The 57,671-nt window shown below is 39.6% G+C and carries 63 protein-coding genes (1 of these 63 running past the window's edge); 1 reads left to right on the top strand and 62 read right to left on the bottom strand.

What is annotated here, in order from left to right; all coding sequences use genetic code 11:
- From ED652_RS04200 to ED652_RS04230, 6 genes are all read right to left on the bottom strand, one after another.
- Nucleotides 1-449: single-stranded DNA-binding protein (locus tag ED652_RS04200; RefSeq protein ID WP_122053568.1), on the bottom strand; the 449-nt coding region annotated here is incomplete at its 3' end.
- Nucleotides 450-641: 192 nt separating this feature from the next.
- On the bottom strand, nt 642-1,334 hold the full coding sequence (locus ED652_RS04205; RefSeq protein ID WP_122053569.1) for a hypothetical protein: 693 nt from the start codon (nt 1,332-1,334) through the stop codon (nt 642-644).
- Between the two features lie 39 nt (nt 1,335-1,373).
- Nucleotides 1,374-1,781 (bottom strand): hypothetical protein, encoded by a 408-nt coding sequence (locus ED652_RS04210; RefSeq protein WP_122053570.1) that lies wholly within the window; start codon nt 1,779-1,781, stop codon nt 1,374-1,376.
- A gap of 860 nt (nt 1,782-2,641) precedes the next feature.
- Nucleotides 2,642-3,679 carry a hypothetical protein gene (locus ED652_RS04220; RefSeq protein WP_122053572.1) on the bottom strand — a complete coding sequence of 346 codons (1,038 nt, stop codon included), beginning with the start codon at nt 3,677-3,679 and terminating at the stop codon, nt 2,642-2,644.
- 91 nt (nt 3,680-3,770) lie between these two features.
- Nucleotides 3,771-5,072, bottom strand: coding sequence for a toprim domain-containing protein (locus ED652_RS04225; RefSeq protein WP_122053573.1), 1,302 nt, complete (start codon nt 5,070-5,072; stop codon nt 3,771-3,773).
- 82 nt (nt 5,073-5,154) lie between these two features.
- A complete protein-coding gene (locus ED652_RS04230) occupies nt 5,155-6,912 on the bottom strand; it encodes a VWA domain-containing protein (RefSeq protein ID WP_122053574.1) in 1,758 nt (585 codons plus the stop codon).
- Between the two features lie 537 nt (nt 6,913-7,449).
- Between ED652_RS04230 and ED652_RS04235 the strand changes: the two genes are divergently transcribed.
- A complete protein-coding gene (locus tag ED652_RS04235; protein ID WP_122053575.1) occupies nt 7,450-7,800 on the top strand; it encodes a hypothetical protein in 351 nt (116 codons plus the stop codon).
- A gap of 365 nt (nt 7,801-8,165) precedes the next feature.
- Here the strand turns inward: ED652_RS04235 and ED652_RS23655 are convergent, their stop codons facing one another.
- From ED652_RS23655 to ED652_RS04515, 56 genes are all read right to left on the bottom strand, one after another.
- Nucleotides 8,166-8,678: a hypothetical protein gene (locus tag ED652_RS23655; protein ID WP_162929896.1), complete on the bottom strand. Its 513-nt coding sequence runs from the start codon at nt 8,676-8,678 to the stop codon at nt 8,166-8,168.
- A gap of 123 nt (nt 8,679-8,801) precedes the next feature.
- The gene (locus ED652_RS04240) at nt 8,802-10,136 is read right to left on the bottom strand and encodes a hypothetical protein (RefSeq protein ID WP_122053576.1); all 1,335 of its coding nucleotides are present in this window, start codon (nt 10,134-10,136) and stop codon (nt 8,802-8,804) included.
- 2 nt (nt 10,137-10,138) lie between these two features.
- Complete coding sequence (locus ED652_RS04245; protein ID WP_122053577.1) at nt 10,139-10,585, bottom strand: DUF1525 domain-containing protein; 447 nt, start codon at nt 10,583-10,585, stop codon at nt 10,139-10,141.
- Nucleotides 10,585-11,121 (bottom strand): OmpA family protein, encoded by a 537-nt coding sequence (locus ED652_RS04250; protein WP_122053578.1) that lies wholly within the window; start codon nt 11,119-11,121, stop codon nt 10,585-10,587. Before ED652_RS04250 ends, ED652_RS04245 begins: the two co-directional genes overlap by 1 nt.
- Nucleotides 11,112-13,958 carry a conjugative transfer ATPase gene (locus tag ED652_RS04255; RefSeq protein WP_122053579.1) on the bottom strand — a complete coding sequence of 949 codons (2,847 nt, stop codon included), beginning with the start codon at nt 13,956-13,958 and terminating at the stop codon, nt 11,112-11,114. The genes ED652_RS04250 and ED652_RS04255 overlap by 10 nt, the downstream gene beginning before the upstream one ends.
- Nucleotides 13,955-14,371 carry a hypothetical protein gene (locus ED652_RS04260; RefSeq protein ID WP_122053580.1) on the bottom strand — a complete coding sequence of 139 codons (417 nt, stop codon included), beginning with the start codon at nt 14,369-14,371 and terminating at the stop codon, nt 13,955-13,957. The genes ED652_RS04255 and ED652_RS04260 overlap by 4 nt, the downstream gene beginning before the upstream one ends.
- Complete coding sequence (locus tag ED652_RS04265) at nt 14,365-15,849, bottom strand: TIGR03752 family integrating conjugative element protein (protein WP_122053581.1); 1,485 nt, start codon at nt 15,847-15,849, stop codon at nt 14,365-14,367. The genes ED652_RS04260 and ED652_RS04265 overlap by 7 nt, the downstream gene beginning before the upstream one ends.
- 146 nt (nt 15,850-15,995) lie before the next feature.
- Entirely contained in the window at nt 15,996-16,781 is a 786-nt protein-coding gene (locus ED652_RS04270; RefSeq protein WP_122053582.1) for a DUF3438 family protein, read from the bottom strand.
- The gene (locus ED652_RS04275; protein ID WP_122053583.1) at nt 16,778-17,422 is read right to left on the bottom strand and encodes a PFL_4703 family integrating conjugative element protein; all 645 of its coding nucleotides are present in this window, start codon (nt 17,420-17,422) and stop codon (nt 16,778-16,780) included. The genes ED652_RS04270 and ED652_RS04275 overlap by 4 nt, the downstream gene beginning before the upstream one ends.
- The gene (locus ED652_RS04280) at nt 17,419-17,802 is read right to left on the bottom strand and encodes a DUF3487 family protein (RefSeq protein WP_122053584.1); all 384 of its coding nucleotides are present in this window, start codon (nt 17,800-17,802) and stop codon (nt 17,419-17,421) included. Before ED652_RS04280 ends, ED652_RS04275 begins: the two co-directional genes overlap by 4 nt.
- Nucleotides 17,803-17,814: 12 nt before the next feature.
- The gene (locus ED652_RS04285) at nt 17,815-18,153 is read right to left on the bottom strand and encodes a DUF2976 domain-containing protein (protein ID WP_122053585.1); all 339 of its coding nucleotides are present in this window, start codon (nt 18,151-18,153) and stop codon (nt 17,815-17,817) included.
- A 10-nt stretch (nt 18,154-18,163) separates the two neighbouring features.
- Nucleotides 18,164-18,496, bottom strand: coding sequence for a DUF3262 family protein (locus tag ED652_RS04290; RefSeq protein ID WP_162929897.1), 333 nt, complete (start codon nt 18,494-18,496; stop codon nt 18,164-18,166).
- Nucleotides 18,497-18,510: 14 nt separating this feature from the next.
- Entirely contained in the window at nt 18,511-18,822 is a 312-nt protein-coding gene (locus ED652_RS04295) for an RAQPRD family integrative conjugative element protein (protein ID WP_122053587.1), read from the bottom strand.
- A 90-nt stretch (nt 18,823-18,912) separates the two neighbouring features.
- Nucleotides 18,913-19,686, bottom strand: a complete 774-nt coding sequence (locus tag ED652_RS04300) for a DUF4400 domain-containing protein (RefSeq protein WP_122053588.1) — start codon at nt 19,684-19,686, stop codon at nt 18,913-18,915.
- Nucleotides 19,687-19,691: 5 nt separating this feature from the next.
- Nucleotides 19,692-20,417, bottom strand: a complete 726-nt coding sequence (locus ED652_RS04305) for a thioredoxin fold domain-containing protein (protein ID WP_122053589.1) — start codon at nt 20,415-20,417, stop codon at nt 19,692-19,694.
- Nucleotides 20,418-20,435: 18 nt separating this feature from the next.
- Nucleotides 20,436-21,422: a hypothetical protein gene (locus ED652_RS04310; protein WP_122053590.1), complete on the bottom strand. Its 987-nt coding sequence runs from the start codon at nt 21,420-21,422 to the stop codon at nt 20,436-20,438.
- Nucleotides 21,423-21,426: 4 nt separating this feature from the next.
- The gene (locus ED652_RS04315) at nt 21,427-21,945 is read right to left on the bottom strand and encodes a hypothetical protein (protein WP_122053591.1); all 519 of its coding nucleotides are present in this window, start codon (nt 21,943-21,945) and stop codon (nt 21,427-21,429) included.
- 35 nt (nt 21,946-21,980) lie between these two features.
- Nucleotides 21,981-22,490 (bottom strand): hypothetical protein, encoded by a 510-nt coding sequence (locus ED652_RS04320; RefSeq protein WP_122053592.1) that lies wholly within the window; start codon nt 22,488-22,490, stop codon nt 21,981-21,983.
- A 142-nt stretch (nt 22,491-22,632) separates the two neighbouring features.
- Nucleotides 22,633-23,658 carry a hypothetical protein gene (locus ED652_RS04325; RefSeq protein WP_122053593.1) on the bottom strand — a complete coding sequence of 342 codons (1,026 nt, stop codon included), beginning with the start codon at nt 23,656-23,658 and terminating at the stop codon, nt 22,633-22,635.
- Nucleotides 23,659-23,662: 4 nt separating this feature from the next.
- On the bottom strand, nt 23,663-25,306 hold the full coding sequence (locus tag ED652_RS04330; RefSeq protein WP_122053594.1) for an ATPase, T2SS/T4P/T4SS family: 1,644 nt from the start codon (nt 25,304-25,306) through the stop codon (nt 23,663-23,665).
- Between the two features lie 11 nt (nt 25,307-25,317).
- Nucleotides 25,318-26,142: a hypothetical protein gene (locus tag ED652_RS04335; protein ID WP_122053595.1), complete on the bottom strand. Its 825-nt coding sequence runs from the start codon at nt 26,140-26,142 to the stop codon at nt 25,318-25,320.
- 2 nt (nt 26,143-26,144) lie between these two features.
- Nucleotides 26,145-27,323: a hypothetical protein gene (locus ED652_RS04340; protein ID WP_122053596.1), complete on the bottom strand. Its 1,179-nt coding sequence runs from the start codon at nt 27,321-27,323 to the stop codon at nt 26,145-26,147.
- 15 nt (nt 27,324-27,338) lie between these two features.
- Nucleotides 27,339-28,904 carry a hypothetical protein gene (locus tag ED652_RS04345; protein ID WP_122053597.1) on the bottom strand — a complete coding sequence of 522 codons (1,566 nt, stop codon included), beginning with the start codon at nt 28,902-28,904 and terminating at the stop codon, nt 27,339-27,341.
- A gap of 4 nt (nt 28,905-28,908) precedes the next feature.
- Nucleotides 28,909-30,267, bottom strand: coding sequence for a hypothetical protein (locus ED652_RS04350; protein ID WP_122053598.1), 1,359 nt, complete (start codon nt 30,265-30,267; stop codon nt 28,909-28,911).
- A gap of 3 nt (nt 30,268-30,270) precedes the next feature.
- On the bottom strand, nt 30,271-31,284 hold the full coding sequence (locus ED652_RS04355) for a hypothetical protein (protein ID WP_122053599.1): 1,014 nt from the start codon (nt 31,282-31,284) through the stop codon (nt 30,271-30,273).
- An 85-nt stretch (nt 31,285-31,369) separates the two neighbouring features.
- Complete coding sequence (locus ED652_RS04360; RefSeq protein ID WP_122053600.1) at nt 31,370-32,464, bottom strand: hypothetical protein; 1,095 nt, start codon at nt 32,462-32,464, stop codon at nt 31,370-31,372.
- A 13-nt stretch (nt 32,465-32,477) separates the two neighbouring features.
- Entirely contained in the window at nt 32,478-34,634 is a 2,157-nt protein-coding gene (locus tag ED652_RS04365; protein WP_122053601.1) for a DNA topoisomerase, read from the bottom strand.
- Nucleotides 34,635-34,701: 67 nt separating this feature from the next.
- The gene (locus tag ED652_RS04370) at nt 34,702-35,772 is read right to left on the bottom strand and encodes a hypothetical protein (RefSeq protein WP_122053602.1); all 1,071 of its coding nucleotides are present in this window, start codon (nt 35,770-35,772) and stop codon (nt 34,702-34,704) included.
- Nucleotides 35,773-35,903: 131 nt separating this feature from the next.
- Complete coding sequence (locus tag ED652_RS04375; protein ID WP_122053603.1) at nt 35,904-36,728, bottom strand: hypothetical protein; 825 nt, start codon at nt 36,726-36,728, stop codon at nt 35,904-35,906.
- A gap of 1,046 nt (nt 36,729-37,774) precedes the next feature.
- Nucleotides 37,775-37,987: a hypothetical protein gene (locus ED652_RS04385; protein ID WP_122053604.1), complete on the bottom strand. Its 213-nt coding sequence runs from the start codon at nt 37,985-37,987 to the stop codon at nt 37,775-37,777.
- An 83-nt stretch (nt 37,988-38,070) separates the two neighbouring features.
- Nucleotides 38,071-38,715, bottom strand: a complete 645-nt coding sequence (locus ED652_RS04390; protein ID WP_122053605.1) for a hypothetical protein — start codon at nt 38,713-38,715, stop codon at nt 38,071-38,073.
- A gap of 322 nt (nt 38,716-39,037) precedes the next feature.
- Nucleotides 39,038-40,177: a lambda-exonuclease family protein gene (locus ED652_RS04395; RefSeq protein ID WP_122053606.1), complete on the bottom strand. Its 1,140-nt coding sequence runs from the start codon at nt 40,175-40,177 to the stop codon at nt 39,038-39,040.
- 13 nt (nt 40,178-40,190) lie between these two features.
- On the bottom strand, nt 40,191-40,826 hold the full coding sequence (locus tag ED652_RS04400; RefSeq protein WP_122053607.1) for a hypothetical protein: 636 nt from the start codon (nt 40,824-40,826) through the stop codon (nt 40,191-40,193).
- A 169-nt stretch (nt 40,827-40,995) separates the two neighbouring features.
- On the bottom strand, nt 40,996-42,270 hold the full coding sequence (locus tag ED652_RS04405; RefSeq protein ID WP_122053608.1) for a hypothetical protein: 1,275 nt from the start codon (nt 42,268-42,270) through the stop codon (nt 40,996-40,998).
- 244 nt (nt 42,271-42,514) lie between these two features.
- The gene (locus ED652_RS04410; protein WP_122053609.1) at nt 42,515-42,841 is read right to left on the bottom strand and encodes a hypothetical protein; all 327 of its coding nucleotides are present in this window, start codon (nt 42,839-42,841) and stop codon (nt 42,515-42,517) included.
- A gap of 413 nt (nt 42,842-43,254) precedes the next feature.
- Nucleotides 43,255-43,416 (bottom strand): hypothetical protein, encoded by a 162-nt coding sequence (locus tag ED652_RS23660; RefSeq protein WP_162929898.1) that lies wholly within the window; start codon nt 43,414-43,416, stop codon nt 43,255-43,257.
- A gap of 82 nt (nt 43,417-43,498) precedes the next feature.
- Nucleotides 43,499-43,810, bottom strand: a complete 312-nt coding sequence (locus ED652_RS04420) for a hypothetical protein (protein ID WP_162929899.1) — start codon at nt 43,808-43,810, stop codon at nt 43,499-43,501.
- Nucleotides 43,811-43,820: 10 nt separating this feature from the next.
- Nucleotides 43,821-44,189, bottom strand: a complete 369-nt coding sequence (locus ED652_RS04425; RefSeq protein ID WP_122053612.1) for a hypothetical protein — start codon at nt 44,187-44,189, stop codon at nt 43,821-43,823.
- Nucleotides 44,190-44,198: 9 nt separating this feature from the next.
- Nucleotides 44,199-44,606, bottom strand: coding sequence for a hypothetical protein (locus ED652_RS04430; protein ID WP_122053613.1), 408 nt, complete (start codon nt 44,604-44,606; stop codon nt 44,199-44,201).
- Between the two features lie 10 nt (nt 44,607-44,616).
- The gene (locus ED652_RS04435; protein WP_017086661.1) at nt 44,617-44,853 is read right to left on the bottom strand and encodes a hypothetical protein; all 237 of its coding nucleotides are present in this window, start codon (nt 44,851-44,853) and stop codon (nt 44,617-44,619) included.
- 22 nt (nt 44,854-44,875) lie between these two features.
- Nucleotides 44,876-45,724 carry a hypothetical protein gene (locus ED652_RS04440; RefSeq protein ID WP_122053614.1) on the bottom strand — a complete coding sequence of 283 codons (849 nt, stop codon included), beginning with the start codon at nt 45,722-45,724 and terminating at the stop codon, nt 44,876-44,878.
- A 14-nt stretch (nt 45,725-45,738) separates the two neighbouring features.
- A complete protein-coding gene (locus ED652_RS24085; protein WP_301951203.1) occupies nt 45,739-45,870 on the bottom strand; it encodes a hypothetical protein in 132 nt (43 codons plus the stop codon).
- Between the two features lie 13 nt (nt 45,871-45,883).
- Nucleotides 45,884-46,192 (bottom strand): hypothetical protein, encoded by a 309-nt coding sequence (locus tag ED652_RS04445; protein WP_162929900.1) that lies wholly within the window; start codon nt 46,190-46,192, stop codon nt 45,884-45,886.
- A 7-nt stretch (nt 46,193-46,199) separates the two neighbouring features.
- The gene (locus ED652_RS04450) at nt 46,200-46,406 is read right to left on the bottom strand and encodes a hypothetical protein (protein ID WP_122053616.1); all 207 of its coding nucleotides are present in this window, start codon (nt 46,404-46,406) and stop codon (nt 46,200-46,202) included.
- Nucleotide 46,407: 1 nt separating this feature from the next.
- Nucleotides 46,408-46,593, bottom strand: coding sequence for a hypothetical protein (locus tag ED652_RS04455; RefSeq protein WP_017086662.1), 186 nt, complete (start codon nt 46,591-46,593; stop codon nt 46,408-46,410).
- Nucleotides 46,594-46,643: 50 nt separating this feature from the next.
- Nucleotides 46,644-47,387: a hypothetical protein gene (locus ED652_RS04460; protein ID WP_017086663.1), complete on the bottom strand. Its 744-nt coding sequence runs from the start codon at nt 47,385-47,387 to the stop codon at nt 46,644-46,646.
- A gap of 203 nt (nt 47,388-47,590) precedes the next feature.
- On the bottom strand, nt 47,591-48,220 hold the full coding sequence (locus tag ED652_RS04465; protein WP_017086664.1) for a site-specific integrase: 630 nt from the start codon (nt 48,218-48,220) through the stop codon (nt 47,591-47,593).
- 138 nt (nt 48,221-48,358) lie between these two features.
- On the bottom strand, nt 48,359-48,616 hold the full coding sequence (locus ED652_RS04470) for a hypothetical protein (protein WP_122053617.1): 258 nt from the start codon (nt 48,614-48,616) through the stop codon (nt 48,359-48,361).
- 2 nt (nt 48,617-48,618) lie between these two features.
- A complete protein-coding gene (locus ED652_RS04475) occupies nt 48,619-49,080 on the bottom strand; it encodes a hypothetical protein (RefSeq protein WP_122053618.1) in 462 nt (153 codons plus the stop codon).
- Between the two features lie 219 nt (nt 49,081-49,299).
- A complete protein-coding gene (locus ED652_RS04480) occupies nt 49,300-50,565 on the bottom strand; it encodes a hypothetical protein (protein WP_122053619.1) in 1,266 nt (421 codons plus the stop codon).
- Nucleotides 50,558-51,799, bottom strand: coding sequence for a ParA family protein (locus ED652_RS04485; RefSeq protein WP_122053620.1), 1,242 nt, complete (start codon nt 51,797-51,799; stop codon nt 50,558-50,560). The genes ED652_RS04480 and ED652_RS04485 overlap by 8 nt, the downstream gene beginning before the upstream one ends.
- Nucleotides 51,800-52,411: 612 nt before the next feature.
- A complete protein-coding gene (locus tag ED652_RS04495) occupies nt 52,412-52,690 on the bottom strand; it encodes a hypothetical protein (protein ID WP_122053622.1) in 279 nt (92 codons plus the stop codon).
- Nucleotides 52,691-52,746: 56 nt separating this feature from the next.
- Nucleotides 52,747-53,367, bottom strand: a complete 621-nt coding sequence (locus ED652_RS04500) for a hypothetical protein (RefSeq protein ID WP_122053623.1) — start codon at nt 53,365-53,367, stop codon at nt 52,747-52,749.
- A 69-nt stretch (nt 53,368-53,436) separates the two neighbouring features.
- Nucleotides 53,437-55,188, bottom strand: a complete 1,752-nt coding sequence (locus ED652_RS04505) for a conjugal transfer protein TraG N-terminal domain-containing protein (protein ID WP_122053624.1) — start codon at nt 55,186-55,188, stop codon at nt 53,437-53,439.
- An 11-nt stretch (nt 55,189-55,199) separates the two neighbouring features.
- A complete protein-coding gene (locus ED652_RS04510; RefSeq protein ID WP_122053625.1) occupies nt 55,200-56,882 on the bottom strand; it encodes a conjugal transfer protein TraG N-terminal domain-containing protein in 1,683 nt (560 codons plus the stop codon).
- Nucleotides 56,879-57,671, bottom strand: the 3' portion of a protein-coding gene (locus ED652_RS04515; protein WP_122053626.1) for a hypothetical protein. 581 nt of this gene lie beyond the right edge of the window; the window shows 793 of its 1,374 coding nt (coding positions 582-1,374); the start codon falls outside the window, past its right edge — the gene reads right to left on this strand; it ends in the stop codon at nt 56,879-56,881. The genes ED652_RS04510 and ED652_RS04515 overlap by 4 nt, the downstream gene beginning before the upstream one ends.

The following is a 57,671-nucleotide window of genomic DNA, read 5'->3' on the forward strand; positions in this document are numbered from 1 at the left end:
GTATACGGCTGCTTCTGTGGTGCGGCTTGCTGCTCACTCTGCGGCGTATACGGCTGCTGCTGTGGCGCGGCTTGCTGCTTAGATGGAGTACTTTTTAGAGATTGTGGTACGTGTAGAATTTGAATCTCATGTTGTCTGTCTGAAACTACTATATCAATGGTACTCATTGATTTTTGTGTTTCTTTATCAACCCAAGTACGGGTACACAGTGAAGCCTTGATAGATACTGAATAACCACAACGTAGATATTCATAAGCGTATTTTCCATGCTGACCCCAAAGGTCTATATTGAAAAAGTCCGTTTTCTCCATCGGTGTCTTCTCTGGCCCTTGCTTCCATCTTTTTGTTGAAGCAACGCGAATCTTAGTTACTGGTCCATTAGGTGTTTGCACAAGTTCTGGATCAGCACATAAGTTACCAAACGTCTCAAATAAATTACGATATGCCATAGTGTTTTTCCTTCTAGAAGACCCTTTCGGGTAAATTGTTGTATGTACTGCAGCCCTACATTTAGGGTGTTACCTAAGCAGTGGTAACGTTTTGCTCATAGAGCAAAATTTTTTAACTGATATAAGTCCAGTTATAGGCGCATATCGGTTAAAAAACATGAGAGGGGCTGATTAGCCCCTACTCTATTTTATTTACGGTTGTAAAACATCTAATGAAGGATCAAACTCAGGCTCGAAACCCTCTTCATCTATGTAGAAGGACGAGTCAGTGTATTCACTGGTGTTTACTGTTTGAGACTCTGTAGACTGAGAAACGGTAACCGTTTCCTGATCTTCAAACGACTCTGGTTGAGAAAACATTGACGCTACAGTGGTTTTAATAGGAAACCCAAAATCATCACGACGTAAAGCACCGTGACTGTTGGTTTGGAATATTTTCTTTCTTAAAAAAGTAGGGCTATCTAGCTCACAATTATCATTCTCTATGCATGTTCCTTGGTCGCTTTGATTAGCTTTAAGGGTCATTAAGGCACTGTTAGCTTCATAGAAAACTTCATCGTATTGATTAGCTAATTTGTTTCTTTTGTTCTTGTTTCTTACAGCTTGTTTGAACGCATGTTGTTTCTTATTAGAATCAACACCTTTTTTGAAGAGAGTTTGCCAAACCTGACAGGCTTCAATGAACTCTTTCGCTACGTTCAGTGGGATCTTAAAAATCCACACAATGCCTTTAAACAATGAAATAAAACACTTCTTCACCGCTGTAAAGAGCATCGAGAACAACATGCCGCAAGATCGTGCTAAGTTGGCTGCAAACATCACAAGTAAATGTGGAAGCGCTACTAATGCAATCGCACAAGCTAAAGCTACAAATAATGTACTCATAGTTTTTCCTTTTCAGTTGACCCTTTCGGGTTCTACAAATTAAACATAAGTTTCTAAGTGTTCTTCAAGAGCACCTAGTTTCGGTTGTGTGAAACCTAAGTTGATTACTTCTCTATACGCCCTTTTTAATGAGCTAAATCGGTAGTCAAAAGCCGGTTTCGATTGGTGATATAAAATCACGCAGTAATTACCAGGTGTGAACGTGTCATTAACGACGCATACAACCTGATCGTCTCTCTTGCGATGAACAGATTCCAGTAACCCATCATCATGTTGTGCCCTAAAGGATACATATAACATGTAGATTAAGTGGTCTAGGTACTGTTCAAGTCTCTGAGCTAGCTCATCGATGTCTTTTACTTTGAGTGTGTAAAAAGCATTGACGTTACCGTGATAGAGTTCGATTGAATCACGGTAAAAATCTATTAAGTCTTCATATTCATCCATGTCAAACCCACCTAAGCAATTAATATGTGAAGGTTATTTGACTTGATATGATCAACAACGCTCAAAAGTTCATCCATCATTCTGTACATAAAAGCAAACAGAACAAATAGGTTAGGGCTGAATAATGAATAGCTCATATACCCGGCCTTATGAGCGAAATAAGTACCTAATAGCACAGTAAATAAGATCGCAACAGATACATAAACTTTGTTTAAAAAGTTATTGCACCTAGTTATGTTTCCATTGAGCGAATGAACGTTCAATAAGAGCCACACAACAATCCTATTACTCAGATAGTCTAAGTAGATTTTATACATGGGTGTTTATCCTTATGACTGTAAAAGTCAGACCCTTTCGGGTACGTAGCCTTGGTTGGCAAAGATGTGAGGTAAGCCGTGCCTCTCATTAGAGGTGTCACTTAAACGGCGGTGACGTTTTGCTACAAGAGCAAAATAAGTACATGGCTAAACACAAATTTTTTAGCGATGTACTCATGGAGTGTTGAATTGGCTTTTCAGCGTGTTTTTGATGATCATTAGTAAATATATGTGCATTCAATAAAATCGTCAATGACTAAAGAGTAACCAAGCCATAATCTTGCTTTCGGCGCCGACTTGCGCGCAAATTTACGATGATATTATGGTACTTAGGAATCAAATTTTAGTTGGAGTACAACCATGTTATTCGATCTTTCTTCTATGCAATTAGCCTCGGTTTTCGTTGTGGCGTTTATCGTTACACATAAATTGGGCCTAAATAAGTATTACTACCTCTTAGTTGCTTATGTGTTGACAGCAATTGTTGGGGTTTGCACTGATAAAGACTAAAAAGGCTGCCAATTGGCAGCCTTTTTTACTTGATTAGCCCCGGAGTGATTTGCGGTGCATACGAGTTTTTTTCGTTCTTTCTTGCGCTTCGGAATAACGCTGTCTCGACGCTTCCAGTTGTTCAGGTGTCGCATTTAACTCAATATCAAGTGCATAACCTTTAGCTTGCATACGCTCTAATTTTGCTACCGGAATATGATGGCGAACGCCCAAGACTTTATACAATTGGTTTTCAGGGTCTACGGGCTGAACCTGAATCATTGTACTGTAGTCTTTATCAGTCAAAATTAAACAATCCGCGCCAAACTTTTCTCGTAAATTCTCAAGGAATTTACTGTCTTTGTAGATAATGTTAGTCATGCTCTTTAAGCCTTCAACAACAAGTTGGTATGGTCGTGGAAACAACCCCCCTTCCTCTTCTTGTTGAAACTTAATTAATTCGGTACCCATCCATTCTTGTACAGAACGGTAATCAACGATCATGTTACCCAATGATGTGTGATGATGGTCATTCGAAATGATTTGAATATCAACAGCTTTGTTATAATTTTCAAAGTTAAGGTCACTTTCGATGTAAGGTTGTAACCAACTAATGTCATCGGAATATTCGGCACTTACACCATATAAGTACGCGGCAGGTGGTGATGATAATGCAGCCAAAGCAGAGTACTTATCAAAAAACGATTGCTCTACTCCTTTACGATCAATCAATTTAGCACTGTCCGGGTTACTAACTAAGATTTCAAGTTGGTCCCGACGGATAGAGTGATTGTCATCAGAGAAACCGAACGCATTTATGCCTGAGTTTGATACGATATGCTTTGCAGCTAAAGTTTCAATATACGCAATGTGTTCAGGTTTAAGTTTCGCAGGGGAACGTTTAAACCTAATTTCTAAGCGGCCTACACCGTCTTTGAACATGTCAAAATCGTGGATATATTTCTTCTTATGAAAGTACAGATCTAAATCACGATTGAAATCGATTTTCCAAAAAACATTGATGAATGATTCACCGTCTTTCATGAAAAAGTGTGTTTCATTCGTATGAATGTGCAAAGTGTGTTTAGTCATGGTTTATCCTTTTTTCAATGCCTTTCGGCGGTATGCTCATTTTAAAAGCCACTGAATAGTAGACTTTAAAATGAGGGTATACCCTCATATTTTATAACAATTCACGCCAACGCATAGCTGCCTCAGGAAACCCCGAAACTCCTATCTCGTTAAGAACATCGAGCCAATCTATAGACTTCCTGTTCCCTAGTTCAATTGGTGGTGGTACGCGTAAAACGTAATACCCCTCTTTTACTAAACGTTCCTCGCATTCTAAAGAAACATTCTCACCTGTCATTGATGCGTCTTTATCTTCGAAAATAAAGACATGGGTTACGCCGTCTCTTGGTTGGTAGTTTTTAATACCACCAGCGTTTATTGCGCAATCCATTGGCATTTCAGTAGCTTGTTTAACGGCTAAAACCGTCTCAAAGCCTTCACCGACGCCAACAACTTTCGATACATTATCGATATAACAACTGCACCCTGTTATATCGAGTCCGTATCCACCGGGCATCATCTTCTTAACCTCAAAGCCAGCTTGCGAAAAGCTAGCTTTATCACCATTTTCATCCAAGAAAATGCGATGTAGCCGACGAGGTTCACCATACTTAGTACGAACCATAATCAACAAACAAGGATGAAGACCCATATTAGCCATAGTAGGCGCGTTAACACCATCTATTGTTTTCTCATAGAAACAGTCGAAGCTAGGATGTGTTTGACAGTAATCAATCAAATCCAACCGTTCATTTGCGTCTTCTGGTTTCCTATCTTCGCTTGGGTGCGAAATCGGGATATAGAAGGGCATCTGAGGGTGGTACTTGACTTCATTCTTCATTGCCGCATGTAAGTTAGTTATACCTCTACTTGCAAAGTATCTAGCTGCGGGTAAAGCTATTTCATTATTTAAGAAAACGGCTTGCTCCCACACATCATTCATTTTTTTCTTGAGGCGCTTTGCGTCTCTCAAATCACTCTGTGTAGGTTCTTTTGGCCCAGTAGCAACAGGTTTATGAACCTTTGGTTTTGGACGATAGTTTGGATCAGGTTTGAAACCAATGATGTGTTTAACTTCTTTGGCTGCATCACTGAACGTCCAGCCTTGAAACTCCATGATAATATCAAAACGTGAAAAACGTGTTTTGCACTTATGACAGTATCCTGCTCCGGTAAAATTAGCATCTGGAAACAATTCAAAGTTACCAGTAGCTTTACCAGTTTTAGTTTTAGACCAAAGTTGATGTTCACTACATGCGTAAGACGGGCAAATATCAAAACGATTAGAGTTTTTGGTTCCAACGTATTGTATTGCATTATCTAACGGTGTTGCTTCTTCTAAAATTTTAAGCCATCCATACCTTTCTATTTCGTCATAGAACTGTATTTTCTCAGCTTCAAAATCTCTCTTCATGATACTTTCCTTCTAAAGATCCTTTCGGATTTATAAGGCACATACACACTAGTATATGCCTCATAGTACCTCTTACATTAAATTAGATAACCTCCTTCGCAACTCGTAAAAGTTCGCGAGGTAAGTCACCAAAGCTTTGAACATAAACCCATTCATTTGAACCATAAATACCATTAAAGATTTTATGAGCTCTAGAGTCTACGCCTACACCAACTGCAATCACGCGAATGTCTTGCTTCTTCATGGCCTGAACCATATTAGAAGTAGCCTGTTGGTCATTTGGTTCACCATCAGTCACCATAATGGCAACTTTCTTACTTGCTCCCATACGTCGAAACGCTTGGATTGCTGCCCAATATGCTTCGGTTGCAGGTGTACCACCACCAGCAACAAGAGAAAAAATTCTCCCTTTTACTCCCATGTCAAAACTTTGATTTGGCTTCTGGATTTCAAGAATACCGGTACCACCAAAACCATAAGCACATGTATTAGCACCTTCAATCTTGCTTAAACAGTCCAATAAAGCATAGGTGGCTGTTTTAACGCTAGAAATATCAGATCCCATAGAGTATGAGTAATCCGCTAACACGGCGACATCACAACTAATTTCATCGCGCTCCGTAAACTTACGTTTAAAGATGCGAGTATCACCAGTAATAAGACGATGCACTTTACCCTTTGCGAGTCTACGCCCTTTTCGACTTGTTACGCGTTGGCTTCTAGTTTGATCTTCGATCAGTCTAATTAAGCCGTTACGTAACTCACCAGTTGTTTGCGCAGAAAATTGAGCTGCAGTATCAATTTGTGCTTGAGAAATAGAAATATGATTCTCTTTCACTTCACCTAACGCATAACGCTCTTCATCAGTAAGGCGTTCTTGAGTTTTACTATCCGAAAGAATATCTTTCAGCGTATCCCCCAAATCGCCTGAACCAAGATCATCGAGTGTTTTCGCAATAGCCGCTTTAAGAGCCTCTTTAGCTTCATCATCTAAAGGTTGCCCTTTAGGTGATTGGTCGTCAGAAACATTATCGCCGCTGTTTGATGCGCTAGTATTGTCACCGCTGTTTTGGCTTGAACTTTGTTCATCATCTTTCGAATCAGAATTTGATTGTTTACCACTTTGTGAATCGTCGTCAGAGTCACCACCTTGTGAATCGTCGTCAGAGTCACCACCTTGTGAATCGTCGTCAGAGTCATCACCTTGTGAATCGTCGTTAGAGTCTTCTTCGTCGGCAGCACTTCCAAGATACTCAAGAATCTCTTTGGCTAGTTCAAGAGCATCTTTTGTGGTTTGGATATACCTTGCTTTGTCTAGTAACTGGTTAAAGCTGTACATGAAAAGTAAGTTATAACGACGGTTAAGCTCCACTTGAAGCTCTTTGGTTCCTTGATCCCAAATTGGATAATTTGGGATATATCCGCGAATATAATAGAACACATAATCAACAAGCAGTTTTGAAAGTTCTTGGTTTTGGGACTCTTCCCAATCGTACTTTAGAACTTGTACATTTAGCTTATCGAAATGTTTTTTGACACCTGGAAAATACTCGATCTGTACACGTTCAATACGTGTATCTTCAACGAGGTTTAACATCCAGCCTAAGAACGGGTTTTCTTTCTTAGTCTTAATGATCAAGTCATTATCAGTGTCTCGAACGTGCCCTGCTTCATGAGCACAGTAGCCCCATGTAATCGCTTCATATTCAGGCTTTGGCTTCGGTATGTAAACAATCTTCCCGTCCGTTGCAGCAACCCCTTGACTGTTGATTTTGATCTCAATGTCAAATTGGTCTGCATACACGCCAGCAAGTATTACGATGTTTTTAGTAAGATCCATTTTGTTTATCCTTTTATAGACCCTTTCGGGTTCAAAGTTAAGTTAACCGCGCTTCGCGTTCGAAGTGTTACCTAAGCGGTAGTAACGTTTTGCTACAAGAGCAAAATTGTAAATTTTAATTGTTTAATTTATAGATGCTCTCAATTGACGGCGTAGAATGATTACCAAGTCCATAAATTACAACATTTATAGCTCTAACTCCGAGTGCAGAATTGGAGAACGTTACTGACGTCCCATAATAAAAACCGGATTATGATGCTATGTAGAGAGTACTTGATCCTCTATTGCCACTGGCGTTCAGATTTACTATGTAGTAACCAGATTCAGGAACTCTAACGGCTCTTGACATGTCATCAAAATCATTTTGCCAACCCACCGTCGTGCCATTTTCAACCGCAAAAACGGAAGCCGACTGTAAAGAAAGGGATAAAGATAAATTAACGATACATCACTTTGGTGATGTATATCGCAACATCACACTGAGAATACGAGCCCCGCGCGAATTGTCCGGACACATTATAGTTAGAATATCTCGCGGTGGCCGTTGCTGAGCACGAACGGTCATGGTTTGATGAGTTTGAAGTCCAGTTTTTGCTTATGCTGTCGATAGTGACGGTTCCTGCATTCACAGGAAAAGCCGCACTGCTATACGTCGACCCTTTTTTGTATTTTACAAACACTTCTTTCGCGTGGCGAGGGATGGCGATTCTTCCCGTGGAGCTTCCACTCCAAACCGATTTCCAAGGTTCTGCTGAGCTAAGAGAGGCTATGTTTGTATTATACCCATTAGTTCTTGATAGGTTTATTGCTGGCGATCCTGTCCCGTTAGTCAAATCGATTGCGGCTGGTTTTCCACGAGAACCGTTAAGACTGATTTTTGGAGAGTAGTTATCGCTCCCCAAAGAGTTAGTCACAAATCCAGGGTTTGATTGTGAAGATGTGATTGAGTCTTCGATTAGGTTATATCCCTTAACAGAACCTTTTAATTTTAGGTCTGCAACACCGGACACAGCTAAAGGTGAAAACACTACTGCAGACATTAGTGTACATAGCAGTGCGATTGAATTTTTATGAAATGGCATACGAAAACCTCAGAAATTAATTTAATGTTTAAAATTAAGTTAAGTGAGCGAATTTCATACGCATGTAAGATGATATTAGTTGAATGGATATTTTTGTGCAAATAAAAAAGAGGTTAGATATAGAAGGAAACTGTAGATTAGATGCCCCTCACATGAGGGGCTGTTATTTGCCTATTGGCATTTATAGTAGGTATAGGTATAGGTGGTGCCAGTAGAACATTCGTTCGATTCTCCCCTTCCGCCTTTTCTACAGCTTCTTGTTGTATGCGTTGTTTCTAACCTTGCCCATATTCCTTTCGTTTGGCAAGAGCCTACAGATGAAATGCTATAAAGCGTAACACCATTAGGTTTATAAGACTTCTTATGCCACCACCCCGGCTTAGGCTTTGAATTAGAAATCTGACTCCCTATAGAAGTATTACTTCCCGATGAGTTTGCTAGGTTGATTGATGGTGCACCAACTCCATTACTTAAATCTAACCTTGGCTTCCAGTTCGAACTGCCAAGTGAATCAGTAATAAAACCGGGCTTGGTTTTTGTTGCACCTAAGGATTCAGTTTTTGAATATGGTTTGGCTTTTCCTGAGTTTTTAATCTCAGAAACTCCGGCGTAGCTACTAAGCGATAAAAGTAACATGGTCAATAATGATCCAGCTACGATATGATTTTGTTTTAAGTTAGACACGTTCTTATCTCCCATTAACATTATGATTATTAGGTTATCTGTTAAATGAGCGATCAAATCGCGTGTGATTTATAAAATAATAGCATTTTAAATCAATTAATAGCGACCTTTAATGCATCATTGTTATCTAGGTTTTCCTATTGGCCCCGGAGAAACAATGCTGTAAACCTTGCTTCCGTTTTTTCTACAACATCTGATTGGTCTATATAATTTAAAAATTGCAGAACCCTGAGGGTTACTACTCATGAACTTTGCTGTTCTTACATCATCAAATGCGGCTTGGGATACATCAAACACACCTGGTAAATTCCCTTCATAACGGGTACAACGCTTTTGTTGATAGGGATAAACCATATCAAGTTTGAAAGATTGTGCGTCTTGAGGCGTTTTATATTGGCCACCTGTAAAACTACTAGTAGCAAAATCTGGTAATGGCATGTAGATGTGTAATCCTGCGGCGCCAGAATACATCCACCTGTTTTCTGCAGCTATGCTAGTGCCTCTAACAGCGGCAGTTACAGCTGCTTTGAACTTATTTGGGGTGTTTTGATAACCTGACCGCGGCATTGTTGAACCAAATGAGTTTCCAATGTCATTCCAAGCTAGATGATGCGCTTGATATAACCCTGTCAATATAACTTCTGAGGTGGCTAACCAACGCCAAGAAAACAAATCCAATGTAGAGTTGTAGTATACATTCCCCGGAACTGTAGGAAGGTTGCAATACCCTGCCCATCCTAAGAAAGCACTTGCAATAGATGTGTGCATTCCCATTTCCATATTGCCGCTTACCTGTACATCACGATACAAGTATTTATTGTCCGAAGAAGTTGAAGTTTGACCCGGTGCATTTTCAAGTAACGCATCGATACCGCGCCCCACCATACTTATTAAGCCGGAACCAGACCATCTTGAAATTTTCCAAGTGTAAGGGTACACAAGAAAAAGGTCTTCAAGTACACCTACTGAGCTTGGGTAAACCGACCCTGCAACAAACTCAAAGGGCTCGATAGAAGGTGCTTGTGATACAACCTCTACATGCGTATCTCTGACGAAATGCTCGACAGCGAAGCCGTGCGTAAACTTGGGGCCAAACATCGTCCATCGAACAGACAGGCAAGAGCCGACGATTGAGTATTCCAAACAACTAAACAATTCAGGTAATTTACCTAGATCGTTCATTAGTGCATAAGAGTACTCGTCCATAGCTCCCCATGGCTCTCTTAGGGTATCTGTAATGGTTTCCGAAACAGCGGTAATGGCCATAGTGCCACCACCACCAATTGCCAAAGACCCAACTGCGGCTACACCTTGTGCCATATCTCCAAGCTGACTCGCTGAGTCGGCAGCTTGTTGAATTTCGGAAATCTTAGATAGGTCTGGTAGCCCAACGGCATTTGCTTGAAAGTGAAATAAACTCAAACAAAAAAAGAGTGGTAATTTCGATTGAATTTCCATATTTACCTACTAGCTTTGAAAGCGCTTATAGAGTCTTCCACCGATACACCATAAGTGATGTACTTATCGTTAATGACCACGGCAGGTAACCTATCTAATCGATACATCTTGGCTAAAACAACGCCCATATCACTACGCATCATATCCGCAGCGTAAGCTTTAATTCGCGGGTGTATGTTTTTAGCTAAGTACTCGTTCTTTTCTTTGTCACTTCGGTTTAGAAGCTCTTTGGGAAATTGATTTTCGAAGTAAGTTAAAATCTTTTTTGTTTCATCAAGTTTAAAATATTGAAACTCACTTCTTCCTACAGCGGATCGAGCTGCTTCAAGGTCACTCTTGGTTACCTGTGAAGTAGTAGTTAACCATACTACTTTTCTAAGCTTCTCTGATGCATTAGAAGGGCTGGCTAAAGCTGCTATAACTAGCCCTAGTAGAATGTGACTACGCATTAAAAACGGGCCAGTTCTTTTTCAAGCATTACATATAGTTCAACTCGACGGTTACATTCCCGCCCCTCCTTGGAAGCATTTGAACATTTAGGTAACTCTTCTCCCTCGGAAAAGGTGTCTATTCGATATGGATTAACTTTACCTTCGAGTAAAACTTTGCTCACTGATTCGGCTCGACGCTGCCCAAGTAGCATATTTGCCGATTCCTTCCCTATAGAATCAGTGTGCCCTACTACATCTATTGTCGATTCAGGGTAGTCATTTAGTACTTTAGATAATTGACGAAGCTTGTCTTTCATAGGACGTTTCAAATGAAATTTACCAGTTTGAAATCCGTAATCCGTTGGTATTACAATTCGCACTTCTTTATCACTAGGCTTCGACACTTCAAGATCAATAAACATGTACTTAATAATCTCGTATTGGTCATTAAGGTATGGGTTGCTATCATGGTGTAATACTTCGGCGTTAGCTCCGGTTGCTAAAGCTGAACACAACAGGACACCGGCTTTTAAAAATTTATATACTAAGCGCATTCTCTTAAAACCTCTTGATAGTCAATTTTCCCTTCAATCCCTCGGTAACCGTCTAACTGATTTGCCATTTCATATACAGCTTCTAGTTCATCGGTTATTCCGTTTTCTCTCATAAACTTGGTACGCGCTGCCTTTTCGCTTTTATCTGTCATAGATTGCGCTAGCACTAAAGATGGCGGTGTATTTCTAAACATGATCCGTTGTCTAGTAGAAATCACAACGCCTTCTGTATATGCCTTATCTAGCTTTCTTGCGCTTGTCATTAAGTGAACATCTTCTTCGGAAAGGTTACATAACTGTTGTATTTTTCGGGCTTCTTTCAACCTAAAATTCAGGCAATAAAACCATTCGATATTATTAAGAATTTTGGCGGATTCACCTTTCAAATCATCACAATCTTGAGTGGCGAAAAATGGATTGTGGCCAAGCTTACGGGCAGTTTTAACGACTCTGGTTAAGATCTTCCCTAGAACTTGGTTATTCAAAAGCAAGTGAGCTTCATCTGTAAATGAAACCACTTCACGTTCTTCGTATTGATAAGCTTCACTGAGATTGTTTATATGTTGCATTAGCGAAAGCACGGCTACATTAAGTTGAGCCGCATTACCATCTTGTGAAAGTAATCCCAAGTTAAATACAGTTATATCGGTATCTGGCCAAGCTTCTGCAGGTTTATTGAAAAGAGTGTCGTTTATACCTGTTGTAAATGCCTCTAAAGAAAGCGCGATTTCTTTCAAGAAAAGTCTTTTTGTTTCGTGAAGTTCAAGCGTCATATCCTTAACGTACATTTCAATAGTTTCAATAATGTCACTGACGATTGTGGGTTTTGCTTTACCTAACCCTTCGGCAAGCCCCTTCGCTCTTTGTCGTTTTGCTGTATCAACCAAAGCACGACGAAGTAAACTACGATCAGCACGCGTGAAACGAGCTAATTCGGATTCCTCTGAACCAGTGGCCATTAATAAGAGGACCAATTCTAACTCTGATATTGGATCGCCTTTCTGACTTACATCTTTCTTATCCGCCACATCATCAAGATCAACGTAATCAATGTCTTCGAAGTCATCGAGTTTGTTGGCCATATCACTTTCAGGTATATCTTCTAAGATTCGATCTATGTTGGAGAACGGGGCAAGACGCGGAGCACTATCAGGCATAACGCGTATGTAGTTTACGGATAGCTTTTTCATTTCCCAATCTTTAGCCGCCATTACAAAACTATCCCCGTATTCAATAATGAATGTTCGTGGGAGTCGCATGGCAGCTAAAGACGTAACCATACTTGATATAGTCACGGATTTACCGGAACCAGTACTACCTAGTATCATTCCGAAACCAGTAGCTTCGTGATCCGCTTTAGAAAAGGGGTCAAAGAACACGGGACTACCGGAACGATTAAAGAAAGCAAAGCAAGGATTCCCTGTACCTTCCCCTCTGCTGAATCCAAAGAACAAATTGGCACAGTGTTGAGCCCACATAGAGCGCAGATAATACCCATTATCCTTCTCAGGACGAAAGTTCATCGGTAAATGGTTGACGTATGATTTGAGGGCTAGACCATCGACCTTATCTTTATAAAGCATAAGTCCAGCATTGTTTAAGACGGTAAGTGTCTTTCTTTGATTGGCTTCTAAATCAACGAGGTTGTCACCTGAAATATAGATACCCATAGTTACGGATACCTTCTTTTCACCAGACCCAATGCTTTCTTCCAATGCGCTTAGATTCGCTGCAGCTTCTTTCGCTTCATTGGAGCCACTTTGAGCACTTTTAGCGGTTACCCGGAATCGCTTATCAAATTCAGGTTGGGGTGAAAAAACCACTGTTTTAGCCAATACTACTGAGCTTGGCAAAGCATCCATTACACTAAAGTTAGTTTCATGGGCACCTGAACCACTAGAAACCTCTCCGGTTAAAGCTCCGATTCTTGGTGCCTTGCGTAAGCTAGAGAAACGGAGGAACCGAACAGGACGCTCATTGAAATACCAACAATTATCTTCTACGTCACTTCTTGGTTGGTCTGAGAGTAATGCCTCACACAAATCCGTTCCTGTTAAAAGATCCGTATCTATATCGCACATTCTTTCGTAATAATCTTCTTTGTTTTCGAAGATGCTTTTATCAGGGTTTTGGTTAAAGAATTTGAACAACCAAGTAAATAGATTAATGTCGTCGTCTTGTTGGTACTTAACGCCAGCTTGAGATAGCTTAACTTTGAAATTTTCTACAAGTTCGTTGATTTCAGTAACAGGACTGTGTTTGCCGTTTTTGAAATTCCTAATATCAGATGGAGTTTGACGGCGGTATAAGATTAGTTTTGTTCTTGGCATCTTGAACCGCCAAGGTTGATTCGTAACAGCGGTATCTTTGTACAGCCCTTCTTCTTTTTGGAGAGTTCTGTAGTGTCTCTCCATCATCTTTATGTATTGTTCTGTAAATACCGTGCCTTTTGCATGTGGTAGTACGTAGTCGCGCATTCGCTCAATAATAGCGTCAACAGAATTGTCTTCGTATGTGAACTCTTGAAGAACCCAACGCCCACTATCTCGCTCTTCAATTTCATCGTAAAGACTCTTTATAGCGTCTCTACTAATTTGAAGTTGAGCACCTGTTTTCCCTTCGGTTGGTATCGGTAAGATAGTAAAGCTAACACCTCTAGAAACAAGATCTTCCATAATGAACGTTTTACTATCTTTGTCGTACCCGGCATAAGGCAGCATTGATACAAAATTAGGCAAATCGGTTGAATACATGTCCTCTAGTTGCTTCTGTGTAAAGTCGTTACCCGGTATGAATGGCTTTACTACCGAATCAATTAGTTTTTTAAAAATTGTCATTGACGCTCTCCTTTGATATTGACGCCAAACACGTATTCGTCGCGGTCATACATTTTAAATTCCGTCATCCATGCGGGGATCGGCATACCGTCTTTTTCAGACAATTTTGGAGGGAAATATAAGTAAATTGTTGGGTTGTGTAACTTTGAAAAATTGGATTGAGTAGTAACTTTGTTGAGACGATATATGTCAGTATTCTGTTCGGACCCAAGTAGCCCACGCTTTAAAAGCTCGTTTTGATGGCTTTGAAATTGCTGATCATAAGCTATCGAACCTTCTTCGGTTCTTCCCCCATTCTGGTATATGTCCTTCATCGTTTCGTTCGATTTAGGAATGATTCTGTCTTTCTCGTTACCACCGGATGAGCAGCCAACAATTAAGAGTGAAAGAATTAATATTGTAGCCCTTACCATCCTAGATACTCCCTAGCATTGTCAGCATGAATCAATTTGCGCCCTTCTGGTTCGTAATCAATATGTAGTGCTTTTTCGATATTTATAACTACAGGTTCACCCGTAGGGACAAAGACAACATCAAAAGCACTACCTTGTCTTTCTGCGTACCATTTAGTTATTTCGTTGGTACCAGATTGAAAGCCTTCACCAAGCGCGTTTTTGGTCGAGTCGTTTACTATTTGTGTTGTTACACCATCAACGTTAGTAGTCGTTGTAACTGCTGAATCGGCAATAGCGCCAGCAAAGCTAGAAAGTGCAGTCAGTCCGGCTTGTTTAGCCATATATTCAGGAAAATTCGTAATATACTCGCCACTTATACAAGGCACTCCATAAGCGTCTGAAATCCAACCTAAGCTGTCTTCCGCACTAGATGTAATCTCTCTAACAGTGCTGTCCTTAAATGTGAACGTTACTTTGTCTATCATTCCTCGGGCGCACTCTAGAGTAAAATCACCTTCTGCATAGCCAGATACAACCATAGTGGCCAGATTCGGCATAAATAGGTTATTCGTCGCAAGGTTGTCTACACCAACCGACACTTTAAAACGAAAAGGATTGTTCAGTTCATTGCCTATAGGAACGCGGCCAAGTATTGCTGACATTCCGACAGAACCAAACAATGTAGAGTTTTGAGGTACTGTATAGATAGGTATTTCAGGCTTTGATTCATCCTCTTGGAAGTCGCCTAAGTTACTTGATTGATTCGTTTCAAGAATAGGATTTGATTCACTTGGGTCTATGCTTTGTGGATAGACGGCTGTAGTAGTGCCATCCTCATTTTGCACATAGGTTACATCTGACTGTTTAATCCAAACGTATTGATCAGCAGAAGCATTAGAAGACGTTGGTGTATCTATGGGTTGAACTATATCGGGATTCTGGACGACCATTGTTGAATCAACACCAACCATATCCATTGCAGGTTGTACTAACATATCAACAATGGAATTATTTGAGATAGGTGAAACTTCGGTACCAGTTTCTTCGTAGTCGGTAACGCCAATAGGAACTAACTCAGTATCCTCGATGTTTGGGCTATCAACATCATTACCTTTATTGTTCTTCAATTGTTCAAAGTCTGCGCGCATCTGCTTAAAATCATTAACCAACAATTCATAGTCAGGATTCGCACTTTGTGTCGCTTGCTTCTGGCGTTCCATGGAAGCTATCTTGTTTCTAAGAAATTCCTGCTCAGTTTCTAAGTCATCAATCTTGGCGTCGGCTTGCTTCTTTTCAGCCATGATAGTGTTTAGCGTAGACTTAGTGTTGTTTAGAGTTAAGTCTTCTTCAACGACATTCATTTCATGAAACCTACCTTGCTCACTTTCTTGTTGAGAATTAATATCATTAACACCAACGTCTGTACTAGCACGGTACAGTAGCCCCAATATTGTTATACCGCCGCAAAGCATGAGGACTTTGTTTAGATTAGTCATAAGTTCAAACTCCCTGTTAATTTGCTTTTACGCAGAATCAGAAAGTAAGCGCTAAAATAAACGCCAAAAATACGGTCAACACGCATCCATTAAATAGCAAAAAGGGCTCTTTTAGAGCCCTTAAATTTCCACATGTTAAAGAGTTGCTATAAGAAATCGCTATTTTCTGACAACGGTTTTTTGGTCACGTAGTAAAGCAGAGTTGATTGGCCATTACTCCCTTTTGCCATAACAGTTCTGTGTTGGCTGCTTGCCGTGATGTACCCATTATTTTCAAGGTGACTGTAAATGATAGGCTGAACTTGATTAGTACGGTTCGTTAACTTTATAGCAGTGAGGGTATAAAGTTGCGTTCTGTATTGTTTCACGGCTTCCAAATCGAAAAGACCAGCGCTAAAACCAGTAAACATCAAATCTAAATTTAACGGCCTTTGAATACGTGATTCTTGGATTGGGAGAGACATTTTTTTAAATTCGGGTGGCGAAAAGAAGTCGTGTGTTACGTATTGAACTAATTCTTTTAGCGTAACATTGCTAGACTGTGCCATTAACTCTTGTGCGTCTTTGTCTTTCTGATCTTTCTCTGACTTGAGGATAACTTTCACATTTTCTAAAGGTAAATCGTTAGTCGATTCAACAGCAAAAATCTCTACAAAAATTAGTTCATTGGTACTGACCAACCGAACTTTAGCACGCACTTTAGGGAAAGTTGCCCTTGGCAAGAAGTAACCAACTTTTGACCTAGAATCAAAACTCATACGAGCTAGCACCTTTGAAGGTAAAGCTACTTCAATATTATCTGGAAACTCTACGATTCTTTCTTTACCCACTTCGAGGCGAATTTCTAATGGTTTACTATCCCAAACTAAAACTTCTGTCGAGAAAGCTTGAGACGAAATAATCAGAATTAATGATGCAATCAAATACTTCACTTTTTCACCTCTCTAATAATTGTAGGGCTCCTATCAAAACCAGTAATTTTCAGACCAAGAGGGTTTTTATCATAATTTGTCTCAACTCGTTCAACCATCAAAGGGTAACGTGCAGTTACATGCTGAACCAATTCACCTAAATAGTAGTCTTCAACAATGATGTCTAAATAAACAATCCAAGCCCTGTTTTTCACTTTCACAAATACACGGTTTTCTACATCATGAATCATACCAGGTACTAAGGTAACCTTTCTTATACGGTCTAGCTCCCCTTTAGCTTTTAGCGACCTATAAGAACGCTCTAGTTTCTCTCTAAAATCAGGTGAAAAATAATCTTGATATGCCTCTAGATTTGAAAAAGCATCCTTCTCACCGTTTTTTACCCATGAATTTACTTCAATCCAAAGGTAAGATACTGTCGATAAAACCGTAGCTTTTGGTACATCCCCCAAATTCATGACAACGCCATTAGATAAGTCTGGTGGTATGTATACCGTGATCTCATCTTGTGTTTTCCATAGCGCTATCAATAACCCTAAGATAATGGCAAATTGTAATAATGAGGTAATTCTAAGAGAGACGATATGATTTTGTTGCTCCGCTAAAGTACCGACTAATTTTTTTGGCAAATTCAAGTTCATTTGCTTTTCCTTGCGTTAATGCTCCAGCTCGTACTTTTTATATAACCAAATGGTATGCGAACTCCCAAAAAGCCTTCATCTTGCAATTTTCTACGTAAGTCTACCCACAACATATAAGATGGTCTTCCTTTCTTGACAATGTAGGCAGTGTGCGATGCTTTTGCGGTTAGCAATACCGCTAAAGCAAAACCGGCTATTGCTCCAAGTGACCAGATACCGAACCAAAAGTGGGCTACAAAACTGAGAGTAATGGCAGAAAATATGAACATGGCAATGAATGTAAAAATCAACTCTGTTTGAGTAAATCCCCCAACCATGTTCGCTTCATAGTCCAATTTATCTAAAGTAAATGGAATGTTGTTTTCATCTTGCTCTGCCATTTTAAACTCCCTCTAAGAGAATATTTGTTCTGCCATGGTTAAGAGAATCATACCGATTACACCTACTATTCCACCACCGACACCGACGGATATGAAATCAGACCATTCCTTGTTTTGTCTTGTAATATCCCAATACGTTTTTCCAAGTGCACCGACTACGCCCATCAGTAATAGTGCGCCAACTATTTGCGACGTTAAGATAATGCCGTCACCTGCAGTCTCACGGCCCATGGCTATATAGTCGCCTTTACTTGCTCCATCAGAAACTTTTGCGGTTGGCAGCTTCGCTTCGACACTAACAGCCACAAATGCACATAAAGCTGCCCATTTATTTATTACTTTCTTCATCATTTTTCCTTTTTCATAATGAAATTAGAATATTGAGCATCATCAACATTGAGAGCGCTCTTATTACCAAAATAATCCAAGTCTTTTTTTCGATTTGACCATCAGCCATTGCTTTAAAACTATCGTAGACCGCGTATACAGTGACTATTAATGCAACACCTATGGTTGCACCTTGAATTAAATAACGGAGGGACATTGCAGAATTAGGGCCGACTATCTGATCAAAAGCCTGTGTCACTGAAATGCCAGAAGGGTTTGGCTCAAATACAGTTGCCATGGCTGACGGGACATAAGCGATTAGTAAAACGCTCATTTTGATAAAGACCATACAGATTTTGGAGCTCATAGATTTCCCCATTATCACTTCGTTGCTGTCTTATTAGCTGTGTCTACGGGAACTACAATCGAACGGTATTCTTCTAGAGGGGTATTTAAGTGATGTTCGATTTTTCTCGCAATCTCATTAGCATCATGTAACAACTGGTTATAATTCATTGATATACGTGCGTTAGGATCTGAGCTCTGAGACGCTTGAACTAAAACGGTATCGTTTAGTAGGTTCAATTGTTTTAAATATCGTTCTAGATGCTCTCTTTCTTCCCAAACCCCTGCGGTAGCATTCAGAGAAAATACTGTGCTAATGAGTAATAAGGATTTTGGTACTTTGTTCATTGTAGAATCGTCCTTGCGTATCTTTGGTTGCTAAACACTCAGACGCTTGGTATAAAAATTCCAACTTTATAACTATGCCAAAAATGCGGATTACATGTATTTTTTGTATGAAGCAACAACTTGACGCATAAAGAAGGCGGTCAAACAGGCGCTAGGGAGCATGATTAACGTTGCTTGAAATGAGTTGGGAATGGCTAGATATAGGAATAAAACTGTATAGCTCGAAGCTTTAAAGGCTAAGAACCACCACTCAATTTTATCCTGTGATGCGCGCTCACCTTTGAACGTTTGAATTTTCCTTTCAACTGAACCATCGACGGCACCGCCAATAATGATAATTAAGCATGGTAAAAGCATTGCTATGATCGTTAAGACTTTTGCACACCAAGTAAATGTAACAATCACCCATAGCCGCAATAGGTCAGGTATTTTATCTAAAAAAACCGCCGAAAATCCTATCATGTAGTTAGAAGCGGTAGACCGACTTGAACTTTTAGAACCGAGCTTTTCCTTTGCAATTTCAACGTAATGTTCGACGTTATTTATAAGCCCCTGCAGATTAATTTGTGCTGTAACTTTATTTTCAATTACTTGAATGAAATTTCTTTCATTGAACCAAGATCCGGTAGAAGCAAAATTAGAAACGCCTTTATATCGTTCATAGCTTGCTTGTACCGGGTTTTCCACGACAAAAAGTAATACAACCTCAATAATTAACAAAATCATTCCTGCGAACAGACAGACTCCTATGGCCTTAGTCAATACCTTCAAAGTAAATCCAATGATAGGTACATAAGGGCTAGAACTGCCTTTATCTTGATTTGTGTTTGACTTGTTATTATTTTGAGTGTTGCTTTGCGCCATATCTACTAGCCTTCATTGTCAGTGAATGTGTTTAGTAGTTGTTCAGCTGTCAAATAACCTGCGAACGGGTAACCATTAACAACAAAGGTAGGTGTGCTTGTTAAGCCAATAGAAAGCGCAACTTGAAAATTATTTTTAATTACCGGGCTTAACGGTGACGACGCAATATACTGCTCTTCAAACACGCGCTGCATAAGGTCGTATGGATTATCCGAGTTCATGATCGAAGACATCATATTTGCTGTTTGGTCTTTTAAGCCATTACGAGGAAACAAAGCAAATCTGATACTGATACCGGCTTCCGTGTAACTATCGATATTTGCATGAACTTTTTGGCACCAACCGCATGTGAAGTCAGTAAACATCGTTACAACTAACTTTTCATTTGGCGCTTTCTTCTCAATTACGCCCGGCATATTTGAGACAACATAATCAATCAATTCGCGGTCTAAAAGGTCAAGTTGACCATTTTTGTCAATCATTGGCTGATCACCATTAAAGAAAACACTTTTTGACTCACTGTAGTAAATTGTCCCTTGGTCAGTTAAAGCCGTTTTTAAGGTGATGTTTTCTAAAACTTCATTTTGTGAATCTACGTATACAGTAAGACCATATTTGTTTAGATAGTGATTACCAGTTTCACTGTCCTGCAGTACTTCCGGCGTCGCTGCAGAAGCCTGTAATGAGATCAAAAGAGTTGAGAGTAATACTGATGAGTACGAAAAATTCATAAAGTAGTCCTGTGTATGTTAGATAAAATCGCACCACGTAAAATACGTAACCGCGCCATCGTTAAAGTAAGTTTTGTTACCATTAACGTCTTCACCCGTCGCTCTATACCTAACCAACCAATTCGCGCCGCTATCTACCGCCCATGCTGCTACAGCTTTCAAGTTATAAGGCAGAGCAGAGCCAGTGGCGGTAATACCCTTAACTGAAACTTCAATTCTCGGTTCATAATCAGTTGGGCAAGATGGTTTAGTTATTGGTGACCCGGATGTACCGGAAGTAACGAGTGAGCCTATTTTTACTGAACCTGTTAATGCGGTTCTGTCTGTAACGCCATTGAAAGAAATATCTTTGACGTTATCCAAATAATGATTTCCGAAGTCCCAATCATCATTCATTGGAGTAGTCCCATCGCGATTTACTAGGGTATTAAGACTCACGGCTGTTCCGGGCCTCTTGAAAGTCATAGACACCACTCCACCAGCTTCCGTGTAATTAGGAAATTGCATGAGTTTTGACCGAACTACATTTCGAAAACCAATTGGTTGAATATTTGAAATATCGAAGGAAAGTCGAAATGCAGGATAGTTATCGGCGGGATCTAAAAATCGAGTCAGATTAACAAATACATCATTGTTCCCTGCTGAAACCCATGGCATTTTAGTTACGTTTATGCATAAACCTGCAAGTTCATTCGCATTGGTACAGTTATCCAAATGACCGTCTAAAACTAATTCGTTAACAGACGCAGGGTAGTTATTTAGAGAGTCGGGAGCACTACCTGAGATCATGGCCTCGAAATAATGTCTCTGTGCAGCTTCTTCAATCAACTCGATGCGTTTTACTGCTACTTTTGCAATCTGTTCATTCTTGAGGTTTCTTAACAGTTGTGCCCCGGCCAACATAATTATCGTCAATGCAACAAGCCCCAAGCTAACGTTTATTAAAAGGTCACCTCTTTGCTTTCTTCTAAATGTTGGCAAAGTTTTTGTCTTAAATTTAGTCATTTTATTACCCGAAACAAAAGTTGCTATCCAGATGTAATGCCGACTTACCACCAATGGAGAAGTCAATTTTTTTACTGAATCGAATTTCATTGGCGTCCGAAAATGTGAAATGTGCGATTTGGTAAAAATCTTGGCTTGAAGGTTCGTTAAGAGGGATCACTAGGTCGATTGTATCGATTCGGCCTGTAGCCGATCCCGAACGATAGGACACTGTTGCTAGATTGGGATTAAAAAAGCTTTGAGTACCCCATTTAGGGTCAAGCAAACCCAAAGCAATTAGTGAATTACCCGTTATTTGTGGTGGAGCTACAGTAAAGCAAGAACCACTGCTATTAACTTCGATGAAAAAATGAACATTTGAAGAAACAAATAGCTCAGATGTAAATACCTGTAGTTCTTGCTTACTGATAACATTCGTAACGAAAGTTTTTGTTTTGGTCAGAGTTACGACTAAAATAATAGTTATGACAAAGATGGCTAATGATGTTGTAACTAACGTCATACCTTGTTGTTTAGTACGCATTCTGACCTCAAAAAACAGTAAAGTTAAAACACCAGTTACATCGTTAATGTAATGGTCGTACCCGTTACATCAATTGTCGCGCAACCCGTTGCTGAGTCACAACGGTCAACAGTTTGAGACGCCAAAGTATCAGCTAAGTCCGTGATACGCTCTGCAGGGAGATCACTAATAACCAAATCTTTTTGACTAACATTAGCTGCTACACCAATTGCGTATGAACCACCATAAGGGTTTGTATTCGCGCCAGAACCGCCGATACCACCACATGTGTTCGAGCTTACATTTTGTTGTCCAGCCGCGCACAACACAGTCATAGAAACGCCTGTATAGCCCGGTCTAAAAGCTTTCCAACTATCTGCACCTGAACTAATTTCTTGTACATCAGAAACTAATGAGCTTTTAGCAAGCCTGTATTGAATTTCTCCCCAACCAAATACCCCACCAATTAAAAGTAGAATCCCCGCGATCATAGATAGACCAACTTCAACAAGTGTTATGCCCTTTCGACGACGAATGATCTTTCTTACTGTATTAGCCGATTTCATGCTTTTCTCCTTTGCGTAAAAATATTGGCTGTCAAAAGCTAAAACGCTTTTTTATAGGTTCCTGTAATTGTTCAGTGCCAAAAATGCGGAAAGCCCGTGTTTTTGTTAAAAAACACGGGCTTTCTTTATAGTAGATATAGTTCTAACGAATATTTAATGCGACCAAGAATACCGACGCGAACACACAAGCCAACGAACCTACAAAGAATATTAGAAACAAGTAGTAGTTAATGCGTTGAAGTTTCAAGATTTGACGTTCCAAAAGAATATTATGATTTTTAGCAGATAGCATTAACCTATCACCTACCTCATTGTCGGGTATGCTTCGACTCAGCCTATGAACATCACGCTCATTAATCATTCCTGTGTTTAACGTACTCCCAAGTACTCCCCGTGAACGGTTAATATTTTCTTCAATCCTATTCAAATGAAATTTAGTGTATTTGTTCGCTGATTTTTTTAAAAACCATACGCTTTCTAGTAATGGTTCATCTGCGTTCAAAAGTGTAGAGAGGTTGCTTAACGTGCTCCCCGCGCTTAGTAAGCGATACTGTTTGAAAAAAGGAAACTTATCGATAAACCTTCTTGGTAAGCCAACGACATGAGTGCATATCAGCCACACAAGTACAATAAACCCAATCGTAAATACAATGATCAGTTTCCAATTAGACTGTACAGATAAAGTATAGCTATACATAAATTGTGAAAAAAAGTCCCATGTTTTAACAGGCGATGTTTGTACTAGTTGTGAAAAAACGAAATCGCCTAAGAAGCCAGTAGCTAATACGACAGCAAGAATCTTGAGTATTGGAAAAATGTAAGAACGGATCAACTTACCAAAAAGCCCCTCGCTAAGTCTCATAGCTTTTGAAGCGTCGCTGAAACCTTTCGCGGTATCGCCTCCATTTATACCAGCCTTTAGTGCTTGAAGAGTCGTGGATGACATCAATGGTTCAAACACTTCATGCAATGGTTTTGATTGCTCAACGGCGCGCTCCATGTTGGCACCTACAACCTTTTCAAACCCAGATCCTTTCTGTAAATCAAAAGCTATATCTAACGTAGGCATATCCTGATTTAAAAGAAAATGAATGTCTTCAAGAAGATTTAATTTATCTTCCGCCGAAGCAAGCTTATAAGTTAACTTATCTGCAAAAGAAGTTTCCATTGTCCTACTCCATAATATGCATCATGTCGTAAGCTTCTGTAGCGTTGTCTTCAACAAGCCCATCAACTTCTTCTATGATTGAACGATAATCAAGAGTGCCACTTAATAGCTTGTACTGAGCATGATCTCGAATACTAGGAAAGTTTTGTTTCTTTAAATGAACTAGCCACTCGTTTAACTTCAACTCACGTATAAACTCTCTTGCTTTGTCATCAATGAGAATCAGTTCAAACAACGCTGTACGACCCTTCTCGCCTCTTCCGCCACATTCAGGGCAACTACCCCATGTTTTTTGATAGTGTACGTTAGAGACATCTACAGTTTGCTGTTGTTTGATTTTTTCAACGGACTTATACGCCTCTATTAAGCTAGAGTCATTTTCAAAGTGATCTGTAACCTCTGTATGAGGTATTTTACATTTGGGACATAATGTACGTACAAGACGTTGGTGTGCTAGACCCTTGATAATACCTGGTGCAGCTAATTGAGACACAGGCACACCTAATTGCTCGGCTATGGTGGTTATAATTGATATTGCTGAGTTACAGTGAATAGTGCCGACCATGACTTGTCCGGTAGTTGCTAATCGCATGAATATTGCGGCGGCTAAGTCATCACGTATCTCACCAAAATAGAGTACGTTGGTATCATGCCTTAGTAGAACTTTTCCGTAGTGCTGAAAACTTTTTGTACGTTTTTGAGTCTTTCCGTCCGTAAAGTCTTCGTTTACAACCGTTGAAAAATTGTTTCGGCCCGGTCTTAGAAATTCAACCGGATCTTCTAGTGAATGTACTAGACGGGTTGACTTTATTGTTGATAAGCCAGCATTGATTGTTGTTGTTTTACCAGAACCGGTAGGCCCGGACATAAGTAAAGCACCTTGAGCGCTGTTCACTATATCAACAAACGCGTGTCGATGACCTTTAGATAAACCTAGTTGCTTTAACGTCAACAGTTTTTCAGAACCAATTTGTAAAGCTCGAATGGTCACTTTTGTACCATCATCAATTTTTATCTGAGATAAACGCCATTTAGTATTTTTGGTAAGTGAAACTTTTTGACCTTGTGAGTCAGTTTCGCCTACTTCAAGCTTTATCTCAAAAGTTGCGTCAACTTGGGTATCAAAGGTAAATGTTTGTTTGCGTCCAATGGTAACCGCAGCATAACGGCAAAGCTCTTCACCATAAGTTAAATCCTGATTGGGTAGTAGCTCAACGAACTCCCCCATTAATCGTTGATTAATTTCAGTTACTAGATGCTTTGTGCTCAGTCTCAAGTGAACATCAGAAGCACCATTTGATATAGATTGCTCTAACACACGCTTTAGACGCAATTTTGCGTCAGAATCGATTGTTGGTGCATTGACACTGCCGTTTACTTCATTTTTCGATTTGATTTTTAAAATTGCATCGTTAACATCATCTTTCGAAACGAGTATAAATTCAGGTTGAATACCGAAAAAGTCACCATTAAAAGCTTTTTCTGAGTTCTTAAATGTTCGTTCGATGTCTGAATAGTCATATTCTTCATAAATTACATGACCACAAATTTGCCCGTTTTCATTGATATAACAAACTTCCGACTCACAGATTAGATCTTTCAACTGTTCATCAGAAATAATACCTTCAACAAATGATCTACCTTCCATATGATTTACTCCTAACTTTCGAACCCTGAATGACCAAGCTTCTTAGTTACATTTGCCGGGGCGTATTTAATACTGACATTTGACTCTGTAACCTTTGTAATCACAAAATCACCTAGCTCTCGACCTTCCATGGCCTTAAACAACTTACCGTCATAGCGTACCCATGCGGATACCTCATTAGGTAATTCTTTCTTTTCATTTACGGTTATGCTTGCTAGTGAAATTCTTGCAAACTGCTCTTCTAGTTCCATCGAATCTACGGAAACCGACGATAACAAAGTCGTTGTCGTACCAAGCTCGGTGAATCCACTTTCACTAGGTGATTGTATATGCGCGTACTGACCGTTTACGTTTGTTGGTACAACCTCACCTGTATAGCTCATTTGGTTCATTTTCTTCTGAGCTTTTAATTGCTCGTTTTTCGCTTGTACTTCAAGAAGTAGGTTATTTTTCAGTAAATCAATGATTCGAATGTTGTCATCACTAATCAACAAATGATTACTGCTATCAACAGTCATTGGGTCAGGTTCAATAATCTCTTGAACAATATTCCCGTTTGAATCCGTATACTCATAATGTTGAACATTTTGGATTTCACTTAATACATTTGGGCCACCAAGTTGCGCGTTCCCAACGGCAGTTAAAGCACTTTCTTGACCACCTACTTGATTTAAGTTCACTTGGCTTACTTGCTCATTCGAAACGTGCTTTTGTATCGGTGCCAACGGAGGTGCCGCTTTAGTATCTCGAATCACCATAAAGTAGATAACAGCTGCTATTGAACACAAAAATCCGATTATCATAAATGGTAGAATCTTCTTTTCCTTGTCCGTCATGATTAAACTCCTAGTACAGTAGTTGTTATTTCTATAGTTGCTTTCGTCTTATCTGAACGTAAAGGCTTAACACTGATGCTTTCTATAAAAATTGGTTTGTTTTCAAAAATGTAGTTGAACAACTCAAGGTAGATAATTGATACTTCATCGAAGTAAAATGTAATGAGTTGATCGCTATGTTGCGCATGATGAACAGGAACATTTGATCGCATCTTTCCACCAAGAGTGATCATTAAATCCATATATTGATCGCGAGTATCTACGAAGTTGGATTTGTGTTTTGTCCATGGGAACCAAGATGGCTCCATGATTGGATATTGAAAAATTGAGTTTTGGCCATCTACGGTAATGAATCTTCCGTTTTCCAATGAGTCTCTAAAGTATTTCAGCTGTGATGTTTCACCGTTGTAATGCTTGATTGAGGAATACACTGACTCATGTTCATAGGTAACCTCTTCAATCGACCAGTTTTCAGGTACTTTCGATGCCATGAGAACTGCAGTAATCATGGCAGGATATACATCGGTATAAACGACTCGACCAATTACAGCCTTTTTATATTCGTAGAAATTATCTTTTCTGATTTTCTTCACTTCCACGACTTTTTTCGTAGGTTCAATGACTTTTTCTTCACCGCTACCGCCGAAGATGAAGAAGTAGCAAATCAATAACCCTATGACTGTGAAGCTACCTATTTTGACGTTCTTAACTAGCTTTTTGTTGAACTTATCTTTGAACTGATAAGGGCTTTGGTTAATTTCACTGCTTGTTAATTTAGGTAACTCCCGAATCACTCCTTTATATTTGTTGAGAACTGACTTGTCATCTAGGAACGTTACTAACCTCGGCTTTAATGCCTTGTGCACGGTATCGGCTAGCACAACTTTTAACGAATACACCTCCCAATTAGAGCATTCAATCAACAATAAGGTCGAATTCGATTGGCTCAACAAAATATTAAATTTTGAGTTACCAATTTCATCTTCAAACTGTTCTTTGATTTTCTCTAAGTAGATCTGAGGCAGTATCGGTCCCGGCTTATCAGAAGAAAATCTAACTAGGCTCTCAGCGCCATCAATATGAAAGTCATAAATGTTCTTTACCGCTAAACGCATCTTAGCCAGTTTAGATTTTCGATCTGTCTCGTTATTTACCGCTATTTGTTGAACTGTAAGTTTCATAGGTAACCTACCAATCTATCGGTAATCAATAGCGTTAGTGTGAACTTTACGAGGTGTCAGAACGACTAACGTATCTGTGATCTTCTTCGTTCCCGAATTGCCGAAAGTCGTATCCATGTATTCGCTTTTATTGGCCTCATGTGTCTCTTGACGCATGTGGGCGACAACAAAAGGTTTGTTGTATTCGTAAGAACCACTAATGTTAAATCGTGCTTGGCGCGTTCTAGGGCTAATAATCGTTACATTCTCTACCGTTTGTTCCTCAAGTTTTAATACCTTTGAAAGAACACCATTTAGTTTTAGATAGACCTTCTCTTGTTGAATGTTTGGAACAACCAACATTTTCACGCCGTCGCGAACTTCGGAAGTTTCAATTGAGGTTGTTGGGTTATCGTTATCACTACCTTCATATGTGACTTTTACAGATGCGAAGTATGATTGAATTGAACTCAAGTCTATCTCTTGAACCATATGATTTGATGCTGCTACACGCTGCGAAGTTTTTACGGACACATCGCCAGTCATACGTAATGCATTTATCAAAGCGGTTGTTCCCGCCCAACTTCCTTCGTTCACTGTAAGACCTAAGCCCAAACCATCGGTTGCGTCTGCGAATGTTGGCGAAGTTAAGTCAAACTCCAAACTGTATTTCCCGTTGTTTTTTATAGCATTTGCATCAAGGCCAAACTCAGTACCTTCATCTTGTTGGTACTCAATAACCATTACTTCCAATGAAACTACTTGGGAAAGTTTGGTGATCATGTCATCAACATAACGGTCTACAAGAAGCATCATGGCCGGAGAAGTTCGAACAACAATACTTGATACACCTTCTACTTTTTCCGCGTACCCTAAAGTTTCAGTGCTCGATGCTGATGTTTCTAGTTGAACTTCATCACCACTACCAGTTGTGATATTGCCCTCTCCCGACAACATCTTTTCAATACCTTTATATATCTGATCCGTTAAGTTATATTTATCAGCAACACTGTTTGCAAACTGACCATCACCGGAGCCTGTACTCGAAATTTCACCACTTGCAGCGTTCTCGTTGTCACTACTGCCCCCACCGCTAGCGTTCGAACCGATCTGAAAATTGTTATCTCCGACAGTAGTTGGTATGTCATAAGTCTTAGTTACGAACTTATCAATTTTTACTACACCCTCGATAACAGTAATTCCGTAAGCAACATTCAGAGCAAGAATGTTCAAGGCTTCTTCCTTAGTACCTTCAAAGAAAACACTGCCTTTCTTAGCAGGATCTACCCCTTCACCATATTTAATCTTTATGTCTTGACCGACGATTTCCTTTATAAGAACCGTTAGTGGCATTTTTTCAGAGGCCATCTTTGTCCTTTCATCTAACCAATCGGGTACATATCGTGTATCTACTGCACGGATTTGTTGTGGTGGTCGGTCTAAAACGACAACCTTCTTGTATTTTGACTTGCTTAGTGTGTGCTCAATCTGTCTCATTTCTTCTTGAGCTACAGCTTTAAACTCTTCTGGACGCTCAATGGTTGTACACGCCGAGAGAGAAATAATGCCGACTAACAAAACTCCTAATCGTTTAATATCCATGCTATTAATTCTCCTTAACTACGTAAGCTGTTCTTGTTGACGGCACAATGGCGCCTCTTAGATTTGGGAAGCCATCAAGTAGCTCAGTTAAAGCCCTTTCAATGTTGCCTTTTTCTGAAACTATTGGGTATGAGAAGTCAATTTCGAAGTCATTTGCCATGAAATGGGTGTCTAAGTCCTCAACATTTTTATTCCAACTATAAAAATCGGCTAGACGATTAAAGTTATCTTTCAAAGACCCCTTGCTGACGGTGAACATTGTCACGGGTTGGTTACTAGATGTCAGAATAGCTTCGTGTTTGATGTCATTAAGGAAAAGGTGCAGTTCCAGTGAACTTTTACCGCTCTCACTAATGAATCCGTCCTTTTCATTTTTTTGATCGTCTTTTGCTTGCTCTACAGCTTGAAGCATCAGCAAAGTAGTGGCTTGAGAAAAGTCCTCATTGATAGTGTCATTTACCGGAATTTTCTGACTCAAAACTTTGGTTACATCTTCATTAACCAATTTTCCAAACTTTAGGTATCCAACATCACCAATCCATCGGTATAAAGCAGCCTCATAACTTTCACCTTTGAATAGCTGGTACGACTGTTCGGGCTCAAGCAGCTTTGTATCAACAGGGTTGCCGTCATGATGAATCTCTAATGCATTATTGACTGAATAGACCGTTGCAGATCGTGATTTGTTATTTAATGAAACGTATAACTTGAAGTCCTTAGGTAGCCTTGTTTTATAGTCAACGTCTTTTTGTGACGCCACGCTACTTAGTTCATTTAGTGCCGTAGGTAGTGAATCGTAATACGTACCTGTCACATCGGTGTCTTTATCCAATGTGTTGTCAATATCTTCACTAAGTATAAAACGCGTTGTTTTATAACCTTCCATCAACAACCATCGTGAAATTGTTTCTTTGAACGAGTCATTCCGATCTGTCGTAAAAGCTCTCACAACTCGTTGAGAAGGCTTTGCTGGCCAATTACCCATCACAAAGCCGGCTTCTTCTACTTGTGCCTGATTCAAACTCAGCGAAGTATGATCGACCCTTTGTATTGCCGACACTGCAGGTGCTAATTCAGGTGCATGATTATAAGAACTTGTATGAACTTTCCCTTCGGCCTCAGGTGTTCCCATTTGGGCATATGTTGATTTTTCTGCTTTATGGCTGAAAGGTGCATAGTCCTTTTTAGCTACAGACTTACTTTTGCTTTGAGGTTCAACCTCAATTGCGACTAATTCATCCAGTTGGACTTGATTTAGATACGTATTTTCAGCTGGTTTTTCTGCCGCTTCTTGAGTGGTACACCCGCCAAGCAGTGCTAGAGCAATTACAGTACTAATCGCCTTTAATGAATGTTGTGACATTATCTATTTCCCTCTAATAACCAGTTGTTTTGATGACTCCACGACCTCAATACTTAAAGGGTATTGGGATAAGAATGCTTTTACACTTGGCTTAATGTAGTTTGTAAGAACCGTTGAAAAACCTGCGTCGATTCGATAATCCGTAGCGTTGTAAATAAGCTCATAATCATATTGATCGGCTACCCTGCGTAAATTGTCCTTAACAGTGGTAGTTTTCACTTCAAACGCTCTCACTTGCTCAGAAGAGTCAAATGGATGGAAAATTATCTTGTTTGTCGCTTTGTCTTTAGTAATCGAAATAGGGATGTTTAATGATTGACGGTCCATTTCATAACCAATGAACTCTTTCATAACATCGACATTATTACGCCCAATAGAGCTGTCACTTTTAACGAGCTTACTTGCAAAAAACTCCCTATGTGGCCTTGTGTTGAAGAAGTAAATAGCCCCGTTGTATCCGCTATGTTCAGCCCAAGCAGATAAGGTTTCACGAACCGTATAATCCTTATAAAAGTTGTATTCGACAGCTTTATTGTTTTTGGCTAACCCCTCTTTATAAGAACGTTTCACTTTTTCTTTTTGAAGAGTTGAACGTTTAAATTTGGGTGTAAATATATGGGGCAAGGCTATTCGTTGATCCAGTGAGTACGGATACACGTTCACGGTATTTGTAAAGTCGTCATAAACGGGCAAAAGACCTGAACGGTCAAACAAATCGAGGAAAGCAATCTGAGGGTCTTCGTAAGTCAATCTTATTGTCATATTACGAACGGCGTAGTAATCGTATGGATTTAGTTCTTTAGCCCACTCAACGAACTCAACTCCAACAGCGTCGGCCAAATTGTTTGAAGCGGTCACCATTTGAGAGTCTTGAATAACACTCAATTTTGGGTAAGTGATCTCTGGATAATCGACTACGGTAATTTCTTCAATCGGATCTATACCAATCGGAGGTAGCGGTTGAGTCGCACATCCCGTTATGGCGATTAAACTGATTAGTGGCGCTATTCTTTTCATCGTAAAAAAACTCCCTGTTATCTGCTCTAACGCGACAACAGGGAGTCATAGATTTTTGTGATGCCAAAAATGCGGTTTCGTCAATTTAAGCTGCAAATTTCTCCTTTAATACGATCTCTTGATAGTCATTATTAAATGAAGTTTCATGAATAGTCTCATAGACATGATTTGTCGCGTATAAAGAAAAAACACCATTCTTCTTTTTTGCACCATTAACAACGTGAATATATGAGATACCCTTTTGCTTGAAATGCCGACTAATGAGGGAACAAATAGTTTCTTGCTTTGGAGTGCCCAAATGTTCGTTCAAGATGAACATTGGTTTTAACTTTTCAGTTTTATATTGATTGTAAAGTGCTACAAGCGGAATCGTGATCGAAACTAAATGCTGAACATTTTTACCTTCTAATTCACGACTATCTATCACTAGGTGATTACTTACACCATAAACACATGGCTTATTTGGGTCATACACATGTTCTAATTCAGGCATGGCCGAAAGAATTAAAGCAAAGTAGTCAATCTGATCTGGTACATATTCAATCCTCAACCATTCGATAAGAGTCACTGTAGAGTAGGATTCGCGATTGATTATGTATGTGCTAACCCTTTCCATACAGTGAAACATAAATCTCTTAAACCGAAGATCGATAGAGGGGTTTGTTTGAGGATGATTGGCTTCGAAACATAACGTGAACAAGGACTCAATGTATGTATTCATGAGATTTTCAAGTAAATCTATATGTATGTCACCGGGCTTTATTACCGATAAAAAATCAAGATTATAGTTAACTTTCTCACCATCGAATATTGAAATCGAGTCTTCCCTTAAAGAAGGGTATTCCGCCATTGGAGCAAAAACTATTGAATCACTTATACCTGCAGAGTGGTTTTCCCTCACACAAGTTTCTAGAATTGGCCTTATAGTAGAATTTCTCGAAGATATAACGACGTTTACGTTGTAGTTATTAGTTGAGTAAAATGGATTCCATTCTACTTCTAGACCATTAGTATCTTTCAGAACACACGGTATGAATAGTTTTGAATTTCTCCTTAAATCACGTTTAAGTGTGCAGCCAGAGTAGGAAAAAAACTCATTTTTTAACTCTTGTTCTTCATCTGCATTGTGCTTACCCACCAGCCTATTTAATAACTCTTTCAAGCTTTTGTTAAATTCCATTTACCTTTCCAACCTATATCCATTCTTTATACTGACAACCTGATTTAAAACCCGAACAACTAATAAATGGTTTTTTCTTTTTGTCTTTCGGCTGTACCACTTTCAATGGCTTCCTGCATTCTGGACACGATTTCTTGAATGGTTTTCCATTCACATCAGGACAGGTTTTATCGCAATTACTACAAGCCCAAAAATCACCATATCTACCTTTAATAAACTTCGCGGTTTCCTGTTTGCAGTGTGGGCACTTCTTAGTGATGTTCTTCGGTATAAGCTCTTTGGGAATATCAAGACCGTTCCTTTTTACGTTCTCAATTTCAGCATGGATAGTGCTATCTATTTCAGACAAGAATGTTCCAATGTCCATTGTTCCATCAGCGATTGATGAAAAATAACGGGCCCAAATTGCCGTCGTTTCTGGTGAGGTGATACGGGTAGGTAATAATCGATAAAGCAAAAAACCTTCTTCACTTGGTATAATTTTTGAAGCCTTTTTAGTTAAGAAACCGTTATCAAAAAGTCCTTTTACAATACTTGAACGCGTTGCCGCCGTACCGATTCCGCCTTGCTCACCATTGTCAGCATCTTTATCTAACATCCATTTTTTGATCTTAGGGTCTGTTATGTACTTTGCCGTGCTCTTTAAATCTTTTAAAAGAGTGGTAGTGGTATATGTAGGTAAGGCTTGAGTTTCACGCTCTACATGCTTCACAGTACTGCTACTAACAGACTCTCCCGCTTTCAAGTTGATTAAATCGATTTGACCCTCATCCTCTAAAGCTGCATCTTCCGACTCTTCATCGTTTTTGAAGACAACTGACCAACCAGGTTCTAGAACTTTCTGTGAACGTCCAGTGAAGTAGTGTTCTGTTCCATTCGAAGACTCCACCAATAGTTCATAACTAGTTATATGACGCTCTCGCTTACTGAAAAATTGAATCAAGTAATTTCTGCTAATTAGTAAAAAAACAGCCTTTAAATTATCTGGCATTTCATCAAAGCCAGCGATTGAGCCTGTTGGAATAATCGCACCGTGGGCACCAGTTTTCTTTGAGTTGAAGGCTCTAGATTTTATTGTACAGTCACATTGATCAGTAAGCGGAGTTAACAAGCCTGTCTGTGAAAGGTTATTTATAACTGCAGGTGCCTCCGTAAACGCCTCATCTGGCGCGTATCGGCAATCACTACGGTTATATGAAATGGCATAAAATGGTGCTTCACGAAGCTTTTGAGTAATCGACAACACTTCGTCAGGGCTTAACCCAAAGTATCGACTGCACTCAACTTGCAATGATAGAAGGTCGAAGGGTAATGGAGCGGAATCTTGTGTCGTTTTGTGTTCGACATTAGTTAATACGGCAGGACGGCCATGTAACGACTTCGTTAGTAATTTAACTTGTTCTTTATTACTCAATCTACCTTTCAAATCGGTATCTAAGAGGCTGTTATCGTCAAACTTCAACTTAGCATTCAAAAGCCCAATTGAAGTTACAAAATCGCCACTGACGTTATAGTAGTTACTTTTAACATGCGACTGTCTCCCTAATTCTCTACGAACTACTAACCCAAGAATTGCACTTTGGACCCTACCAACATGTAAGGTTTTCTTGAAACCTTGAATGGTTGCTTGGCACGACAATAATCGAGTTAGATTGTACCCTAATCGTTGATCAGCAATACTACGGGCTTTTTCCTGATGAAAAAGGGTCTTAAAGTCTGCATTCGATTTAATATTGGTTGGTAAAAGAGCATTGGCAATTTTTTGCGGGTTGTTATCGTTGATTAAAACCCGATAAGCTGTCGAAGGGTTTATACCAATGTATTCTAAAACCTCATCGCCAATGGCTTGTCCCGCTGCATCAATGTCTGTCGATATATAGATGTTATGAGCTTGTTTTAACAGTCTTGATACCGTACTTAGTTGCGCTTTGGTTTTCGGGTTAGGTTTAAAGTCGATAGCGTAATTCAATGGTAAATCAGCAAGACTCCATTTTTTGTAAGTAGGGTTCAGGTCTTCCGGGTCTTTCAGAGCCAATAAATGGCCAATAGCCCACGTTACTACAACATTATTCCCACAATCGAAGAAACCATTTTTCTTACTCGGAGAGTTGCTTAACACATTAGCTAAGTGTTTTGCCACTTCGGGCTTTTCAGCAAGATATACGTCCATTTATAACCCATACATTAATAAGCATATACATAGGTTATGCCCAAATGAGTGTGTTACTTAGCTGCTCTCACAAACACTCGTATAGTTTCCGGTAAGCTAACCCGTAACGTTTGACTGTGTCATATGTTGTGTTTGCTTCTTCATTGGTGAAACCTGAATCAACGGCAACACGACCAAACTTGTTGAAACTAATACTCACTAAATCAAATAAGCTCGTAGCCCCCGAAGCCCTGAACATGTCTAATTCGCGCTCAGTGAACTCAGGAACTTTGTCTAAAAGTACCTGTTTGGATTCAACAATCATCTTAAAATTATTTGGATGTGAATGAGCAACACGCTGTAATGCGGCACCATGAATGTAAGACTCTATATCGGTTGACCAATCTTTTTGAATTTCTGTAGAGAATGGTAAAATCGGAGTGCACCACTCTGTGAGCCCTATATGAATTGAAACACCTTCCGAGCTCAATACTTCAAAGTGCCAATCAAGTTCGAGACTACCAAGTTGGCATACATCGTCTTCTAATGTGAAGTCTAATGACGACTCTATTATCATAGGGTAGTAAGTGAGGTCGCCGCATTTACCTTCGATAGCCTCCCCCATAGTTAATGAAGATAGGTTAGACACTCTATCCTTCAACTCCTTAACCTCATTGCACTTGTCACTGAACCTAAGCTCCAATGCTTCATAAGCAACTCTAGATTTAGATTTTTGTTTCGATAATAGATCACTCAATTTATTGTTTTGAGCAACTAATTTGTCAGGATCTAACTTCTTCCATTCATGATACTTATCTAACTTAACTTGGTCTTTAATTTTGGCCTTATTCGTACTATCTCGAATTGTTCCTAGTTCTTCTTTCAACCTTTGGTTTTCTTTAAGTGCCAAACTGTTACTAATAGACAAATCCAAGTTTTTCACTTGTTGAACATTAAGCTGGCCATACAGCAAATCGACTTCTTTCTGATGTTCTTCAAGAAAAGTGTTTACTAAACTCTCTATTTCTTGGATTTTTTTATTTGCGGTTTCCAATGTAACTTTTGACTGTAAGTGTTTTGAAGAATCATTAAAAAAAAGAGCCGCGTCGATGTAGCCGCCAAGAATCGTTGCTTGATCTAGCAATGAACAGTGTTGCATTAAATAGTCTCCATTGGTTTTAGAACAGCGTAGCTAGCGCGTGTAAAGTCATACCTATACTGAATTGATACAGTCCTCGTGCAACCGAACAACAGGTATTTAAAAAGTTAGATAAAGAAAAATTTTGAGTACTAATTAATTAGAGGTAGGTGTTGGCCATACCTTTCATTGAAGCTTTTTTCTACTAGCTTCACATGCTTGAGGTCGCCGGATTCATCTTTATCCTTCATGAGTTTGCCAATTCTAATGTATTCATCTAGTAAGAAAAGTATCGGCTCACTACCTTGTGTGTAACGCGGGAGGTCAGGGTTCTTAGATTTTTCAATCAAGTATTCTGCAAATGCGTGGTGGTCTAACGATAATGACTCTGGCATTTGACAACGGCTAATACCTTTTGCATTTTTATAAAGATAGAAATCTCTGCCATACACGAAGATAAATGGTGGCATATCTATTGATCTTTTAGATGGCTTGAACCTGTACCCTAAATCATTGAAAGTTTCGGACAAATAATATGTGACTTCATTAAGGGCATCATTAAGCTCTTGGAAGCCGAATGATATGATCAACGTATCGCTTGAGATTGGGTTAGTAACGCAACAATGAATCATCGAATCCGTTGTAACCGAAAACGTCAAATTAATTCTTTGGTTTTCATTATTGTCATCAACAGACGCTAAAAATTCAAACGTTAGCTTCCCAAGTGATCTTGTGGAAATATAATCTTCCAACACCTCTCCACACCTTAACTCTATGATCTCTTCTATCCTTACCCAAAAGTTAGGAAAGTACTGTTCGAGCGATACATTGAGTACTCGGTATAGTTTCAAAAGCCCTAGAGGGTCGGCTTTATCAAGAACCAACCTCATAGCACTTAGCGAATCAAATAGGCTTTCTTCACCAGAAAAGTGTGATTTCTCCATAGTTTCAATATCCCTCTTAACCTTAAATTCCATTCCTGCCGATTACTAATAGGTTGCGTCCATAGCTTTAATTGGCTACAAAAGTTCCCCTACGTTCTTGCTTTAACGCAGCGTCAATGAAATCAATAAATTGGTTAACGCAAAAATTGCGGTCAATTTGGATATTTAGATGTGATGCCTAATAAAAGTATGTGGGATGGAGGGCGTAGATCACGGTATTCTCCGATATTTCTAATCACTTAATGCTGATCCAGTAGCTAGCCATAATTGAAATTTCCTACTTTGATGTCTTCGTGTAAGTCCGTTTTGGTCGCATTCTCGAAGAGTGTAATTCCTTAGCATACAACCTACCTTGGCATGTAAGTTGCCACATGTTCTCATTTGCCCTCGCAGAAGCGTTTAGCAACTTGTCTTCATTTGTCTGACACACTAAATAGCCGTTATCTTGCAGTGTCCTTAAACCTACTAAGAAGTTATTAGAGGCTAATTCTCTACATAAGGACTTGCTGACCTGTTTACGTAGATAGCTCGTATGTACCGGAGTGTGAAGACCATGACTGAGTTCGATATAGTGAATCGTCAAAATCGCATTCTTTTGCTGTGCGCTAATCCTAATACCCAAAAAACACCCTAATCATACCCATATGAATAACAGTACAATTATACATTACCTTCTAATCATACCCATATGATTAAGGTCGCAATATTCAACTCTGCTTTTCTCGTTTTGTTATGATCCCGTACCATGAGACTACGATGATCCCTAGAATGATTCCAAATAGGATCGGAACAATATCACCTCCAGAGTTAGATAAAACGAGGTATACGCTTAAGATAATGAGGATATTAAATAGTAAAACTGAAATGGGATAAGAAGTGTATGAAGTGAAAAAAATCACGCCGGAGCGTGATTTAGTGCGAGTGCTTTGACTCATTGTTAATTTTTTCGTGTGCCCATTGAGACACCTTTGGGGAGTACAAGGCAAGAATACCTATTGCACCGCCGCAAACTAGAATCGTGAATATTACTATTGTACTACTCATAGATTCGGCTCCTTTTGTCACAACATACTGTTAGTTTATCTCTTACTTATCTTGCTAGCAAGAAATGTAAATAGCATACCAATCACAATTAATAGCATGGCATCAATATTGATGTTGAGCTTAATCAACTCAAGCATACCCGCCACATAGCTTGCAGTGCCGATTGCTTGGAGTTGATCTGCGATCTTTTTTTGGTTAGTAGCTAACAGAGCGCTAACGTATGCAATAGCTACATAAATGTTAAGCATATGATACCTCCGTAGTTTTTTAAATTTACTAACAGAGATACCCCCTAAGCGGGTGTATCCCCGCTAGGGTGTAGAATCGACAACTAATGTGGTCTATATACGTCTTCCATTTCTGCAACTTTCGCTTCGACTTCGGTACATTGAATAGAAGCGGCATTCTTGGCTAACTCAATTCGAGCCTTACGCGCTAACTTAACGTAAAAATCACGTTTAGGTTGCTTACAAGATTTAGGTAACGAGTTCATTGTTCTTTTCAGACGACGATAGAATCTTGCTTGTAACTCATAAACTGTTTGTTTAAAAGAACTAGCACATTCTGTGATACTAAAAGCATCATCGTTATCTGTGTCAAAAACCCATGCAAAAATATCCTCTAAGTTATCAGGACGAGCAATAGACTTACTGACTAGATCAGCGGCATCGTTAACAATGGCTTGTTGCATAACTTTGATAGATGCAATATTCCATTCAACATGTTCTTTACCTTTTGGGTCAAAAACACGGTTCTCTTCAAGAGCGCCAATTTGTATCTGTGTAGGAACGGTTGGTGTATAAGTCTCACTAGACAAAGCAATAGCTTGCCCTTTTACTGTGGATTGCACTTCAATTATTGACGCAATATTCCAAGCGATGTTTTCTTGGCCAAGGCTAACTTGATCAAGGGTAACATCTAGGGATTCAAAGCTAAGTTGATTTTGTTTAGTTAGATCTAGGGCTGGACTTTTCATAGTCGATTTCCTTGTATAGACCCTTTCGGGTTCAGTGTGTGAGCCTCAAAAAATGAGGCTCATAAGCTATTTACTAGCATGTAAATATCCGTATATAGACCTTTTCAGGTTCAATCGTTTGAATGAGCAGCCGCCTTTCAATAAAGGCTGTCACATTAGCTGCAGTGACTTTTTACTACTGAGTAGCAAAATCGGTAAATTGATAAACATTACAGTTGCTTATCAATTCATCGATATTAATTATTATAGAGCAATTAGACGAAAAGTAATAATTGAGTTGCCCTGTGCTAAAGCACAGGACACCACAATAAGTTAAACAAGGTCAATCTAAAATGTAATAATTATCCATAGCGTCAACGACTGCATCATCTAGATCCGATACATCAGTAACACCAAACAGTTGTTTAGTCAGCTGTTTCTTCTGGTTTGAAATTACACTGTTTTCAACATCGTCAAGCAACTTTCGGTCTTTGATAACCGACATGCGATATGAAGTTTTTGCGACCTTAGTATGCTTAGTTTGATCATCATCAGTAATTATAACGCCCTTCTCTGCCAAGAAATTTTTATATTGAAAGGTTTCTCTGCCTTTAACGGCGGTAATACTAAGTGCGTGTAAAGATAGCCTTTTAAAACCATGAGCTTTACCCACTAGACTGTCTGAGATCTCGCTTTTTTCTACTCCAAGTGCTTTGAGTTGCTTTTTCAGTTCACGTTCTTCTGCCAAAACATCATATAACCGTAATGTTTCAGAGTTCCAAGCTAACAGTTCATCGTCAGTTGGTTCATAGTAATCGCGTACCAAATCTTTTTCAGGTGCAATACCCGGTTTGATATGCTCCAAATAGAAACTATCAACCGCTTCGAAAATCTCTTTAATCAGTGACTCGTTACGAGCGACTTTAAAAATTTTCAGTTTATTGATCTTACTAAAGTAAAAAGCAAAGTAGCCATAAGGTGCATTCAGCATACCGATTTGATATTGCAGTTGAACTTCATACTCTTGAAAGAGTACCGAGTTCTCACCGTTTTCAATCAGGTCCCAATAACGTGAACTTTCCTTTGCTTCATCAGCAACCTCATCTTCACCTTTTGTTGAGGATGGACACTTAATTTCGACAGGTACATCTAAACCGCGTATCACACCATCAAAAGACACCTTACGCCAAGGGAAATCCTTATCCGTAGCACAAAACACATCAATCTCAACACCGAACTTTGCTGCAATAGTTTCTAAAACCAAAGGCTCGAAAAAATTACCTCTCTGTACATTCGGGTTTCGACTCAAATCGTCGGGACTCTTTATACCAAGCTTCTCAGCCCAAAGTTGCCAACGAGTTTTATACTCAGACTTACCTTGAATAACCTTAATGTCGCTACTGCCGCAACCGTCATCGCGCCATATAAGCCATTCATCAGTCCCTTGCTCAAACTGCTCTCTTTGTAGATTAACTTTAAACATATTTTTTTCCTTTTTAAGACCCTTTCGGGATATTTTTTAAAACGTTTTCACAACCATTAATTAACCGTTGCATTTGGTTCTCTGTTTCACAAAGACCAGCATGAACTAACGGTAACGGTACATTTGATTCAAACGAGACTAGCGTATAGCTATCTTGCATTGAAAGGCCATGGCCCCTAATGGTGGTTATTAACGAGTGAAATTTACGACGCAAAGCTCTTACTGACTGATTAGCAGGAAGAGATACCGGGAAACCATACTGATCGGCTTTACCAATGTAGCCGCAAGTATCACACACATAAATGTTCCCATGTCTGGTGTAATCACCTGAACAGTTCGAACACACAAAGCTTCCATTAAACGCCTTAGAAGCGCCTCCGGTTAACGCAGAAATGGCCAAATGGCCTACATAAGTAAACATTGGGCTTACTGGTGACCGATCCGCACTCATAATCATTGCTAATGCAACGTCAGAGGGCTTTAAATGTTCAGCCTTACCACAAGCTAAAAAAAGTTGTTCCGAGTACTCTCGTAACTTCCTGTGCTCTTTTGCATAGCGGTAATCGTTAGATGGCGGCTTATCATCAATAGTTTTAAATTGTTCAATAATAAGCTTACAAAACATGCGTTTCTTTCGATTGTAAGACATAGTTTTCTCCTTAGTTAGACCCTTTCGGGTTCTTTGTTTACAAAGCCGCACTTCACCATAGAAGTGTCACTTGAGCGGCGGTGACGTTTTGCTACTTGAGCAAAATAGTGTGTTTAAGAATACGCCCTAGATAGAGGACGTATGGATTAAAAACGCTGATTTTTCCTATTTATAGCTTTTTAGCCAAGAGTGTTACCTGTTGTTTAAACCAGACTTTAGCTCGTTCATCAGTAATTATCTTACCGTAAGCTTCAAGCTGAGATAGAGTTTTATTTCCATTCAGTACTTGTTGGAACATAGGTTTGAACATAGACAGTACATTGCGTGGTAATGTCATTTCATTGATCAAATCATCTTCCGTTTCGTCTGAGTTTTCAACTTCTGCTTCTGTAGTTTCTTGCTTAGATTCAGTTTTTGTATTCTGAACTTCCACTTCCGATTTTTCAGTATCTTCTTGAGCCAAGGGCTCTTCAATATCCGAATTTTCGGTTTGTTCCACTTGAGCTTTAGTTGTCTCAACTTTTTGTGCAGGTGATTCAGATTGCTGAACCGATACTTCCGGCGGTGTAGGCTCGGCTGTACCTGGTTCAGTTTCCTTCAAATCAATAACTTCAATATCATCTAAATTGATATTTAACCTCTTTTTAGTTTTTTGAGGTAACGAAGTAGTCTGCGGTCGATTTTCACCAACTTGCTGTGTGTTATTTACTGAACTTTGGCCATTGTCTACAGCATCAACGGAAGCCATGTATTTAGCTTGAGTTGCAAGCATTTCGTACTCTTTAGTGATGTCAGAAATAATGTCTGAATCCGCCAAAGAGTTAATGCGTAGCATTCGACGTAAAGCTTGAATGAACGAAACGTGGGATAGCATTCGAGCAGGGCGACTCCATGAAGGTAAATGGTTTTGTCCATTATTAAAAACCTCTAAGAAGTACTCTCGCGCTTGTGATACACCTTTAGTTTCATGCTCAATGGTACATTCAATCCACTCAGGAACTTTGTACTTATTACCATTTATCTCAGCTTCTACAGTGTCAGGGCTATATTTGAACTCACGTTTAGTAAGGCTTTCGTTAGTTGCTAATTTATGCCATCCATCCATAGTAGCTGTTACTTTCAAATCACCAAATGGCGTAAAAATGCCATAGAGTTCGTTATTAAACGGGTTAAGATCCGTTTCTGACGATACCGTGATTACTTGAGTACGATGATAATTAGTTATGGTTCTGCCTTTCTCAATAAAACTTTTAAAGAACGTGTTATCGAGATAGTTTAAAGCATCTTGAATATTTGCTTTACCATTGTCATCAATGTAGCCGTATTTCTCAGCAAAGGTTTTGTGAATCATTTGATTCGCATCAACAGAGCGAAGTGTTGTATGACGACGTTGTTGAGACGGTTCAACAGGTGAATTTGTATCCGTTGGGTTTGTATTGCCCATAGTAATTGTCCTTGTTTTAGACCCTTTCGGGTTCGGTTTATTGAGGTGATAACTGAACATATTCAGTTCTAACTTACACACCAGTTAGAATTTCGTGCCAAAAGCACAAAAGCCAATACGCATATCTTTCAACATGGGTATTGGCTTTTTGAAGTTGTTGAGCGTACTAAACGCTTGTACTTAATTATTAGCACAATGCTATGTTATTTACCATTAGAAAATGTTAGGTGTTTTAACTCTCTCTTCATGGATTTTTATTAAATTTAAACCCGACCTCGATGTGTAGCGTATCTGCTACGTCGTGAGCAAGATTTTTAAAAGCATATTTACAAGCAATTGTGTACTGCTCTGAAACAAATCGATTTATTGGCATTGCAACATAGACTTGATCAGCCTCGTTCTTCCAATCAGGGGCTTTCTCAATAGCGCGGCTTACTGCATTAATAGTGTCTGATTCCCCCCCAAACAATGCTATAAACTTCGATGTAAAATCACTTACAATTTGGTCCTCATCAACGATTTGATTTACTGGCACTTCAAGCATGAATGTTAATTCTTTTCCCTTCATCATTCCCTCTACCTTTGGTTTTTGTACCTAGCAAATAACCTTGCTGTAAGTACCGCGCAAATTAACAAGCCAAACCAACTAATCCCTTCTTATTCACCGCATGAATCTACAGACGCACACAGCTTAATTAACAACGCTTGCATATTGTTTGGACTGCTTACGTTCTTGTCTATAAATACTTTCTCTAGCCGCTCTGATGACGAAACAAAACTAGTCATATCTTGAGCAGGTAAAAGCGACCATGCCAACCCAACCCCTAACATGAGTAATATGAGAGCTGTTTTCATTGTTCACCACCTAACTAAAAATTGCTGTAATTAGTAGGCCGCAAAATACATACCCGAATTAAGGTTTGTAAATCAACGATGTTTGCCATTTCATTCATTCGATCTTGTGCATCCATTGACAAACTTCCTCTAGTTCAATACCTCTGCCATTCCAGCATCAACATAAGCAGCAATAAACGGGCTTAATCCACGGGCATTTGACTTACTAAGCCGATTGCTTGCACTAACAATGATAGGTTTGACACCTCGAATAGATAAAGTGATGTAATTTAAGAAAGCTACCTTTTTCATGACCTTTTCCTCTAATTGGCGTTGATAGTGAATTAACTAACATTACCTAATACAAGCTGAACTGCCACCAGCCTTTCATTAATTATTTATCTAATAGTTTAGGATTTTTAGCCAGTAGCTCATTGATAGACATATCGTTATCTAGAGCTGTATTTACTTGATAACGCTCATCTTTCTCTAGCTTGCGTCCTATTTTTTGCTCTAATTGTTGAATTTTGTTCAGCGAATTAATAACTGTATCTTCACCATTTTGACTCAGCTCTTTATTGAGACAGCGAACTAACTCCACCGCTTGTTTACTCGCTTCTTTTGGCTGCATCCCACTCGCTGCATATCCTTGGACAGCCGCTACAAGACATGATTTTTCTAATTCACTGATACTAATTTTTTTCACAATTTTCCCTCTACTTAGAAAAAATTAGTTTAATCGCATCAATGATAAAGCTTATAGCTTCTTGGTTGTCAAAGTAGAACTGCAATACTTTAACGACCACGGATTGATAGCCGTCCAGATTATCAGGGGTTAGACGGCTTACTTGTTCAGCTATTTCGTCATTGATTTTGCCAGAATGTTCCAAAAGTGTTTCATTGATAATCTTTTGAGCCTGATCACCGATAGACTTACTTTGAAGGGTTTTTTCTCTCACTTCATCCCAAGGAATGTTTACATAGAAATTATGTATATTTCCCAACTCATCCACAGTTTGGAGCTGACTTACAACACCATTTTCCGTAACGAGTTCTAAACTATCTAACATGGTTTTATCTGACATGATTTCCCTCTAAAATTCGTCCAATCTATCTTCTGGAAGTTGAATCCTAAAATTCAGAGTCTGCCCGTTAAAGTTAAACTCCCAAACTTCTTGTGCTTCATCGTGTAAGTCCAAATCATCACAACCATAGTATGCCGTCCATTCAAAACTAGCTTGAAGGGAACCAGTTCCAACAGGGCGACCTTCTTCTAGATGAAATGGTTCATCAAAATCAACCTGAACAACATTAAAACTATCAGTGGCATAATTAGCCCGATCATTTAACTGTGAACAGATAGCACCAATGATAGGAAAAAAGTCAGACTCGTTATCTACAACTGTTTCTGCTACGGCATTTTTCAAATCTTCTAAATCAGTTTCAGGTTCAAGTTGTAATTCAAACTCAACCTCTAACCATTCCATAGAATTTAGTTGCATCAACTTCCCCTTAGCAACGTCTTAGTGTTCTATCGTGATACTTCATTGTTGCCGCACCAATAGACAATGTGCTGACAGCAAAGAAAGCAAACCAACGATAATTTAGATATTTGGTTACGGCTGATAATGCATCGGTTGGCACTGGTGCTGTCCACGCAACAATGAAGCTGATTACGCTACCCAACATAAGAGCAACGGTAATAATTATTCCTGCTTTAATTTTCCAATCAAAGAACTCAAAAAACATGATGTCTTTTTTTCCCTTAATTTTAATTAGTTGGTAATGTTGGCGCTAACAGTTGTGCATTGCTCTCTATAGCCTTCATTACATTGCTTTCATCACTAAAGAATTGCTCGAATTTCTGGGCTAAAGCGCACATAGAGAGCATTGCTTCATAAAAGAACCTTGCCGCTGACGGTGTGTAAGGCATTTCAGTGTCATGTTTGGTAAGGTCTGTATGGTTAAAACTGTTTAGTAATTGTCCGTACTCATCATTAATAGATAAATAAGTCCACGCATCATCGCCCCAATGGTTGTCTTGTGTTCGAGTGCCATCTATATACTGATCCATACGTCGGTACTCTACACGCTCTCCCGATTTTGAAGAGTATGTAACTTTCAGCATGGCCTGAGCCTGTATGATGACTGCGAACGGCTGCTTTTTGCCAATATTGCCCTTGAACTGCTGCTGTCTACGGACTGCGTTCGAGTGTTCAATTGAGCCATCCCTGTCGTAATCTTCTTCGGTCTTCGTTTCCGCAGTTAAAGCGTTAGGGAATATTTGACCGGATTTGGTTTCGATAGCGTAGAAACAATTATTTTCGTATCTATACCAAATCACAGGTTCGTACCTCACTTCTGTAGACAAAAGAGACTTGATGCCCTCATCAATACTCCTGATTGCATCATCCATCGAAGTGCTTTCAACGCGCATGTGCTTTCGTGGTTGAGTTATTTTACAACCCTTAAGCTTGTTCGCGCTGATATCAAGTTCGTACTCTTCAGGGAATGTGACAGCAAATACACCATCACCATCTACCGTAATGTCAGATTTGAACTCAATAGCCTCACCCGACTTACTTTCATGCTTTATGTTGATGCTTTTTACTTTAGGCACGATGCAAACTCCCCTTACTCACCATCGGCACAAAAGCCGCAAACATAATGACCAGACCCTACATCCGTTTTTTCATGGTTTGGAAATGTATTTCCGCATTCAGGACATTCAAAATCACCTGATTGGTTATTGTTATTTTCTGGCATCGTTTTTCCCTTCTTAAAAGTATTCTTTAACCAATGCGGTTAATCGCTTGGCTGTAGGTGTCTTGATTTTGCTACTCTTACCTAACTCTCTATGAACTAAGGCTTGCGGGTGCATGTGATGCTGACTGATCACGATCTTTGTCAAATCGTCTTTTGCAGAAATCCAAACTGAGCAGCTTTCGACATAAACCGAAACATTCAAACCAAGTTCTAAGCTATCAATACACTCTTTTGCATCGTTCCAAATTACTAAGAGTTCATCTAGCGTTAGAAGAGCGCCTACTCTGTTCACTGGCTTATTAAATTTGGTATGAGTTCGCACCACGGCCTTATTCCCCCTGTTTATCTAACTTCTCTGCCATTGCATATAATTTAGCTGCCACTTTCTTGTTTTCTTGTTCCATGATTTCAGCTTCTTCCTCGGTCAAACCGATTTCTTCATTATCAGCACCACCACTAAAGTAATCATTAATCATGCTTGCAGCAGTGGTGAGGCTCATAATACGCATGCGCCTTCTTGTGTCGCCTAGAGCCATATTATCCCTTTTGTTCGTTGTCTTTGTTTGGTAGGCCATTCACAGCGTCTAAGTCACGCTGTTCACCCGCCTTTGCTATCCGTGATAACTGGCGTTCGGACTTACCCCAACGTTTTGCGATTTCTTCAAACTTCCAACCTTTAGCGTTTGCTATAAGCTGAAACTCTGTAATATTTCTACCTGTCATATATGTCTAGTATATTCCAATTTAATTACCTGTCAAATATGTCTAGTTCACTAATCGCCAGTATTTCGACTCTCAGGAGCTAACAACGACTCAAAACGTTCTAAGTTTTTGATATTACACTCTTGATTGAATTTTTCTTCAAACCCTAACACTGTAATAAGCTCTCGTTTAGAAGTGGATAGTAAGTAAATAGCGTCCGTGTGCTCATTGAACATTTTTAGAAGAAACTCAATAGCATCAACTCGGTTTCGAGTGGATCTACCTTTCCATGCTGGCTCATGATGGAATAAACGATTCCTGAACTTATTTAATGCTCCCATTTTCTGAAATAATGTATTGAGTTTAACTCTCTTCTCTCTAGCGTTCGGGAAACACTTATCCAACTGTGTTTGCCATAGGTTATGATCTCTGTTGCGAGGGTTGTTGTAGTCTCGGTGTAACATGTGAACCCAAAATCCAAACGGTAATCGAGAAACAAGATCGTTACTGGTATATCGAACGCCTACATCCTTTAAACACTGCTGTTCTGCAAAATCGACTTGTTTTCGAGACTCTTGACTTAGAGGAATTCGCTTATACCATTCATCATCTTCAAAGCATTCTGTTGCTGATTTATGGATTGAATTTCTCAACGTCACTTCAAGTAGCTGAACTACTGAGAAAAACTGAGACATTATACTTTGCATCGCCATATAAACGGCTATCAACTCACTATCAGATTTACAGTCGAGAACCTGACGATAGGTCTCTAGTTTTTCTGTAGAAAGTCCTTGCTTGATCTCTTCCAAATCCAAATTATTTGCCCTCTGTATCAAGGTTGTGTATTATTAGAAACAACTGAGGTTAATCCTCTTGTTGTGATAGCCCTGTCCTCTTCCGCTGGAAACAGTATTGACAACAGGTAGCGAGTTTAAGAGCCACCCTTTCGAGGGTGGCTCACTTGTTTGTAGCTAATAAAAGCACACTACATACACCCGTCATATATGACTAGCATATTTTAAAAAGCCATATCTGCAATTGCTAGCATACTCACAGTATCTGTCTCTATAAGTCTTAACGTGGTTTCAAGGCTCTTATTTCCAAGCATCAAATGGATAGTCGGAACGTCTACTCCATGACGTTTAAGCCTTACAGCAAACGTGCGTCTACCGCTTAGAATACTAGGCTGATCAATACCAGAATCAGCCAACAATCGTTTGATGTGATTATTTAAAGCATTACAGTGGTAAGTCGTATTACCTTTCTCTGTGGTTCTATGCTTGATTTTAAAATGGTCGCCATTCCTACGCTTAAAGAATGGTTCATCAGCATCAAAAGCATTGTATTGATCGGGGTGATCACCATCTTTTAGCCGTTGCTCAATGTAGTTCTTGATAAGATTCTGTAGCTTAATGTTGGACAGATAAAAATCTCGATTCACATCGCCTTTAATGGCAAAGCATTTTGTTAGGTGTCCGTTCTTCTTAACAATGTCTCGAACTTGGATGCGACATACCTCTAGTGTTGTCATTCCACTACCCAAGAAAAATCCCATTAGACACGCATTAAGCTCTGGCTCTGGTGTCTGTGTAATGACTTTAAAGATCCAAGTTTTGTCTTTGTCCTCGATGAGCGTTGGTAGTGCCATGTGTGCATTTTCCTGTTTTACATGAATAAGCACACACGCTAACAGTGACAAGTTTAGAAATCAGTGATCTAAGGATTGGAATTACTGGCTTTGGGGGAAAACCAGCGCACCAAGGCGGTGCGCTAGAGAGGAAGGGCGTTAGAGTTCAAAGGTCACTTGTGATAACCCCAATTTCTTTGCTTCTTTAAGTAGTGCGTCAGAGCGTTTATACAGCTTGGGTTTGTCGCTCAGGTAAGTCGAAACTACCCATTGAGTCTGATCATCTGATACATGCAACAAGTGACCTTGTAGTAAATCCCCATTAAAAGGTTTAGCTACTGCCGTTAACGATTTAGCTTTGTCTTGCGTAAGTTCAGTTAAGCTCGATACATTGATCAGTTCGATTGCATTGCTCATGGTTACAGCTCCTTTTTGTTGATCAGGTCGTGACGATGAAGAACTTCTTCAATGAGTTCAATTTGGCGAGTGCTCTCTTTGTGATAAGCGTTTACTTGTCTTTGATAATCAACTTCGGAACTCTTATGTAAATCTAACTTACGAGCAACAGCGTAGAGCATAAACATCACGAGAAAGGAGACCGCAAAGAAAGAAAGGAAGTCATTTTTTGCAGCTACCACCTCATTAACAGGGGCATCTATCATCGCTTGCAATGTTGGCGCATCTAACACCATCAATAACAAACCTAAAAGAGCCACAAAGCAAAGACAAAACCCGCTCACAAACTGAGGGATTAACCCTACAAGACCTTTTACTGCATTTGAAAGGTCAGACAAGATGAATTGATTTTTGCGATCTTCTAAATCAGCTTTTTGTTCTGATGCCAGCTCATCGAGAATTTGCGTTCCTTTTTTTGTCAGCATATAACTCTCCAAAATAGTAATTGTGTGAAAATGCATTTTTGCATAAGTGCAAATATACACAAAGCCAATTTTTAAGCAAGATATTTAAGCTTATGAGAAAAAGAGGGGAAAACGAAATTGGTAATATTTATGGGCAGCAAACGCGACAAAGCCCAACCTTGTAAGTGTCGGGCTTTGCGTTTGTATGCGTAGATAGAGCGACTGTTCACATCTAATTAACTAAAGCAATTCTTTGAGCAAGTCTGTTAATCGATCTTCAACTTCTTTCACTTTTGATTCAGGAACCCCTTTAGCGTACAGCCCACCAATTTTAAGTACTAACTCACTCTTCGAAGTCGTACCCTTCCGTTCAATAGTAGCGTTCTTGGCAATTTTCCTTGGCGCACTACTGCGTTTTTTCACCTTATCAAACATTTCGAATTTAACTTCACCAAGTAACTTGATGATTAAGGTCTGACGTTCCTCCAATGGCAGCTTAGAAAGGTCATAATGCAATAACCCTGAATTATCATTAAGATGCAATAATGATTGCCCCGTGAAGTCCATATCAATAGGGTCAATTGCCTCGGATACCACCCCGTCGTCACCGCTAATTAGGCGCTTACATTTATGAACAAAAAGATCTAGCGACTCTTTGGCATTGGCTTTAGTTACGATAGCAACTACTTCCTTATACTGACCACCAGTGAGTTTTCGGCTATTCGGAATCAGATCCATTACTTCATTAGGTAGTTCTACGGCCTTAATACACCTTTGGATGGTCGATTTTGAGTCATTAAAGTATTGACCAATTTTCTCGTTACTTGATAGGTCTATCGGCTCTTCACTAGCTTCATTTCGGGCGAGAACACTCTTGATATGCTTACCTCTTTCCCAATATGACAACTCTTTACGTAAACGAGAAATATCAGCTATCTGAGTAGCTTCTTCTTTCGTAATGATTTCACGGGCAATGTAAGTAACAAAAGTCAGATCTTCTAAAATACAGCCATCACGACGGCGCGTACCATCAAAAACCTGTGCTTTTGTACTTCCTTCGATAAATCCTGAAATGGCAGGAAAGGTGTTTTGACGGTTCAAAACCATCGTTGGAAGAATGTCACCAAGTTCTTCTTTGGTTTGGTGATCCTGATCTCGACCGTTAAATTCAAAAGGCTCAGTTTCAGCCGTAATTTGCTCTTTACCTTCAAAGCGAACTAGGTCACATACGATTTCTCGGCCATTAACAATGAAAAAGTGAGGTTTCAATTCAACATCTAATTTAATACCAAGTTGCTGACCAATGACTTTCAGTGCATGTTCATGGGACTTTTCATCGAAGCTCTTTTTAGATAACGATTTGAGAATATTTTGAATAGATGCATTTTGATCTTTTACAAAACCGGCTACAGCAAGCTCGTCAGACACTTGCTTAGAATTATCGTCACTTGCACCAGTAATCAAATCATCTAATGATAACGAATTGTCTGTAATACCATTACCCATTGAAAGCCTCGTCAATTAAGTTGTAGTCTTGGAATGGCAACAAAGTTGCACTCTGATAGATAGTTTTCAAGTTATCACGAACGGTTTTAACGGAACGTGAAGAAGAGGCAAACAATTGTACCGGAACGTTATTAGCGTTGGCCTCTTCGTACAATTTCTTAGATTCAAGCATCATTGTACCTAGCGAACCGTGGCTACCGTTAATGGCTTCGCCTCGCTGTTCAGCATCTTTATTAGATTTTGAATGCTTCGTTACTACCGTTCGTACCGATTTCATACCTGTCGCATCTTCTGGTTGTAACTTTTCCAGAATCATTTGCGCCACTTCCAAATATTCAACAAACGCGTTTACGTCTTGTTGTAGACCCGTTACCGGAATGATGTGGTGGTCAGCGGCATAGAAAAGTGAATACAGAGTTGTGTCTACTGCCGGGTTAGCGTCAATGATGATCAAATCGAAGTCGTCATAAAGAGGACGAAGAATAACGTCACTGTAAAGTGCAAAAGCTTCATTACCCCTCTTACTTTGAGCCAATGACAAATCAACATTGAGAAACTTTTCAAGCTCATTTGATGGCATAAGCTTCAAGTTTTCAATGTAGGTATCCATTATCATGTTTGACGAATACATGTAGTTACGTAGCTTCGCTTGATGTTCTGGTTTTAGAATTTCAGATCGTTCTTGGTCTTTACTAGCATTGATTAGCTGTTGTGGACCAGATTTAGATTCGAGGTTTGGTGCAAATAGATGGCGGTGTGAACCTTGAGGGTCACCATCAATTACAAGTGTACGTGGTCGATTCAATATATCATGGCCACCCTCCACTCCGAGTCCAGCTGCAAGAGCTGTTTTTCCAATCCCGCCTTTAGCATCGTGCACTAGAAGAATTACTGGTTTAGTTTTCTTGCCATCGGCTTCCAACGCTAATCGTTTTTCTCTAATTGAAGGAACACCAAGAGCTTCTGAAATCTCAGTTGCCTGTTCGAAATTCAGATCTTTTGCATTATTGCCTTTCTTGGGAAAGGTAAAATTCTGTTCATTTTCAATCTTTTCAATCACGCGCTTAACGATTGAGGCCGTCACGCCCGGATGCGTTGTAAATGAAGTGTTGTTGTATGAACGCTTATCCATTAAATCAAGGTTATTCAAAATAACGGTTGTTGCTTTCAATGGCGCAACACTCCTATGGATTAGTCCATATTCATTTATAGAAGATTTTACTTGTTCGTTCATGCCGTACCCCTAATCAGTAACTTAGATATAGTGTATAGGCAGAATCCAATTAAGCAACACCTTTTTGCACGTACAGGTTGCAATTTGCTATCACAGCTATCAAATTGTTATTACGCAAAACAAATTGCTGATTGTTTACGTCAGTTACTCCCCATAAAAAGAATTTTAAACTTTACAATATTTTGATTTGATGCTTGCTCATTTATTAGGCAGTATACAGAAGTACTCGCAGTACAAAAAAGCCGGGATCGTGGTCGAAGACGATACCGGCTTTTTAATTATTGTTGTTGTGACTCTTTAGTGTGTTAGTCAAGGTTATTTAAACACCATCAAAGATATTGTTGTCGGGTCGAAATCTAACTGTTCCGGCAATAGATCCAATGCCGAAGCTATGCTTTCGAGCGTAGCCCTTCTATGTGTATTCCTTCTGCAATATTGTGAAACTGCAGGTTGACTCACATTCAACCTAATAGCTAGTTCATCCTGAGTTACTTCTAAAAAGATTAACCATGCTTTTATTGAAGACTCAGTTTCTCGCGCTAGCTCTCTTACTTGAATTGGAATGTCTACCATATAACAATAGGGAAGATCTCTCCCCCCCTACCCCTCTCTCTAGTGTAAAACACTAACATTGACGTTATACATGCCATTGAAGATTCTGAGCCCATCATGAAGGTCAGCTATCGTCAGATCTCCGTTCTTGGGTTCATAGTCAATTTTTACAGTCAGTGCTTTCAGGTCACCATTCATGACCAATTCGCCGTTAGTATTTATGACACTACATCGACCCGAATTGTGTACTAATTTAGTTTCTGATGACGATGAGCCACATACCGCCTCAAGAGCTATTGAAGCTTGTTCGTCCAAATTTACTTTCGCTGATAGTTCCATAGTTTTGTTCTCGCAGTTGAGCGGTATTTAGTCGAAGTAACCGCTATTGTTGGGGTTTATAATTTGGGTAGTTCGGAGCAAGGTGATTTGTTCAAGATTGAGATAGCATCTACAATCGAAATTCTAAAACGGTCACTGTATGCCTTGAACATCAAAGTAAGAATTTGCGTAATACCAGTAGGTTGAACCACACCAGAATAGTGCTTATTACCCTCGGACAGATTGAACATTAAGCTACCATCGTCATTCTTTATAAGATTTAGCGATTTATTGTTCATCTTGCCGTGGTACTTAAATGTGAGAGTCTTTTCATGGATTCGATTCGTAACAAAATCGATTAACTGTTTCAGTTCAGTGTTTGGGTTAATTTGGAAGTGGATTTTCTCACCCCAATCACCTTGCCTTACGCCGCCAACTTTTTTGATTTTTGTTTGCTCAAAATCGATTGTTGGTATCCCATCTTTGTTTGACGTTAATTCCACTTGTAAAGCTGCGTTCGTTATAAACTTCAATTGCACAGAAGCACGGTCGGCTTTAGACATCTGATGGTTGTTAGAGCTCTGAGTGGGCAAGTCCTGAGGTTCATAAGAATAAGGTTGATTATGTAGTGCCTGGCTATGGTTTAAAGGCACACTCACGCGGTCGCGGTTTTGATGATTTGAATTTGTTGCTGACATAAAAAAACCTCTGTTCTTGTCTTAGACTTAATTAGAACAGAGGTTATTTGACGCGCAAGTTTACAGTCGTTATCCCGGTCGATTTGGAAGTTTAGCGTTCAAACCACCAGCATTACCGCCACTGCCAGCGTCATTTGAACCTTTGCTATTGTTTCCCATTTTACCTCGGGCATAACGGCTCAAGTCTTTACCAGTGTTGAACATGCCTTGTGTAGTTGCTTGTGCGCCAGATTGACCAACAACAGCTGCACCCGCGACCATGTTCATAAATGCGCTACCAGAAATGTTACCAATGATCTGAACTAGCATCACCCATACCGTAGGGATAAGGTATATAAACGTCGCCGCCGTTGATGAAACCAAGTATATGTTGACTCCATTCTGTTCCATGATGTTGTCAATATGAACATCGATAGACTCCGAATAGTCAGCCATTGAAAGAAGCAATGTTTCCAGTTGAAGTGACAGAGCTAACCAAAATGGCACCAACGAAATAGCAAAATAAAGCAAAATCCAGTTATACAAAAACTTGTAGCTAAAACCAGAGATCACTAACAGTGATGGCAATGAACCAAGCAAAACTAGCTTCAAAATTACGATCATTGCAGGGAGCATCATCGCAACAGCTAAACCTTTCGCTGACTCTTCTATGTTTGCAAATACGGAACCAATACTCACAACAACATTAGAAAAGCTTTGCATTACATTTAGATCTTTCTCTCTAAACTGTTCCATTTGCTTTTGAAGTTGTTCACCATTCATTGTTGGAGTCGCAGCGCCAAATGAAGCAAACGAGCTTTGTTGCACTTGTGCATCTTTCCACATCAATTGTTTAGAAGCGTCGCCATTCACTGCATTATCAAAAATGATATTCACCAAATCATGCTTCACTTCTGCAGCGTTTGACTTAGGGTTAAACATTTTCGTATAAGCGAGTACTTGGCCTTCAATTTTTTTATAGTTGGGCTCTGCCACCATATCCGCTTCAATTTTGTCGTATAAATCTTTAGCTAATATGGAACATCTTTGATTAGTACCTCTTTTCGATGAATCAAACCAAATTTCGGGTACATCCATGGTTAAGATCCCACTAACGCTTGATGCCCCTAAAATATGCGAATTGTCATACACATTTCGCATGAGCTTCGAACCCCAATTAGACGGGTAAAATGACCAACCTCGCTTATCACCAGTATCATCTTTGAATACTTTTTGCTCAGACATATCACGACGTACATTATTTTTGGCAACGGAATAGCACATATCGTTAAAATTTTTGGTCGATAAAAACACGCTCTCTGACTTAGGAATAGAGTTACCTACAATTTTTCCGACTTCTGCTTTTGAAGAGCCCTTTGAACATGACATTTGCGATATAGCGGCTCCGTTAACTCCCGCAAAAACGTTATGTATCACACCGACACCAAGAGGTACTGAATCGCTGTTTATGCCTAATGCTCGAAGTGCACTTTCTGAGGCCGCATTAATATCTTTCATCGCATTACTTGAGATTGAAGGGTTATCAAGACAAGAATATTGCCTATATTGAACTTCAATAGGCTGTCCAATCGGTGTAAGAAACAAAATGATAATGGCCATATAACCGTAAAAACCTTTTTCGATGTACTTAACAACAAGAACCCCTGCCGAGCCCTCATCTGCGCCCTGCGTCCGTGCCTTCGCCCAACTAGCAATGAAGAGTATAAGGAACGGAACAAAGACCAAACCAAGCTCATTAAATACGTCCCAACTGGTTAGGTTTATTGTCGTCCCTAGCGGTAGTAAAAATAAACCACTCGCGTCGCTCGTTACTATATTCATTAGTCCATTCCTTAGAACTGTCTCTTATCGCCGCCCTGACCAGATCTAGGGGCTGATACTTGGTTGGATGCATTCTTACCCGCTTTAGCAGCCGCAATCGCCGCCCCCGCAAAGATTCCCGATAGGAAAGGTGCTAGTTTCATTCCTGCCATGGTACAACCCACTGTCCAAGCTAATAAAACAATGAAAGGTGTGTAGTAACCGACATAGTGCAGGGTCAAAAATGAGTTTTTTAGAATTTCGGCACCGCCGTAAAAGGAATCAGATAAGAGCCAAATAATATTCGTTGCCATATAGGAAACATTCAGCCAAAAGTGACACATTGCTATATAGAACAATATGAATCCTATATTAAAGACCACTTCCCACTTGTACCCGGAAACTACGATAATGATCGGTGATGCTATGAAAACCACCCCCGCGATCACTGTTAAGTAGAGGGGCAACGAGCCATACAAATTCACACGTTCTGCAGCTTTAAACGGATTCTCCATTGCAAGTCCAATAGAGGCCACCATATCTGTACCAAGACTCGTAGGGTCTTCTGTCGCGCCTGTAACTCGCTCCCAAAAGTATTCGAACGATTTCGTGAGAAAGTTCTTATTCTCTTCTTCTGCCATTGCTGGCGTAGCTTGGTAAATGGTTCTTTTCCCTGTATAGCTATCAACAAAAGCTTGCTGTATGAACTTGTTCAACACCTCACTTTCTTGGGTGTAATGCTGTAACCCATTCCTATCTTTCGGCAATATGCTTGATGCTTGATATTCAAGCTCCAATCTCTCAGGCATTATGCTTCTAAGCTTTACTTCGATAAGTTGTTTAATGTCTGTAGCCGCTTCTTCACACGGAATATTCAATTTATTTGTTGAATACTTATTCAAATAATGAGAAGAACCTAGTGTTGAGAAATTGGCCGGGTAATAACTACCATCGATTGCAGGTACATATTCACTCTCTTTAATCTCCATGAACAAAGTAGAAGGGATTGGGCGCGCCCCGGTATGTAGACTCGAATATGCTTTTCTAGAGTTATATCCGAAGAATGTATTTGCCTCTTCATCATACGGATAAGTTATGGTGGAGTTGCCTTTAACGGTAACCTCCGCAATTCGCTCCAAAGCCGGTTGGTAGCACTGATTTGCGAAGTCTTTTATGTTTGCGATCAGCGGTTCATCGTTGAGAGGGATAAAATCTTTATTAAATTCCGACTCAATTACTGACTGTGATTTATTACATTCAAGCTGACTAGAATGTGCTTCGGCGCTACCGACGGAAATATTATTGAACAAACCAAGAAGTAGCGGCATTTCTACATCAGAAATTGACTGTAAGGTTTTAGTATCATTTAACCTGGCGCGAGACTTATAAAGGTCACCCATTGCAGTGTTAGTTTGAGCATACCCACAGACGTAAGTGATATTTGAAACTGTCTGTGTTCCACTCCAAGGGATTGTGCACAGAATCATTACAACCGCAGCAGACCAAAACCTAGTTTCAATGTTCATGATCATTAGTGGGCCGGGGCTTCCTTCATCAGCCCCTTGTGACCTAGCTTCGAAAAAGATCATTATATATAACGCTAGGAATGGTAAAAAAACGATTCCTAGCTCATTGAAAATGTCGAAAAGTACACCACCTAAATTGATGCTATAGGGAATGATAATCTCACCGAAATCATCTTGAACGGCAATCATAGACCTAGTCCCGACTTACCTAGCGGAGAGTCACCTTTAGATACTCTTTCGGAAACTCTAAGTAGGGCTCTTACATACATTCTTGGAGTGTAGTTATTAGCAATACTGAACTCACGCAGTTCACGACGGCGTGACTCCACTTGATCTAACATTCGGTCAAATTCTTTAGTCAAACCTGCCTTATCAATATCGTCTGTGCTCTTGGCTCCTTTAATTGAAAATTCAAGCATTTTTAAAACATTGATAGTTTCGAAATAGGCTATATCAAAGGCCCAACCCGATATGTACTGTGCGTGAATTTGCGGGTCATTATCCAAAACAGCCAAGTTTCTAAAGTAATTCGCATCAGCCTCTATTGAGTTTGTAACACTCACCCTTTTGAACTCGGCCACCGTGATCGTGTTGATGTGCTTTCTAGTTAAGTCTCTGATTCGATTTTCATATTCGCTTTGAACGTCCATCATATAATCGGTAACGTTCTTAGAGGCAACCTTAATAGTGGAACACCCTTTACAGATACTAACGTATGAGTTTCCAACTAAGCGCGCCCCCGCATAGTTCAAGCTTGTTACATCGACAATAATCTGTGATGTGCTTTTATCTTTGTCTTGAAGTAAATTGGGATTACGGGCTCTTGAGTCTCTACATTGGTCTTTCGTATAGCCGCGATAAATACACCAACCAATTGAAAAAGTATCCTTCACTATGTCTAGTGCAGGTTGCCCATCGCCACCCTTAGTTTGACCAAAAATCGTGAATCCTTTTTGGGAAGCTAAATCTGCACCTTTT

This window comes from Vibrio sp. Evd11 (assembly GCF_900382755.1).
GTDB classification, from domain to species: Bacteria; Pseudomonadota; Gammaproteobacteria; order Enterobacterales; family Vibrionaceae; genus Vibrio; species Vibrio lentus.

Excerpts from the sequence above, each read along its gene's own strand:
- ED652_RS04205 (WP_122053569.1), bottom strand. The coding sequence starts at position 1,334 with ATGAGTACATTATTTGTAGCTTTAGCTTGTGCGATTGCATTAGTAGCG.
- ED652_RS04210 (WP_122053570.1), bottom strand. The coding sequence starts at position 1,781 with ATGGATGAATATGAAGACTTAATAGATTTTTACCGTGATTCAATCGAA.
- ED652_RS04220 (WP_122053572.1), bottom strand. The coding sequence starts at position 3,679 with ATGACTAAACACACTTTGCACATTCATACGAATGAAACACACTTTTTC.
- ED652_RS04225 (WP_122053573.1), bottom strand. The coding sequence starts at position 5,072 with ATGAAGAGAGATTTTGAAGCTGAGAAAATACAGTTCTATGACGAAATA.
- ED652_RS04230 (WP_122053574.1), bottom strand. The coding sequence starts at position 6,912 with ATGGATCTTACTAAAAACATCGTAATACTTGCTGGCGTGTATGCAGAC.
- ED652_RS04240 (WP_122053576.1), bottom strand. The coding sequence starts at position 10,136 with ATGGAAATTCAATCGAAATTACCACTCTTTTTTTGTTTGAGTTTATTT.
- ED652_RS04245 (WP_122053577.1), bottom strand. The coding sequence starts at position 10,585 with ATGCGTAGTCACATTCTACTAGGGCTAGTTATAGCAGCTTTAGCCAGC.
- ED652_RS04250 (WP_122053578.1), bottom strand. The coding sequence starts at position 11,121 with ATGCGCTTAGTATATAAATTTTTAAAAGCCGGTGTCCTGTTGTGTTCA.
- ED652_RS04255 (WP_122053579.1), bottom strand. The coding sequence starts at position 13,958 with ATGACAATTTTTAAAAAACTAATTGATTCGGTAGTAAAGCCATTCATA.
- ED652_RS04260 (WP_122053580.1), bottom strand. The coding sequence starts at position 14,371 with ATGGTAAGGGCTACAATATTAATTCTTTCACTCTTAATTGTTGGCTGC.
- ED652_RS04265 (WP_122053581.1), bottom strand. The coding sequence starts at position 15,849 with ATGACTAATCTAAACAAAGTCCTCATGCTTTGCGGCGGTATAACAATA.
- ED652_RS04275 (WP_122053583.1), bottom strand. The coding sequence starts at position 17,422 with ATGAACTTGAATTTGCCAAAAAAATTAGTCGGTACTTTAGCGGAGCAA.
- ED652_RS04280 (WP_122053584.1), bottom strand. The coding sequence starts at position 17,802 with ATGGCAGAGCAAGATGAAAACAACATTCCATTTACTTTAGATAAATTG.
- ED652_RS04285 (WP_122053585.1), bottom strand. The coding sequence starts at position 18,153 with ATGATGAAGAAAGTAATAAATAAATGGGCAGCTTTATGTGCATTTGTG.
- ED652_RS04290 (WP_162929897.1), bottom strand. The coding sequence starts at position 18,496 with ATGAGCTCCAAAATCTGTATGGTCTTTATCAAAATGAGCGTTTTACTA.
- ED652_RS04295 (WP_122053587.1), bottom strand. The coding sequence starts at position 18,822 with ATGAACAAAGTACCAAAATCCTTATTACTCATTAGCACAGTATTTTCT.
- ED652_RS04300 (WP_122053588.1), bottom strand. The coding sequence starts at position 19,686 with ATGGCGCAAAGCAACACTCAAAATAATAACAAGTCAAACACAAATCAA.
- ED652_RS04305 (WP_122053589.1), bottom strand. The coding sequence starts at position 20,417 with ATGAATTTTTCGTACTCATCAGTATTACTCTCAACTCTTTTGATCTCA.
- ED652_RS04310 (WP_122053590.1), bottom strand. The coding sequence starts at position 21,422 with ATGACTAAATTTAAGACAAAAACTTTGCCAACATTTAGAAGAAAGCAA.
- ED652_RS04315 (WP_122053591.1), bottom strand. The coding sequence starts at position 21,945 with ATGCGTACTAAACAACAAGGTATGACGTTAGTTACAACATCATTAGCC.
- ED652_RS04320 (WP_122053592.1), bottom strand. The coding sequence starts at position 22,490 with ATGAAATCGGCTAATACAGTAAGAAAGATCATTCGTCGTCGAAAGGGC.
- ED652_RS04325 (WP_122053593.1), bottom strand. The coding sequence starts at position 23,658 with ATGGAAACTTCTTTTGCAGATAAGTTAACTTATAAGCTTGCTTCGGCG.
- ED652_RS04330 (WP_122053594.1), bottom strand. The coding sequence starts at position 25,306 with ATGGAAGGTAGATCATTTGTTGAAGGTATTATTTCTGATGAACAGTTG.
- ED652_RS04335 (WP_122053595.1), bottom strand. The coding sequence starts at position 26,142 with ATGACGGACAAGGAAAAGAAGATTCTACCATTTATGATAATCGGATTT.
- ED652_RS04340 (WP_122053596.1), bottom strand. The coding sequence starts at position 27,323 with ATGAAACTTACAGTTCAACAAATAGCGGTAAATAACGAGACAGATCGA.
- ED652_RS04345 (WP_122053597.1), bottom strand. The coding sequence starts at position 28,904 with ATGGATATTAAACGATTAGGAGTTTTGTTAGTCGGCATTATTTCTCTC.
- ED652_RS04350 (WP_122053598.1), bottom strand. The coding sequence starts at position 30,267 with ATGTCACAACATTCATTAAAGGCGATTAGTACTGTAATTGCTCTAGCA.
- ED652_RS04355 (WP_122053599.1), bottom strand. The coding sequence starts at position 31,284 with ATGAAAAGAATAGCGCCACTAATCAGTTTAATCGCCATAACGGGATGT.
- ED652_RS04360 (WP_122053600.1), bottom strand. The coding sequence starts at position 32,464 with ATGGAATTTAACAAAAGCTTGAAAGAGTTATTAAATAGGCTGGTGGGT.
- ED652_RS04365 (WP_122053601.1), bottom strand. The coding sequence starts at position 34,634 with ATGGACGTATATCTTGCTGAAAAGCCCGAAGTGGCAAAACACTTAGCT.
- ED652_RS04370 (WP_122053602.1), bottom strand. The coding sequence starts at position 35,772 with ATGCAACACTGTTCATTGCTAGATCAAGCAACGATTCTTGGCGGCTAC.
- ED652_RS04375 (WP_122053603.1), bottom strand. The coding sequence starts at position 36,728 with ATGGAATTTAAGGTTAAGAGGGATATTGAAACTATGGAGAAATCACAC.
- ED652_RS04385 (WP_122053604.1), bottom strand. The coding sequence starts at position 37,987 with ATGCTTAACATTTATGTAGCTATTGCATACGTTAGCGCTCTGTTAGCT.
- ED652_RS04390 (WP_122053605.1), bottom strand. The coding sequence starts at position 38,715 with ATGAAAAGTCCAGCCCTAGATCTAACTAAACAAAATCAACTTAGCTTT.
- ED652_RS04395 (WP_122053606.1), bottom strand. The coding sequence starts at position 40,177 with ATGTTTAAAGTTAATCTACAAAGAGAGCAGTTTGAGCAAGGGACTGAT.
- ED652_RS04400 (WP_122053607.1), bottom strand. The coding sequence starts at position 40,826 with ATGTCTTACAATCGAAAGAAACGCATGTTTTGTAAGCTTATTATTGAA.
- ED652_RS04405 (WP_122053608.1), bottom strand. The coding sequence starts at position 42,270 with ATGGGCAATACAAACCCAACGGATACAAATTCACCTGTTGAACCGTCT.
- ED652_RS04410 (WP_122053609.1), bottom strand. The coding sequence starts at position 42,841 with ATGATGAAGGGAAAAGAATTAACATTCATGCTTGAAGTGCCAGTAAAT.
- ED652_RS23660 (WP_162929898.1), bottom strand. The coding sequence starts at position 43,416 with ATGAAAAAGGTAGCTTTCTTAAATTACATCACTTTATCTATTCGAGGT.
- ED652_RS04425 (WP_122053612.1), bottom strand. The coding sequence starts at position 44,189 with ATGTCAGATAAAACCATGTTAGATAGTTTAGAACTCGTTACGGAAAAT.
- ED652_RS04430 (WP_122053613.1), bottom strand. The coding sequence starts at position 44,606 with ATGCAACTAAATTCTATGGAATGGTTAGAGGTTGAGTTTGAATTACAA.
- ED652_RS04435 (WP_017086661.1), bottom strand. The coding sequence starts at position 44,853 with ATGTTTTTTGAGTTCTTTGATTGGAAAATTAAAGCAGGAATAATTATT.
- ED652_RS24085 (WP_301951203.1), bottom strand. The coding sequence starts at position 45,870 with ATGCCAGAAAATAACAATAACCAATCAGGTGATTTTGAATGTCCTGAA.
- ED652_RS04450 (WP_122053616.1), bottom strand. The coding sequence starts at position 46,406 with ATGGCTCTAGGCGACACAAGAAGGCGCATGCGTATTATGAGCCTCACC.
- ED652_RS04455 (WP_017086662.1), bottom strand. The coding sequence starts at position 46,593 with ATGACAGGTAGAAATATTACAGAGTTTCAGCTTATAGCAAACGCTAAA.
- ED652_RS04465 (WP_017086664.1), bottom strand. The coding sequence starts at position 48,220 with ATGGCACTACCAACGCTCATCGAGGACAAAGACAAAACTTGGATCTTT.
- ED652_RS04470 (WP_122053617.1), bottom strand. The coding sequence starts at position 48,616 with ATGAGCAATGCAATCGAACTGATCAATGTATCGAGCTTAACTGAACTT.
- ED652_RS04475 (WP_122053618.1), bottom strand. The coding sequence starts at position 49,080 with ATGCTGACAAAAAAAGGAACGCAAATTCTCGATGAGCTGGCATCAGAA.
- ED652_RS04480 (WP_122053619.1), bottom strand. The coding sequence starts at position 50,565 with ATGGGTAATGGTATTACAGACAATTCGTTATCATTAGATGATTTGATT.
- ED652_RS04485 (WP_122053620.1), bottom strand. The coding sequence starts at position 51,799 with ATGAACGAACAAGTAAAATCTTCTATAAATGAATATGGACTAATCCAT.
- ED652_RS04495 (WP_122053622.1), bottom strand. The coding sequence starts at position 52,690 with ATGGAACTATCAGCGAAAGTAAATTTGGACGAACAAGCTTCAATAGCT.
- ED652_RS04500 (WP_122053623.1), bottom strand. The coding sequence starts at position 53,367 with ATGTCAGCAACAAATTCAAATCATCAAAACCGCGACCGCGTGAGTGTG.
- ED652_RS04505 (WP_122053624.1), bottom strand. The coding sequence starts at position 55,188 with ATGAATATAGTAACGAGCGACGCGAGTGGTTTATTTTTACTACCGCTA.
- ED652_RS04510 (WP_122053625.1), bottom strand. The coding sequence starts at position 56,882 with ATGATTGCCGTTCAAGATGATTTCGGTGAGATTATCATTCCCTATAGC.